Raw genomic sequence first — 56,899 nt, 5'->3', positions numbered from 1 at the left:
GAACTTGTCGTCGGGCCAACCAACGCCCTTGTCCCAGTCGTCCCAGGCGTGCTCCCAGTCGAGCGCCAAATCGTGATCGCCCCGAGCGAGTTCCGGTTCGCATCTATCGCACACCGGGAACACCCGCAGCACCGCGCCGCAGTCCACCTTCAAGAAGGTGTCGACGGGGCGGCTGTCGCTAAAGTACGGGCAGAAGAAGCAGTCTGGGATATCCACCGCCCGCGTGACGAGGCGAGCGATCCGTCCCCTGGTCCACCTGTCCGACACCAAGAACTCGTGATTCCCGATCCCGCACGGGCTGTACAGAATTGCCGTCGCAACGGGACTACCGCCGTACTCGGCGACCTCCGCCGCCATGTAGTAATCGCATTCGCGGCGTTTAAGTTCCAGCACCGCCCGCGGACCGGCCTCTGCCACAGCCTGATCGACAGTGAGTTGGCGTAGGTGGTCTTCACTCCGCCCCCGTGCGGGCAGCGCAGGATTTCTGTCTGCAAGGATTTGCCGTCCGCAGTTGGCATACCAGAACGAGCCCACGACCCCGTTCGGCACCACCTGCATGTCCTTTGCCCGGTCGATGGCCTCGCTGATCAGGGGATGACACCGCGCTTCAGGGCTGTACGGCTGCTCGGAGCCGTCCCCTCGATGTCGATCCGGGCAATGCGCCTTCGCTACCTGTGCAGCGAACGGATTCGCCCTGACCGCTTCCCAGAATTCCGTCTCATGGCCGACGTGGGGTAACCACAACGCCGAGAACTCGTCGAACTCTGGACGCCACCACGGATCGCGGCTGGCGGCGCTCATGCCTCGCTGCCCGTCATCCAGTTCAGGGCCACTCGCCGGCTGAACAGATGCTTGCGACCGCGCAGGACGCCTCGCAATTCCTTGCGGAGCACGGCATCCCGCACCATCCGGCGGGTGATGTGCGGGTTGATCGCGTTCAAGTACAGGAAGACCTGCGGTTCGGACAGGTCATTCACGTCCAAAGGGTCGATCCCTGGAATCGTTGGAGCGGGACCGACTTCGATGATTTCGGTGGCGGTGACAGCTGCGGGGTCCAGCGCAGCGTGGGGTTGACGTGACATTCTCGGTTCCTCCTGACGTCAAAGTCCAGGAGACGAAAAAAGCGGAGCCCTTCGCATCTCCCAGACAGGTTCTGTCTGACACTGATGCGGAGCCCCGCTCCTGCATGGTGACCTCTGGCCACCCGCACACCTGGCCGTAAAACCGGCGTGCTGCTTACAAAGTACCCCCGCAGCGGCGCGGTGTACAGCGTTGCGCCACTTCGCGCTAAATCCATTGTGGTACAACATGTTACGCTGAGTACACGCCGAGAGTAGTGCTCTCCATGTTCGGTCGGTGGCCGAATTTCCGCGACCGGGAGTCGCGGCCAATACCCCGATACGCCGAGCCTGTCAAGTGGCACGGCGACCTACCGAATGGAGAAAACGATGACCACCTCACGCCCTACCTATTCCGGCCCTCGCTGGAACCCGCGCCCGTTGTTCGCGCGGCCGGATCGCGCCGCGCTCGATTCCTCGCTGTTCGCCTACGGCGCGGACTCCGCTTCCGGATACAGCAGCCAAGGCGATGTCCTCGTCTCGGAAACCGCGGACGGCGTCGATCTGAACAAGATATGGGACGAGGCCGCGCGCGTGATGGCCGAGTGGAACAAGCGCCGCAGCGCGTTGTCCTCGCTCATCAGCTATAGCACCGTCAATGTCGGCGACGCGATCAGTCAGGCTCCCGGCGGAGACAACTTCGAGGAAGCGTCGGAATTCGGTGAGCCGCACGGCCTTCGGGCCGCGCCCGACGCGCTGATCCTTGGATACTCGCTGCGAGACTGGGATTTGGCGTCGAGGTTTACGTGGAAGTTCCTGCGCAGCGCTACGGCCGAGCAGGTTCGCTCGGTCATCAACCGCGCCTTCGAGGCCGACAACCGCCTCACCACCGGCACTCTGCTACGCCGACTGTTCGACCCTACCGAGGGGCTGAACGAGTTCGCGCACAAGGTGTACGGCCTGTACACCGGGGCGGACGGCATCACTCCGCCCCCGTACGCCGGACAGACGTTCCCCAGCACCACAAGCCATTACCTTGTGTCGGGTGCTGCGGCGATAGATCCCGGCGACCTTCTCGACGGCGTCACCGCCGTGCGCAGCAAGGGATTCGGTCTGGACGCAACGAGCCGACTGCTGGTGCTCTGCCATCCTGCTGAATCTGAAGAAATCGCAACGTGGCGACGTGGCGAGGAATCCAACGGCGTCACAAGCAAATTCGACTTTATCCCCAGCCAGTCCGCCCCGGCTTACCTGACGACCGAGAACGTCGTGGGCAAGGTCGCGCCCGGCGAGTTCGCCGGATTGGAAGTACTGGGGTCGTGGGGTCCGGCGTGGGTGGTGCCCTCGTACGATCTGCCGCAGGGCTATATCGCCGTCGTGGCGACGGGCGGTCCGAACAGCCCGAAGAATCCAGTGGCGTTCCGGCAGCACTCCAACCCCGCATACACCGGCCTTCGGATCATCCCCGGCCGAGACCAACGATATCCATTGCAGGACAGCTTCTTCCAGCGATCGTTCGGCGTGGGCGTCCGCTACCGTGGCGCGGCCTGCGTGGTGAAGATCGCTGCCGCTGGCGGCTACACCGCCCCGACGTGGACCTGGAGCTAGCCGTGTCTACGAATCCCGAGTGGCTGAAGGAGAACGCCCGCGACTACGGTCCCGAGGCCGGCGAATTTTCGTGGGGATCTGGCCTGACGCCGCCCGGTGTGGATGCCGAGAATCTTCGACAACCCAGCCGGGGCGGTATGTATCGAGGCAAGGCCCCCGCGATAGCCGACAACGCGGGGCTTAGCCGCCTGGCCGACGAGCTCGAAGCCCGGCATCGCCGGGGCGGAGGTGTGTCGTGAGCACCCGCCGCGCGTACCGGCGCGACCGGCTGGGCCGATTCGCCGGGGCGGGGACAAAGGTATCGGCGACGGCGCGGGGTGCCCGCGCGGCTGCGAAGGCTGCGACCAGAACCGGCGCGAAGAAGGTCGCCACGGGCGCGGTGCTCGGCGCGGTCGCCGGGCATTCGGCGCGGCGTGCTGCCCCGCGCGTCGGAGTCGCGGCGGGCGCAGCGGCTCGGGTCGCGGCCCGGCACCCCGTCGCGGTGGCCGGGGGCGTCGCTGGCGCGGTCGTCGCGCACAAGGCGCATCGGGCGCGCCGGGCGCGCAAGGCCTCGGCCGCGCAGAACCCCGCATCGAAGAGCGCGGCGGCGGGCACGCGCGTCCGGCGGTGAGGCCAGCGCGGGCGGACAGCAAGGTCGCGGCGTAGCACCCCCGGCGCTTGTGGCCGCGCCTGCGGCCACGGGGGACTCGCCACTGCCGCCCGTGCGGTGAGACGGTCTAGTCGCCGCTGCGAGGGGTGAGGTGTGCCGGTCGGCGAGTTGACCAAACCGTAACAATCGCGCGAAGCGCCGCGATCCGATAGGGAACTGTCGGCCAGCATCATGTCGTCGGAACAACCCCCGACGCGCTCCGCACGAAGGAACACCTTGCGCAAGACCCTCACCGCTACGCTCCTCGCCGCGACCGCCGGACTAACCGTCCTCGCAGGAACAGGCACCGCGTCCGCCGACACCGCCGACACCGTCTCCTACCACGCCCGGTTCTGCTCAACCGTGCAGGACGGAAACGACATCGCTCTCCAGGTGAACATTGGTCATGAGAGTGACTACCAGAACACCACTGCGCCCGAGGACACGTGGCAGGGTCCGTCGCTGTCGAATGTCACGTTCGACACATGGGACCCCACGGCGCAGTACACCAAGCGGTGGGCTCCCCCTTCGCGGCCCGAGTACGCCTATGGCATGTGGTGCTACACCGTCGTGCGCACCGACCTCCGTGAGGGCGATTGGATCCGCCTCTGGGGAGGGAATCCCGCCAGCCACACCATGACGGCCCACCTCACCGAAGTGGTGGAGGTCAATGGTGTGGTGACCGAGCGCGGTATTGCTAACGCTGGGTGGGGAGGCAATGGCTGCTGCGGTGGGGCCTTCGGGACTATCCCCGCGCTAACCGACCCCGATCCTGTGGACCCGACGCCCGTGGACCCCGAGCCGGTGGACCCTGAGCCTGTCGCCCCGAGCACGGGCAGCTTCGGAAGCTAATAAGTTCCCTGTAGATAGTGCAGCTAAACAGAAGCGGGAAACATGACGCAGCCAGCGCCCGGTTGGTATCCAGATCCATCCGACCCGGCAAAGAATATTTACTGGGACGGCACCGCATGGGCCGCCCCGGCTTCGGCGTCCAGCCCCGGAACAAGCAGGCAGAAAGCTGTTGCGATCGGCGTCTGCGTGCTCGTTGGCATCGGATTTTTGATGTCTATGCAGTCGGTCAGCCTCCTGACCGGGACTGGCGCGATCTGGACAGGCGTCGGAGTCGTCGGAGCAGGCGTGGCGGTTGCTTTCTTCTTTGGTGCGGCGAAGTGGGTCCGTGTAGTTGCGGCAATCGTCTTGACACTGACGCTTGTCAACGCTGTCTACATCGAGAACGAGATGTCGAACAAGCGCGACGAACTATCACACATCTTCGACGACTAAATGTTCGATGTCGCATGTTGAACGCAACAGCCCGCCCCGGCCACCTCGGCGGGTCGGTTTGTTCGGCCTCGTACACTCCCCAGACACTCCACCTGGGGTGCTTGTGGGGTGTATTCGGAGTGCGTACGGCTCGGCGCGCAGCGCGCACAAATCGCCCAGAAATGGGCGTTACGCTGCGCGTATGGGTCGCGCACGGTTCGTCTAGTGACTGGTAGATCGAACACCCGTTTGACCCCCGAAACACTTTCCCAAGCTGAATACGCGGGTTCGATTCCCGTCATCGGCTCCACGATCAGCACGGCGTCGCAGTCTCCAGTCCGTCTCCGCATGAGCGCGTACTTCCACCACCCCTGCGCGTTGCACCCAACCACCGCACGGAATCGCGCGACACCGCATCAATATCAGCCGGCCACGAAAACACAATTCCGACGATTCGGCGGCGCGAAGAGGGAAGCCGATGGGACACTTTGTCCGATGCGCCGAATTGCCGACCACCCCGGGATGGATTCACGAAGGGCCGGACAGTCCCGCGAGCGGTAGCTGCATGTGCTGCTTGGAAAGGGCGTCGCGGTGAGCGCATTTCGAACGGATGAGGCAGGGACACAATACGATTGGGTGCGCCTCGCCTGCGTCTCCGTGTCCGTGTGCAAGGGAGCACGCTGTAAACGTCTGTCGGACAAATGCGGATTCAACCGAGAAAGGCAGGACCATGCTTCGCCGTCCCACGATGTCCCCATTGCTGATCGCAGGCACCGCTTTCGCAGCGGTCGTCGCATTCGCTCCGGTCGCCGCCGCTCAGCCCGACAGCGGAGAACCTGGGAGCTTCTTACCTCCCGGTTTCCCCTGTTTACAGAACACCGTCTACCCCGTCCCGATCCTGAACTGGGGGTGGACGCCGCTGGATGGTTCCGAACCGAAATTTGTGGCGGGCCCACCCGAGGCATCGGGTGCCGGCTCGTTGGATATGGCTCTGCCACCCGGCGCCGCCCGCGTCAACTACTACCAGGCGGGCATCAGCACTCCCTTGCGAGATCTGGCCATCAATCCAGCGAGCCTCGCTTTCATTCACAAGGGACCGTACGTGGCGTTTCATCTGCGGATTCGAAACGCCGAGCGACCCGGCGACATAAGCGGTTTCACCACGCTCGTATGGTGGCCATCCGCCAACGGCGGGGAAGGCGCAAACAGCTGGGTCAACAGCCGGAATCTCGCCAACCAACAATGGTGGTCGACAAATGAAATTGCGGGGCTGGCTGGGGGTCAGGCAGCCACGGCGACACTGAAGCAAATTTCGGATGCGAACCCACGTGCACAGGTGAGCGCATATGGCATCCAGAACGATAGTGGGACCGGCGGCGCCGATAACGTCGTTTACGGTTGCGCACGATGGGATTTCGAACCGCTGCCTGGCGGCTCCGGCTCGGGCTCGTAACCGCCGAGTTCGATAAAGCGGCATGAGCGAATCCTGCTAGAGGGATCGCTCGTGCCGCGTCGACCGCCGATTTGCGGGAAAGATCTGACGTAACGCGATCGCGACGCCGCGGCGATACGCCGTGCTCGGCAGAAATGGTGCCACCCCTACGATTCTCCGGTGACCGATTACGACGACCTCGACCTGTTCGGCGGCCTCGACGCCTCCACCCTGCCGCAGCGCCAGCAGCGGATTCTGGCCACGATCCTGGATTGGGTGGCTGCCAACGGATGCGCGCCGAGCACCCGGCAGATCGCAGACAAGGTGGGCCTGCGGTCGATCTCGTCGGTGTCCAAGCATCTGAAGAGTCTCGAGGAGAAGGGCTTTCTTCGCCTCGGCACGGCAATGACTCGACAGTTGGACGTACGTCCTTTCCTCTCCGGATCGACGCAACACCGCTCGTCTGACAACAACGTGACGGTGCCAGTACTCGGCGACATCGCCGCTGGCACACCGATCCTCGCTGAGCAGCATTTCGATGAGACGCTGACGCTCCCACGCGAACTCATCGGCTCGGGCACCCTGTTCGGACTGCGGGTTCGCGGCGAGTCGATGATCGACGCCGCAATCTGCGATGGCGATGTCGTCGTCGTTCGCCGCCAGGATGAGGCCTATTCCGGTGAGATCGTCGCCGCGATGATCGATGGCGAGGCCACGGTGAAGGTGCTGCGGCGCCGAGATGGTCACGTCTTTCTCGAGCCGCGCAATCCCGAATACAACGTGATCGACGGCGACGAGGCAGTCATCCTCGGCAAGGTGGTCTCGGTGATGCGGCGGGTCTGAGTCATCGGCCCAGCTCAGAACTTGCCGAGGCCCTTACCGATCAGAACAGCTCCAATCACGAGGAGGAGCACCGTCATCACCGCGGTGTTGTGGCGTGTCAGCCATTCACGCAACGTCTGCAATGGACCGGCCCACCGTTGTGGTGACAGCAGGTATGCGATCACTGGAACGGCCACGCTGCAACTGGCGAGCAGAGTGAAAACGACGATGACGACGACGACATCCCCGCTGCTCAGCCCACCCTCGCCGATTGCCACTCCGGCCGCCGCACCGAGGATCAGGTTCTTCGGGTTCACCGCCGCGAGCGCGAATCCCAGACCTATCCCACGGCCCGCGGTGAACGAGTCGATCGCCGACATCCACTTCGGCATCGTTGGCTCGGCATCTCCGGCCGGTCTCGATCGCCAATCGCGGACCGCATGGATCACCAGGAGCGCACCCAGTCCGACGTACAGCCATGCATGGGCTGGTTGGGAGTTGCCCTCTTCATCGGGCAGGACTGCGGAGAGCAGCGTGAACACGCTGCACGCGACCGCTATCCCGATCACCCATCCGAACAGGAAGCCGACAGCCACGCCCTTCGCATTCGGTGCGAGCAAGATCAAAATTGCCGCGATGATGGGGATCGGGCTGAGCGCAGTTCCGACCGCGAGTGGCAATAGTTCGCCGATGACGGAATTCACTGTGCCGCTGTGCTTTCGCTCACTTGAAGTATTTAGCGAAATCCACGTAAGGAACCTGTCCTGTAGGACTCGCCTTGATGGCGTCGACAACCGGCCCGGGAATCGGAGCCCAGTAGGCCGGCATCGCGGCGGCGAGTGAGGGCTTCAAGAGATAGAGCAGGGCGAAATTCACGATCCAGATCGGCGGCACCATCGACATACCTACCACCGTGCTCACATTTCCCTTGGTGTTCGTCACCAGTTGAGCGGCGCCCGAAATCTGTTGCGAAGCAAAGCCGAACAGCGCTTCTATCGTGAACGCCGACCGGTACAAGGCGATAAGGGTGCGCGTGGCACCGTTGTCCCGCATCCAGTTACCCACGAAGCCGCCCGGCGAGATTAATGTGTTCACCTGCCTCGTCGGCGCGGCCTCGTTGGCAGGACTCTGCAAGAGGCCGTCGGTGGTCACGTAGACGCCGTAGCTCGCCAGCACCGTCGGTGTGGGCGTGCCGCCGACGTTGGCAGTGATGGGTCGGCCATTCGTATTGGACAGGATCCAGGCACATTGATCGATAATCTTGGCAGCATCGCGATTGCCGCCGGTTCCACCGCCGGTGGTGAGATCGCGGAACTGCTGCTCGGTTAGTGCGTCAGCCGGCCCGAGCCCGATCTGGGCGGCGACCCGATCCGCCCACTGTTGCCCGATCGGCTGGTTCAGCTGTGCCGTACTGGTGAGCTGCGTCGGTCCCACGTGTTCGAAAGCCGGTGCCCCGGCGAACGGGATCGCGAAACCCGTGGTCGGCAGTGGTTGAGCGCCGGCAACCTGGGTTGCCGTCAGTGGCACAACAAACGCGGCGGCCAATGCCAATACCGAGATTGATCTGCGCCGATGCCCCGCACGCAAGGAACCGATGCCGCGCATACGTCTACCTCCCAGTTGGCCCCCGGGCGAGCAAATATGAGCCTACGTCCTCCTAAGTCCACTTCGTTGGCTCATCCGAGAAAGCGGATGAGGCCTCTGCGCGGCTCCTAGACTGGCCCCATGGCGGATCACGACTCCGATCCCGAACGCCTGTCCGCGGACGACGCCCACATCCTGGGTCTCGAGTCTGCCGCGGTCACCGGTCACACTCTCAAGCTCGTCGTGCTCGAGCCGAGTGCGCGCGCACTCGATATCGATTCACTGAGAGCCATTGTCGCCGAACGTCTTCCGCAGCAACCGCGCGCCACACAGCGCATCGACACCAGCGGTGAATACCCGCGTTGGGTGGAGGACACCGAATTCGATATCGCCCACCACGTTCGCCAATTCCCGGACGGCTGCGCAAACCGGGCGGACCTCTGGCGCGCGGTCAGTTCGCTGATGTCGGAGCACCTCGATCGCGCCTATCCGTTGTGGACTTTCGACGTCCTCGGCCCGCTCGACAACGGGCGCACGGCAATCGCGGTGCGGATGCACCACGCCATGTGCGACGGGATCGCCGGGGTTCGATTCGTCGACACGGTGCTGTTCGACCCGCACGACGCGCCGGCCGCGAAGGGCGGGGTGCATCCGGATCGGGAGCCGGTATCGCGGGCCGCAGAGGCACGACGGTTGCCCGCCGCGGTATGGCGCGAACTCGGACACCTCGGGTCACGATCGCCGTTCGACCGCCCAATCACGGTGGCGCGCGAATTGGCCTTCACGGTTGTGCCGCTTGCGGAGATGAAGGCGATCGGAAGCTCCCGCCCGCAGCACGCGACGGTGAACGACGTACTGTTGACGGCAATATCCGGCGGACTGCGCAAGTGGCTCGACAGGCATGGCGAATCGCGGCAACGCCTGCGGGTACAGATTCCGGTGAGCCTGCACCACGCGGATGAAGGTGCCAACTTGCTGGGCAATCGCGACTCGTTCCTGAATCTCGATCTGCCACTGGGAATCAGCGATCCGCTGGAGCGGCTGGATCTGATCAGCGCTCAGACCCGCGAGCGTAAGCAGCTCGATGATGCCGACGAGTTGTACAACCTGTTTCATGCGCTTGGAACGGTGAAATCGATTGGTGCCGTGGCACATCGGTTGGCCGGAAGTTCCCGCGAGTGGGGCGTGTCGATCTCCAACGTGCCCGGTCCCGCGCTGCCCAGATCCGTCGCGGGCCGCCGGCTGATCCACCTGTTTTCATCGTCGGAACCCGCCGCCCACCACGCGCTGCGTATCGCCGCGATCTCGTTCGACGGCAACATTGGGATCGGCTTGTGCACCGATCCCAACGCGCTGTCGCATATCGACCGGATGGCGGACGCGATTCACGAGGCGCACGTAGAGGTGCGTGAGGCTGCCGGGGTGAGTCCCTGATGTGCCCCAAAGCTTTTCGCCGATTTTGGTGCGGCGGTACGATAGTGGTCATACACGCCGACGAACTCTCCTGACGCGGCATGTGATCACCAACCCGACACCGCGCAGAACCGGATGACAGGAATGCCAAAGCTCGCGCTCACGCTGCCACTCGCGTTGCTCATGCTGGCGGCGTGTTCCTCCGCCGACCCCGCCGAACCGACACCCATGGCGCGCGCATTCGTCTCCACCGCGGTGCAGGGCACGCCGATTCCTGGCGGCGGGCCACTCGAAGTCGGTTTCGCAGACGAGCAGATATCCGCCTACGCAGGTTGCAATCGGGCGAGCGGGCCGGTGGACCTATCCGACGGCAAGCTGGTGACCGGCGATCTCGCTACAACGATGATGGCGTGCCCCGGTGATCGCAGCGGCGCAGACGCGTGGGTAGCCACGCTGCTGAACGCGCAGCCCGCATGGGCACTTAGCGGTGACACGCTGACGCTCCGAAGCGGTGACCAGGTCATCAGTCTGCTCGATCGCGAAGTTGCCAACCCCAACCGCCCGCTGATCGGTACGACTTGGGTCGTACAGAGCACGATCGCATCGGACGCGATCACGACTTCAGTGGCGTTGGAGCGTGCGGCGGCCACCTTGCTTCTCGACCCGGACGGCACCGTGACCGGCAGTACGGGCTGCAACAACTTCAATGGTCCTGCAACGGTTTCCGAGTCCGATACCGGAAACACGATCGAATTCGGCCCGCTTGCCACCACCCGGAGGGCCTGCGAGCCCGACCTTGCCGAGGTCGAGCATGCGGTACTGGGCGTACTGTCCGGAACGGTCGACGCGACCGTCGATGCCGATCAACTTCGGCTGAAGAAGTCCGACGGCACCGGACTGGTGCTGCGCGCCCAGTAGCGGATACCGAGTTCGCGCCCGCCGCTACGCGGGCAGGACGGTGATTGCTCCCCTGCAAACTGCCGTCTGCGAATTGATGAAGTACCACCCGCCGCCGGTCTGCACGGTGATGGTGAAGTCCACCGGGCCAGTGCCTGCCCAGGTGCGGTTGATCGGGATGCTGGGCTTCTGCTGCCAGGCCACCTCATCGCTGAAGCTGCGTCCGGTAGCGCCGGTCGTCCGGTTGTGCCAGTCGACGGACAGCCGGGTGCCGTACCAGTTCGGGCCGATGCTCGGGATGAGCCCACCCGGTGGTGCCGGCAGTTCGTTGTTGCCGCTGAGCAGAATCGACGGCTCGAGCGCGGCTCCACCGGGTCGGAGTGACGCGCCGGACGCGGCGGTGATGGTCCAGTGGAACGAGGGCGCCCAGAACAACGGATTCAGGCTCGAACAGGTCATGGTCGTCGACGTGGGCTGGGCACTCGCTGTGCCTACTCCGCCGGTCACGGCGACCGCACCCAATCCGACGGCGGCCAGACCCACAGCAAACAAGCGTCCCATGTGCGTTCTCATGACCATATTGTCCGGAATTTGCAGCGCCGCGTTACGGAACCCCTAGTCGTCCCGGCGTTTTCCGGCGGTCGCGACCTCGGTCGCGACTGAACGTGAACGCCCACTCTTCAGCCAGCTGCGCGGGACTCCGCGCGTGCGGTCGAAAAGTGGGCGGGTAGTTATCGGTTACCGTGCGGCCTGAGCGGTCCACCATGGGGAAGAGGATCCGCTGAACCACTGCGCCGATCCGCTGGAGCCGGTCCCCGGATCAGGAACAGGAGTCTCGAAGCCGGTCACCACAACACTGGGCGCCTCGGCATTGAGGCCGATCATGTCCTTCTGGCTCGGGCCGAGAATGACCCGGTAGTGCACGACATGCGATGCGGCGCCCGCATTCGGCAGGTCGGGCAGTGCCGCCAGATCGACGGTCACCTCGGTGCGGAATGCCGGGTCGACGTTGTTTCGGTACGCAACGCCGGAACCCCAGTGGGTCGTGGTCTCGGCGATCCCGCTCTTCAGGCCGGGGAATCGGCCGGTCACGCCGGTGCCGTAGTCGGTGCCGGTCAGCGGTTCGTCATCGATCCAATAGTCGAGAGTGAAGGTCGTCGCGTTTGTGCGGTTGTCCATGAAGAACGTCGCAGTGCCATCGCCGTTGTTCACGGCACCGATGGCCAAACCAGTCGATGATGCCGCGGCGGATGCGCTCGGTACAAGGATCGCGGCAGCGATTCCCATCGCTCCGAAGATCGCGATCACCGGAAGAATTAGCTTGCGGAACACTTGATCACCCTTTTCGTTTCAAAACTAAGGGTATCGGAAATACGCCTGCTTCAGTCGTTCGTGTAATGCACGAGACACTTCGGTCCACCAAAACCAATTTCGGCGCAGACCGCAGACAGAACGCCGCACCGCCACAATTAGTGGCAGTGCGGCGTATTCGTGAACTCAGCGCTCGTCGGCCTTCAGTCCAAGCGCGACCTTGCCGGCGTGCTGCAGCGTTTCCTCCGGCGTGAACGGATGGAACTTCACCGCCCGCACGTCGCGGTACGCCTGCTCGATCGGACCGCGGTAGTACGACTGTCCGCCAGTGACTTCCATCGCGATATCGCACACTTCCACCGCCGCCTGCGCGATTTCGCGCTTCGCAGCCATCACTGCGACGACGGTGTCCATGGACGGTGCCGGGTCATCGCCGACCACGGCGAGTGCACCGTCGAGCGCCCACGATGCCGCGCGCAGCCTCGTATCCATCAGGCCGATCTGGCGTTGCACAAGTGCATCATTCGCCTTGCCGGTCGATCGCAGCGCGGCCACCGCATGGTCACGCGCAGCCTCGGCGATACCGAGGTACACGGCGGCGATCGCAGGGAACGCGATGCTGAAGATCACCTGCAAGGGTGGATCCACCACACCGTAGGGGCGGCGTGCGAGCACGGCTGCATCCGGCACGAACACCTCGTCCAGCTCGATGTCGTGACTGCCGGTGCCGCGCATCCCCATGGCGTCCCAGTTGTTCTGGATCGAAACACCCTCTGCACCAAGCGGAACGGCCATGTTGAGCACGATCTGCCCGTCTTCGGGGTCCTCGAAGGGGAACATCGTCGACATCACGGTGCCGACCGGGGCCTGGCTGCAGAAGATCTTGCGCCCGCTCACCCGGTAGCCGCCCTCGACCTTGCGGGCGGTGCCGCGCGGCCGCGTGGTGTCGGCGCCGCCGGTCGAGACGAGCACGATCCCCTCGTCCGCGACCCGGCGCAAGGTCTTCTCGGCGCCGGCCATCTCGCGCCGGTAGCGCCACGCGGTGAAGAGGACGACGTGCTGATGCATGACGGACGCGAGTGCGGCCGATCCGCAGTAATGCGCGAGAGTGCGTTGCGCATTCGCGACCTCACGAATGGAGGCGCCGTGTCCGCCGAGTTCCTGCGGAACTGCGAGGGCGAGATACCCGGTGCTGGAAAACACTTCGTACGCCTCGGCAACGAAGGTGCCCTCGCGGTCGTGAATGCTGCTGAACGGCTGAATTTTTCGGCCGATTTCGGCAGCCCACTCCGCGAAGTCACGGGGGCGGTCGTTGATGCTGGGTTCAGGTGCAGTGATGGTCATGTCTTCGACGGTAAGAATCGTCGAGAGCCGCAACTAGTATTCATTTTGGACCTCGACGCCCATAGTCTGAACCCATGCACGAATATGGCCAATATTGTCCGATTGCGTTGGGTAGCGAAGTACTCGCGGACCGTTGGACGCCCCTGATCCTGCGAGAACTCGTGCTCGGCAATACGCGGTTCAACGACATCGAACGCGGCCTGCCCGGAATTTCACGGACCCTACTGTCGGCCCGGCTGCGCCATTTGGAGAGCGTGGGCGTGCTCGACCGGCTCCCATCTCGAACCGGACGTGGCAGCGAGTACTTCCTGACACCGTCGGGTCGCGACCTCGAATCCGTGATCCAGTCGCTGGGCGAATGGGCCGTGCGCTGGCGTTTCGTAGAACCCGAGCCGAAGCTCGTCGACCCGATCACGCTCACCTGGTGGATGCACCGCCGTATCGATCGCGAGCGGCTCCCCGACAAGCGCGTCGTAGTGGAGTTCAACTATCACGGCACCCCGTCAACCGTGCTGTGGCTGGTCCTCGACAACGGCGAACCGTCGGTGTGCATGAAGTATCCCGGCTTCGACGTCGATCTGATCGTCCGCACCGACGCCGTGTCGATGATGCGCGTGTTCTCCGGACAGAAGCCCCTCACCGCTGCTCGCGAGGACGGCTCGGTCCTGATCACCGGACAGCCGGCACTCGAGCGTGCCTTCGGTACCTGGTTCCTGTGGAGCCCGTTCGCCCCCGCGGTACGCAAGCGCACCGCCGACTCGCCCGGGGTGTAGTGATGGCCATCGAACTGAACCACACCATCGTTCCCGCGTCCGACAAGATGCGATCGGCGCAATTCCTCACCGAGCTCCTCGGCTTACCCGAACCAGCCTCCTTCGGACCGTTCCGAATTGTTCAGATCGGCTCGCTTTCATTGGATTTCATGGATTACGGCGATGCCGCAATAACACCCATGCACTACGCGTTCCTGGTCGGCGAGGACGATTTCGATGCGATCTTCGGGCGCATCCAAGCTCGCGGACTCGACTACTGGGCCGATCCGCATCATCAGGAGCCTGGCACGATCAACCACCACGACGGTGGCCGCGGCGTGTACTGGAATGACCCGGACGGCCACGTGCTCGAGATCATCACTCGCCCGTACGGCGGCTGACGCTCTCCTTCTGCTCATCCCGCACCCGGCGGCATTCACGTGGCTCGCACTAGTTCACATCGGCCGCTCGCTACCTGCTATTTTCCGGCAATTATTTAGAAATCAACCCCGAACCGCTGCAGAACTGCGATTAACTTAATCCGTTCGCGACGGCTTGCGAGCACCCGCTCGCACAACGAGATGGAGTCGATGATGGACGGGGCCAGCCAACGACAGTCTCGGCGTAAATTCCTGCAAGGCGCGGCGGGCGCAGCCGCCTTGACCGCGATGGGGCCGGCGCCGCAGGCGCCCAATCGGTGACCGGTTCGTCGGGCGGCGGAGCGCTCAGCAACGAGAACGGCAGCTACGGGGGCCCCGCACCGCGCACGGACGGTCGCCCGAACGGCAAAACCGTCGCCGTCTTCGGCGCCGGGCCAGCTGGGCTGTCGGCAGCACACGAACTCGCCGAACGCGGGTTCAACGTCACTGTCTACGAGGCCATGTCGGTGTTCGGCGGCAAGTGCCGAAGTCTCTACGCGCCCGGAACCGGGCTACCCGGTGAACACGGCTTCCGCAGCTTCTTCGGCTTCTATCACAACCTGCCGGACACGCTGCGCCGAATTCCCTTCCCCGGCAACGCTAATGGCGTGTGGGACAATCTGGTACGGCTCAATGCCGCCATGATCGCCGGGTACGACCGGGCCAATCTCACCATTCCGCTGCCCCTCCCCCTCCCCTTCTCGCAGCCGCCGATGACGCCGCAGGCGTTCGTCGACTCCGCGGTCGCCGTATTCCAGACACTTTTCCGGCTTCCCCTCTACGAGGCGTTCTTCGCGGCCGAGCGACTCGGCGTCTACGTCACCAGTTGTGACGCCCGGAAGGTGAACCAGTGGGAGAACATCACCTGGACGGAGTTCGCAGAACTCGACAACTCGTCACCGGAGTACAACCGCTTCCTCGGCGACGGGTTCATCAAGGAACTCGTCGCAACGAAGTCGAGTAACTGCAGTGCGAACGCGATCGGCGTCGTCGGCGAGGAGTACGTCTGGTCGCTGATGAATCTGAACAACGACGACGACTTTCGCGGCAATGACCGCGTCCTGAACGGACCAACCACCGAGCAGTGGATAACTCCGTGGACGAATTACCTTGGCTCGCTTGGCGTCACGCTGCGCCTCGGCACGAAGCTCACCGGCTTCGAGATGAACGGATCCCATATCCAATCCGCCACGGTGAGCACACCATCGGGACCACAGACCGTCCAGGCCGATTTCTACCTGTCCGCAATTCCGTTGGACAAGTGGCCCGCACTGCTGACGCCCGATGTTGTCCGGGCCGATCCCGCGCTCGACAGCATCCGCGAGTTGCAGGCGGCGTGGATGTGCGGCCTCCAGTTCTTCCTCACCGAACGGGCGGACCTCGCGAACGGACACGTCGGCTACAACGATGCGCCGTGGGGCGTCACATCGATCAGCGAAGGGCAGTTCTGGCACCGTTCGCTTACGCAGTATGGCGATGGCCGGGTGAAAGATGTTCTATCCGCGATTATTTCGGATTGGGATACGCCCGGCATGTTCACCCGCAAGACGGCGAGGCAGTGCACTCCCGAAGAGATTGCCCGAGAAACGTGGGGACAGATCCGCTCGCATGTCGATGGCAAAGGATCGACGCGACTGACGGACGACATGCTGCACTCGTGGATGATCGACACCGCTCTCACCGGGGCCGGCACACCACAGATCGCCTATGACGACCCGATCTTCATCCAGAACCCAGGTTCGTGGAACGACCGGCCGGACGCGTTCACCAAGATCGACAATCTCTTCATCGCAGGCGATTGGATCAAGACCCAGATGAACGTCGCCTGCATGGAAGGCGCCAACGAGGGCGGTCGACTCGCCGCCAACGCGCTACTGCACGCGTCGGGGTCACCCGAACCACCGGCCAAGATCGAGCCGCGCTTCCGGCAGGTGCTCTGGGAGCCGTTCAAGATCATCGACCAGCACCGGTTCGCGGCCGGCGAGGGCAATATGTTCGACATCGTGGACGGATTCCGTAGGCCGCCCCGCTAACGCCCCGTCAGGCCTCGTGCCCCGGCTTCAAGCCGAACACATCCTGATACGTCACCAACTCGCCAACCATCGAGCCGACCTCTCCCGGTCCCGGCTCGAGTTGGAACGCCATGTGATCGCCAACGTCGAAGCTGGCTAGGGTGCGGCCGGAAAACCACCCCGCGGCCGCATGCAACACAGGGATTCCCATCGGCCCGTCGGACCACTCGCACTGCGCGAACTTGTCCACCTCATCGCCCGTCGTGCCGCCAAACAACTCGACCAGGTCCCGGTGCTCCCGGGCCACGATGTGCACGACCAGCCCGGGCGCGTCCACAGCAATGCGGAAGGTGTGGTTGAGCTTTGACAACCCGACGAGAAAACGCGGCGGATCGATGCTGGTTTGCGTTGCGAAACCGACCAGGCAACCGGCAAGCCGATCGCCTGCCCGGGTCGTGACAACGAACATCGGGTAGTCGAGTTCGTCCATCATTTTCTCGAACGCGTGCGCACGTTCCTCGTCCATGCATCCGGTCTAGCACTGTGCCGCAACGACCGGAGGGAAGCTGACGACCGCGTACCGCGAACCCCCAGCCGGTAAAGTCGTGGTCGTGGCCGCCAGTATCAGTCCGTTCGCGAGCGTCTTCGGCGCGGATTCGACTTCCGACCCCGCGATCCTCGACGGGGCGATGTCGGCATTTCTCGACTTCGGAATTCGCCGCGCCAGCATGAACGAAATTGCCAAGCGCGCGCACATCAGCCCGGCAACGCTGTACCGGCGATTCGCGAACAAAACGGCCCTCGTCGAGGCAGTGGTACTGCGCGAAGCACGCGAGTTCGTGGTGGCCGTGGACAACCGGGTGGATCGCGCGGCCTCGGCCCGCGAGCAGGTAGTCGAGGGATTCGTCGCGTTCACGGTCATGCTCGCGGGCAACAAGCTGCTTCGCCGACTGCTGATCACCGAGCCGGAGACCATCCTTCCGCAGCTCACGATCGGCGCCGCACCGACACTTGCGCTCGGCCGGGCCTACCTCGCCGAGACGCTGCGCCGTTTGCAAAACGAAGAGGGCCTGCCCCCATTCGATGTCGACGGCGTGGCCGAGATCTGCGCCCGTCTCGCGCTCTCGCTCGCGCTCACGCCGGACGGCATCATTCCGATCGACGACGAGGCTGCTGCCCGAAAGTTCGCCGACGAGCACATCACCGCATTGGTTCGGCTACCTAGCACCACTAAATGACCTCGGGCGGGTCGCCTAAATGACCTCGGGCGGGTCGCCCTCGGCCGCGACTTCGGGGCGACCCTCGATAGGTATCGCGGGCGCCGGGATCGCCGGGCTCGCGCTCGCCGGCGCGCTGCATCGCAGCGGGTATCCGGTCACTGTCTTCGAGGAGCGGCCGGAGTTCGCACCAACCGGGGCCGGCATCACCATCTGGCCCAATGCGCTTGCGGCGCTCGACAGCCTCGGGCTCGGCGACAGGATTCGTGCTGCCGGCAACCCGGTCGGGGCGGGCGGGATCCGCACCGCGGACGGCCGCTGGTTGCGCCGGATGGACCGCGCCCGGATCGAGGCGGCGCTCGGCGAACCACTCATCGCGATTCACCGCGTCGAGCTCATCGAACTGCTCGCGGAGGCCATCGGCACCAATGACCTGCGCTTCTCGGCAGGGGTCACCGGGTTCAAGCCCAACGGCGGGCGGGTCAAAGCTCTCCTCGCGGACGGCACTACCGCCGAAGTCGACGCGTTGATCGGTGCCGACGGGTTCCGCTCCGCCATCGCCCGTCAGTTGCAACCAGATATCCGCGAGCGGTACGCCGGGTACACCGCGTGGCGAGGCGTCGCAGAGACGGACACCGCTCACCTCGGCGACGATGGCGAGCCCGCCGAGTTCTGGGGGCGACGGCATCAATTCGGGTTCGTTCCCCTCGGCCGCGGCCGCACCTACTGGTTTGCCACGGAAACGGCACCCGCCGCCACCACGTTCGGCGACGACCTCGACCACCTCCGGAGCACGCTGCACGACTGGCCGAGCCCGGTGGCCGCGCTTCTCGACGCCACCGCATGCGGCGCGATATCCCGGCACGACATCTACGACCGAACCGTCGCGCGGCGCTGGTCGGCCGGGGCTGTCACCCTCGTCGGTGACGCGGCACATCCCATGCGCCCGCACCTCGGCCAGGGCGGTTGTCAGGCCCTCGAGGACGCCGCAATCCTCGGGCGATTGTGCGAGGGATCGGCGCCTCTGGATGCGTTCGCCGAGTACGAGCGGCTACGGCAGCGGCGGGCCCGGCGATACGTCCGGCTATCGGCGCTCGCGGGACGGACGAACTCGCTGCCGTGGCCGCTGCAAGGAGCCCTCCACCAGGTAATTCGGACAATTCCGGACAAATTGGCGCTGCGTCAATTGAGCGCGGTTTCCGGCCGGAAGGCATTTCGATAGTGGAGTGTAAACAAGTCACAAATTGGCGGCAAAGTTTTGGTTTCAGCACCGTGTGGGTACTGCCATACTATCGGGTATGGGGTGGCTGATCTTGATTGGAGTCTGGGTGCTGGTGGCAATCGCCATCGCACTACTTCTCGGTCGGTTGATCGCGAACGGCCATCGCAATGATCCGCGGACTTCGGCAAAGCCGTCATCGGGACCGCGCGAGTCTCAGGCTGACCTCTGACGTGCTGTTATAGCTTCGACACCGTCCGATTACCGCCGGATTACGTCACGTCCGGCGCTATTACTTGTTACGCTTCTGACGCTTTCGCAGCGGACTTCGCACAGTCGATGCGGCGGTCGAAAGTCGTTGCGGTCCTGCATCACGCGAGAGAACAGGACGCAAATTGAGGCTCAAGAATTGCTTGTCTGCGGTCGCGATCGCCACATTGACCGTCACGACTGCACTGGCTTTCGCCACACCGGCGGGGGCAAATCCCAACGCGGTCAATCCAATTCCGCTGCTCAACGGAACAATTGGCCTTCCTCGCCTGAACGGCCCCACGCAAGCCGTAGCGCAGGTCACCGGCCTTGCGAGCCCCAACAACACCCAGAACTACAACGTGTTCGGCACGGACCTGGGAATCATGTGGGACAACGGCAAGGGCGAGATGCTGACCGCCTATGGCGACACCGCCGGCTTCGGTCTGCCCAACCTGCTGCTGGGCAGTTTCTGGGCGTGGCGCAGCAACATCCTTATGCGCAGCCATGACAAGACTCCGGGTGACGGCATCATCTACGACAGCGTCGTGCGGGACGGACTCGGACAAGCCAAGGACCTGGTGCCCAGTCCGAAGATCCCATTCGTAGAGATCAGCCGAATCCCCACCGCTGGTATCGCGGTCAACGGCACCCAGTACATGTCCATGATGTCGGTGAAGAGCTGGCTCGAACCGGGTCGCTGGGACACCAATTTCGCAACCATCGCCCTATCCGGTGACAACGGCGAGAACTGGATCGAGGCACCCGAGGCACGGCGTCCGGCCGCGGGCGGCGACCTCAACTTCCAGATGAGTGCGTTCGTGAAGGGCAACGGATTCGTCTACCAGTACGGGACGCCGCCGGGCCGCAACAACTCCGCCTACCTCGCGCGGGTGGTGCCCGAGCAGATCCTCAACCTCGCCGAGTACGAGTACTGGAACGGCAAGGAGTGGAGAAAGAACGACGTCAACGCCGCGATTCCGATCGTGCCCAGCGGCGTCGGCGAGGTCTCGGTGGCGTGGAACCAGTTCCTCGGGCAGTACGTCATGCTGACCACCGACGCCTTCAACTCGGTCGTAATGATGACGTCCCCGAACCCCGAGGGGCCGTGGAGCCCGCCGCGCGTATTGATCGATACGAGGGCACTGCCCAGCGCGTACGCGCCGTCGATCTACCCGTATCAGACGGGCTCGGATCTCTACTTCCTGACGACGATCCATCAGCAGTACAACGTCGTGCTGATGCGCACGCCGCTGCGCTGACCGTGCCGTACTGTCCGACCGCGTCTCGTCCGCGCTGGTGAACGCGGTCGAGGCGGTGGACGCTGCCGACTGGGATCGGCGCTATCAGAAGACCGGACTTGGATGGGATGCGCCGCCGAACACGGTGGTCTCCGATCTGTGCTGGGCGTTGGCCCCTGGACGAGCGGTCGATCTCGGCTGCGGAGAGGGCCGCAACGCCATCTGGCTCGCTGAACGCGGCTGGTCGGTGACCGCGATCGATTTCTCGCAGGTCGCGATCGACAAGGCCCGGACCGTGGTCAGTCGCAAGAGCCGGGCCGTGCGCAACCGGATTACCTGGCGATGCGAGGACGCCACCACTGCCGATCTCGACGGCCCGGTTGACCTGATCGTCATCGCGTTTGTGCACCTGCCGCGCGCACAACTGCACGCCTTACTGGACCGTGCCACCGACGCCCTCGCGCCGGCCGGCGCGCTGTGCATCGTCGGCCACGACATCCGCAACCTCACCGAGGGGTATGGCGGACCCGACGACCCAGACGTCCATTACGACCCCGACCAGCTCGCCGCCGCTTTGACCGGCCACCTCGAGGTCCGCGTCGCGCAGCGGCGCAAGCGGCTCACCGAGGATCGGGACGCGATCGACGCCGTGGTGTTCGCCGTTCGGCCTGGGGCGGGCGGCGATCCCACATAGGGGGGCGGATGGTCGCGCTGCGCTCAGCGGAGTGAACGGAAGCGTTCACTCCGTCTAACGCAACGAATGTTCCGTTCACGGCGCACATTGATGCGCTTCGTCTCAATATTGGCCTACGCCCTGGCCCAGCGTCGCAGCCAGGGCTCGAGCACCCGAACGATTTCCGGGCCCGCGTTCTTCAACGCATGTGTCTCGCCCTTCAGGACGTGGACGAGCGCCGCATCGGCCGCATCGGGGACGCCGAACGGATCGCGGTCGCCGTTGAAAACAACGACCTCGGCGGCTGGACCGGCCGCGCGCAGTTCGTCTGCGCGGGTCTTCTCCGGCTTGCCCGGCGGGTGCAGCGGATAGGCCAAGCAGACCACGCCCGTCGCTCCAACCGCCACGGCGGTCCGGCAGGCGACGCGCGCGCCATTGCTCCGTCCACCCTGAACAAGCGGTACGCCCGGCACCCGCTCGCGCAACGCCGCGATCACATCGAGCCAGGCGGCATCCTGTTTCGTCGCAGATCCAGGCGCCCGTCCACCCGCGACACGAAAGGGTTGCAGGACTCGCGCGACCGCTCCCCCGAGATCGCGGGCGAGCGCACGCACGGCGAGCACGTCGCTCGAATCGACACCTCCGCCCGCGCCGTGAGTCAGTACCAATAGGAACGCCGGGTCGGCGTCAACGTCGAGTTGAACCCGGGCCGGGCCCGCAAGCGTCTCGATTTCCACACCTTCACCCTAGTGGTAACTGCCGTCACAAAACATGAAGAAACCCTCAGATTCCTTCCGTTGGGGAATCGTGAAATTAGTTGTGCGACAACGCCTTTAGAATACCTGTGAGGTTGGACACAGCAGCGCTTCACTTCCCTTGAAGATTGATCTACTCGGTAGTAACATGGGTGCTAAGTTACCGGTGAGTAGCCGATGGACGCTACCCAATTGGAACGAATATGTTGGGCGGGAACCGACAGCCGCGGGACCGCACCGAACCCATCCATCAAAATGGAGAGCTAAGAATGGGCCACTACAAGAGCAACCTTCGCGACCTGGAGTTCAACCTCTTCGAGGTGCTGGGCATCGACGAGACCCTGGCCACGGGCGCGTACGGAGACCTTGACGCCGATACGGTCCGCGAAATGCTCGCCGAAGTCCGCCGTCTGGCCGAAGGCCCGCTGGCCGAGCCGTTCGCCGACGCGGACCGCAACCCGCCGGTCTTCGACCCCGAGACCCACAGCATCTCGATCCCGGAGTCCTTCAAGCAGGCCTACCGCACCTTCTCCGAGGGTGGCTGGGACAAGCTCGGCATCGCCGAGGAGCTCGGCGGCATGCCGGTTCCTCGTGCCGTCTACTGGGCCATCGGCGAGATGATCCTCGGTGCGCAGCCGGCCGCGTTCATGTACGCCGCTGGCGCGGGCTTCACCGAGATCTTCTACAACAACGGCACCGACGAGCAGAAGGAATGGGCGAAGGTCATCGCCGAGCAGGGCTGGGGCGCCACCATGGTGCTCACCGAGCCCGACGCCGGTTCCGATGTCGGCGCCGGCCGCACCAAGGCGATCCAGCAGGATGACGGCTCGTGGCACATCGAGGGCGTCAAGCGCTTCATCACCTCGGCCGACTCCGATGACCTGTTCCCGAACATCATGCACCTGGTTCTGGCTCGCCCCGAGGGCGCCGGACCGGGCACCAAGGGCCTTAGCCTGTTCTTCGTGCCGAAGTTCCACTTCGACCCGGCGACCGGTGAGCTCGGCGAGCGCAACGGCGCCTTCGTCACCAACGTCGAGCACAAGATGGGCCTGAAGGTCTCGGCCACCTGTGAGGTCACCTTCGGTGGCCACGGCGTGCCCGCCAAGGGCTGGCTCGTCGGCGAGGTGCACAACGGCATCGCGCAGATGTTCCAGGTCATCGAGCACGCTCGAATGATGGTGGGCACCAAGGCCATTGCGACCCTGTCGACCGGCTACCTCAATGCGCGTGATTACGCCAAGGAGCGCGTGCAGGGCGCCGACCTCACTCAGATGACCGACAAGGCCGCGCCACGCGTCACCATCACGCACCACCCGGACGTGCGCCGCAGCCTCGCGATGCAGAAGGCATACGCCGAGGGCCTCCGCTCGGTGTACCTCTACACCGCCGCGCACCAGAACGACGATGTCGCCATGAAGGTTTCGGGCGCCGACAGCGAGATGGCCTTCCGGGTCAACGATCTGCTGCTCCCGATCGTCAAGGGTGTCGGCTCGGAGCGTGCCTACCAGTACCTGACCGAGTCGCTGCAGACCCTGGGCGGTTCCGGCTTCCTGCAGGACTACCCGATCGAGCAGTACATCCGCGACGCGAAGATCGACTCGCTGTACGAGGGCACGACCGCGATCCAGGCGCAGGACTTCTTCTTCCGCAAGATCGCTCGTGACCGCGGTGTCGCGCTGGCGCACGTTGCCGGTCAGATCCAGCAGTTCATCGAGAGCGAGGCCGGGAATGGCCGCCTGAAGCGGGAGCGCAAGCTGCTCGCCACCGCGCTCGAAGATGTCCAGGCCATGGCGGCAACCCTCACCGGTCACCTGATGGCCGCGCAAGAGACGCCGTCCGAGCTGTACAAGGTCGGCCTCGGCTCGGTGCGCTTCCTGCTCGCCATCGGCGACTTGGTCATCGGTTGGCAGTTGCTGCGTCACTCCGAGATCGCCGTCAAGGCGCTCGACGCGGGTGCCGCGGACAAGGATGTGCCGTTCTACGAGGGCAAGATCGCCACCGCGGCGTTCTTCGCGCGCAACGTGCTGCCCGAGCTGACCGCCACCCGCAACATCCTGTCGAACCTCGACAACGACATCATGGAGCTCGACGAAGCTGCTTTCTGATCCTGCCGATCTGCGTTCGGCATGCGCCCCCGGGACCCACAAAGACCCGGGGGCGCACTGGCTTCAAGGCGTTGATGGTTCGCTGTCCCGGTCTGCGCTGGTCGCGGGGCGCACCCCAGAGCCGCACACTTCCTGCGGCGCCGCAGGAAGTGTGCGGCGGGAGGGTGAACGGTGCGAGAACAGCGCTTCGAAGAGTCGTGGACCTCCGTCGGCTCAGTACCCGGCAAAGGCGCGCCGCGGCTCAGTACACCGTGAGGCCGCGCTCCGCGAACTGGCCCCGCACGCGGGCGGTCAGATCGTCGTCCGGCGGGTGCGTGTCGGCGAGGGTGTATTCCTCGCCGAGGTCCTCCCACTTCTCCTTGCCCATCTGATGGAACGGCAGCACCTCAACGCGTTCGACCACGCCACCCGGGCCCAGATCCTGAAGCGAGGCTACGTAATCGGCGACCGCGTCGACGTTTTCCTCACCGTCGGTGAGGTCGGGCACGAGGACGAAGCGGACCCAGATCTTGTTGCCGCGCTGCGCTAGCCGGCGACCGAACTTCAGCGTCGGCTCGAGCTCGCGCCGCGTCGCGCGCTTGTAAACCTCCGGCAGGCCCGACTTCACGTCCAGCAGAACGAGACTCGTGTTGTCGAGCAGCCGGTCGCTGGCCCGCGCGCCCAGAAAGCCCGACGTATCGAGCGCGGTATGGATGTCCCGCTCGCGGCACCAGGCAAAAACCCGCTCGACGAACTGCGGCTGCAACAGCGGCTCGCCGCCGGTGATCGTCAGCCCACCGCCGGTCGCGTCGAACACGCGGTGGTAGCGGTCGATCTTCGCCAGGACCTTTTCGACCGGACGTTCCTCGCCGTGCCGCCGATTCCAGGTATCGGGGTTGTGGCAGTACTGACACCGGAGCGCGCATCCAGCGACGAAGATCGTCAGCCGCGTGCCTGGGCCGTCGACCGAGGTGACGAGTTCCCACGAGTGGACGGTGCCGATTCGACCCTCACGCATCGCCCTCAGCCGCTCAGTCCGCTCGGATGCCTCCTCGTCGGTGACTGGCTCCGGTCGGGAAAACGATGGCATTCCGAGTGGTGCCGACGTCGAGATCTTCCCTGCGACAACTGCGTACGCCATCACAGCTCCCCGTGGAACGTCCTGGATAGCACATCGAGTTGCTGTTCGCGGGTAAGCCGGACGAAATTCACCGCGTAACCCGAGACCCTGATAGTCAGCTGCGGATAGTTCTCCGGATGCTCCATCGCGTCCTCGAGCGTCTGCCGGTTGAGGACGTTGACGTTCATATGGAAGCCTTCCTCAGCCATGTAGGCATCGAGGAGGCCGACGAGGTTGCCGACCTGCTCGTCCTTCGTGCGACCGAGTCCGCTGGGCACAACCGTGGAGGTCAGCGAAATACCGTCCTGTGCTTCGTGATACGGCAGTTTCGCGACGCTCAGTGCGCTAGCGAGCATGCCGTGCCTGTCGCGCCCGTTCATCGGGTTGGCGCCCGGCGCGAATGGTTCGCCCTTGCGTCTCCCGTCGGGGGTATTGCCGGTTGCCTTGCCGTACACAACATTCGAAGTGATCGTGAGCACCGACTGGGTATGCACCGAATGACGGTAGGTCGGCTGTCGGCGCACCTTCTGGATGAACCTGCTCATCACCTCGACCGCGATCGCGTCGACACGATCGTCGTCGTTTCCGTACGTCGGGAACTCGCCGGTCGTTTCGTAGTCCACGACCAGGCCGGTGTCGTCACGAATAGGGCGAACCGTCGCGTACTTGATCGCCGACAACGAGTCGGTGACGACACTCAGGCCAGCGATGCCGCAGGCCATGGTGCGCAGAATGTCCTTGTCGTGCAACGCCATCTGCAGCCGCTCGTAGGCGTACTTGTCGTGCATCGCGTGCACGCAGTTCAGCGCGGAGACATAGGTTTCGGCGAGCCAGTCCATCAGCTTGTCGAACTTCGCGTCCACCTCGGCATAGTCGAGCACCTCTGCGGTGATCGGTGCGCTCGGCGGCGCGATCTGATCGCCGGTGACCTCATCGCGTCCGCCATTGATCGCGTACAGCAACGTCTTCGCGAGGTTCACCCGCGCACCGAAGAACTGCATCTGCTTACCGACCCGCATCGAAGAAACACAGCACGCGATTGCCGCGTCGTCGCCGCTCACTGGTCGGATGAGTTCGTCGGACTCGTACTGGATCGCCGAGGTATCGATGGATGCCTGTGCCACAAAGGTTTTGAATCCTGCCGGCAGCCGATTGGTCCACAGCACGGTGAGGTTCGGCTCGGGTGCCGGGCCGAGGTTGTACAGCGTCTGCAGCATCCGCATCGAGGTCCGGGTGACCAGGGTCCGCCCGTCCTCCCCCATGCCGCCGATCGACTCCGTGACCCACGTCGGATCACCGGAGAACAGTTCGTCGTACTCGGGCGTGCGCAGGAACCGGACGATGCGCAGTTTGATGACAAGGTCGTCGATCAGCTGCTGCGCCTGCGTCTCGGTGAGGGCGCCGGCCTGGATGTCGCGCTGCACGTAAATGTCGAGGAAGGTCGCAGTGCGTCCGAGCGACATGGCCGCGCCGTTCTGCTCCTTCACCGCGGCCAGGTACGCGAAGTACAGCCATTGCACCGCTTCATGCGCGCTACTCGCGGGCCCGGAGATGTCGAACCCGTAGGACGCCGCCATCTGCTTCAGCTCGCCGAGCGCGCGGATCTGCTCGCTGTTCTCCTCCCGATCCCGGATGACCTCCTCGGTGGAGAACTGCGCGTCCATCGCGGCGCGGTCGGCACGCTTACCGGCGATCAGCGTATCCACGCCGTACAGCGGGACGCGGCGATAGTCACCGATGATGCGGCCGCGGCCATACGCGTCGGGCAGGCCGGTGATGATCTTCGAGCGGCGCGCGGCCTTCACGAACGGCGGATACACATCGAAGACGCCCTGGTTGTGCGTCTTGCGGTAGAGCGTGAAGACCTTCTTGACTTCCTCGTCGACGGGGTAGCCGTAGGTGTTCAGCGCATCCTCGACCATCCGCCAGCCGCCGTAGGGCATGATCGCGCGCTTCAGTGGCGCATCGGTCTGCAGCCCGACGATGATCTCGTTGTCCTTGTCGATGTAGCCCGGCGCGTGTGCGGTGATCGTCGCCGGGGTTCGCCAGTCGACGTCGTAGATCCCCTTATCACGCTCGGCGGGGAACATTTCGGAGAGCTTGGCCCAGATACCCGTCGTTCGCTTGGTCGGGCCGACGAGGAAGCTCGAATCCCCTTCGTATGGTGTGTAGTTGCGCTGGATGAAGTCGCGGACGTCGATCACGTCCTGCCAAGGACCAGCAGTGAAGCCGTCCCAGGCTGGGCTGGGTCGATCGAGATCCGGATTGAAGCCTGGCGCGGTCGTCGACATGTCGCCTCCTGCTCGACAGCCCCTTTTTCAGGCTAGGCCGGGCAGCGAGGACGCGGAAGGGAATGGGCGGAAGGTCAGGACTTCTTCGCCGCGGCCTTGGCGGCTCGTTTGAACTCGCGCACCTCGGAGAGCGAATCGGCGTCGACGACGTCCGCGATCGACCGCCGGGAACCCTCGTCGCCGTAACTACCCGCCACCTCGCGCCAGCCGTCCGGGTGCACGCCCATTTGCTTGCCGAGCAGGGCGAGGAAGATGCGGGCCTTCTGATCGCCGTAACCAGGCAGCGCCTTCAGCCGCTTCAGCACCTCGCGCCCGTCCGGGTCGCCCTCGGTCCAGATCGCCGCAGTGTCCCCGCCGTAGGCCTCGACGATGTACGCCGCCATTGCCTGGATCCGCTTGGCCATCGAGCCCGGGAAGCGATGCACGGCAGGTGTTGTCGAGCAGAGCGCGATGAACTCGTCGGGATCGGCCTCGGCGATGCGGTGGACGTCAAGCCCGCCCATCCGGTCCGCGATCTTCTTCGGCCCGAGGAACGCCGTCTCCATCGGCACCTGTTGATCAAGAAGCATGCCCGTCAACAGCGCGAATGCGTCACCGGCCAGCAGTTCGTCCGCTTCCCGGTCTCCCACGAGGTTGAGCGTCACCATGTCCCGATCCCTCCTCGGCCTTTTCGAGCTACTCGGCGAGCAGCTTCTCCGTCGCCGCGACCAGCACGCAGGTGGCGAGGCCGTCCATCGCGACGCCCAGCTCGTCGAGACCCGGGAAGCTCGGCGCGATCCGGATGTTCCGGTCCTCCGGATCCTTGCCGTACGGGAACGCCGAACCCGCTGCGGTGAGCGCGATACCGGCGTCCTTGGCCAGCGCGACGGTGCGCGCGGCTGTGCCCTCGAGCACATCCAGGCTGATGAAGTAGCCGCCCTTCGGCTCGGTCCACGATGCGACCTTGGACGCACCGAGACGGTCCTCGAGGATCTTCAGCACCAGCGCGAACTTCGGCGCGAGCAGCTCCCGATGCTTCTCCATGTGCGCCCGCACGCCATCCGCGTCTCCGAAGAAGCGCAGGTGCCGCAGCTGGTTGAGCTTGTCCGGGCCGATGCTCATCTTGCCGGTGTGCCCGAGGTACCAGTCCAGGTTCGCGGTCGAGGCGCCGAGGAAACCCACACCCGATCCGGCGAAGGTGATCTTGGACGTCGACGCGAGCACGTACGGGCGGTTCGGGAAGCCGGCCTCGGCCGCCATGCCGAGCACGTCGTGCACCGGCGCGGCCTCGCCGAACAGCGGGTGCACGGCGTACGCGTTGTCCCAGAACAGCCGGAAGTCCGGCGCGGCCGTCGGCATCGACGTCAGCGCGCGCACCACCTGCTCGGAGTACACGGCTCCGGTGGGGTTGGAGTAATTCGGCACCGCCCACAGGCCCTTGACCAGCGGGTCCGAGCCGGCGAGCGTCGCGGCTGCCAAAACGTCCGGTCCATCGGGGGTCATCCCGATCGGGATCAGTTCGAAGCCGAGCGACTGAGCCAGCACGAAGTGCCGGTCGTAGCCCGGGCTCGGGCACAGGAACTTGCGACCCGGCTCGGCGATCCACGGCTGCTCGGAGTCGGGGGTGCCATGCAGCAGCGCGAACACCAGCAGGTCGTGCATGATCTCGAGGCTCGCGTTGTTGGCGGCCAGCAGATTGCCGACGCTCACGCCGAGCAGTTCGCCGAAGATCGCGCGCAACTCGGGCAGGCCGGTGAGCCCGCCGTAGTTGCGGCAGTCGGTGCCCTTGCCGTCGCGGTAGTCCTCGCCGGGCAGGGTCAGCAGTCCACTCGAGAGGTCGAGCTGCTCGGGCGAAGGCTTACCGCGCGTGAGGTCGAGCGAGAGCTTCTCGGCTTGCAGCTTGGCGTAACCTGCCATGTTGCGTTCGAACTCGGCCTCGAGTTCTTCGCGGCTCATCAACCCGATCTGCGTTTGGCGGGCCATACCCACGTGCACCTTTCGTCTGCTTCGGCTTGCACAGTCCAGTCGCGGAAGTCGCGTCCGCGTTCAATTTACCTGGATGGCTGCCGGAGAAGGCGAGTGAGTTAAGGGGACCCCGCGCACCCGGCAGAGCCCGTTGACCCTTGCTGCCTTCCGGCCCTGGGGGAGTTCACAGGATGCGCGCCGCGCGGGATCCGTTGTCGAGTGTAGCGGGGGTGGATTTGGTGCGCCCCCGGGGTGGCCCGGTATGCTCCTCCACGGAGGATTCGCCTAGTGGCCTATGGCGCTCGCCTGGAACGCGGGTTGGGTTAACGCCCTCAGGGGTTCAAATCCCCTATCCTCCGCCATCAGCGCCCCGGCCCTGCAGAGCTTTTGCGACGCAGGACCGGGGCGCTTTTTGTGCCCATCGAGCTGGTTGACCCCTTCCCCACCGCCCGTCCAGCGTGTAGACAAATGGCATCAGATGTCTACAGCTCGGGAATCGGAGCGTGCACGGTGGCAACAGAACAAGCGCCATTGCGAGTGATCCAGTGGACGACGGGCAACATCGGGCGCCGGTCGCTGTACTCGATCATCGACCGCCACGACATGGAGCTGGTGGGCGTCTACGCGCACGGCGAGGAGAAGGTCGGGAAGGATGCGGCCGACCTCTGCGGATATCCGACCCCGACCGGCGTGATCGCCACCAATGACATCGCCGAGCTGATCGCGCTGAAGCCCGACGCGTGCTGCTACAACCCGCTGTGGTCGAGCGTCGACGAACTCGAGGCGCTGCTGAGCGCGGGGATCAATGTCTGCACGACGGCAGGCTGGATCACCGGCGGCAAGCTGCCGCAGGAAGATCGCGATCGCATCGAAAAGGCTTGTTACGCAGGCGGTTCAACGATGTTCGGCAGCGGGGCACATCCCGGCATCACGAACATGGTCGGCATGGTCCTGAGCGGCTGCTGCGAGCGCGTCGACGAGATCCGGATTACCGAGTCGGTGGACTGCTCCACGTACCGCTCGGCGGGCACCCAGACAGCGATGGGCTTCTCGCAGGACCCCGAGACCCCTGGGCTGGCGGAATCGGTACGCCGCGAGAGTGAAGTCTTCGCCGAGTCGGCCGCGATGATGGCCGACGCGATGGGCGTCACGCTGGACCGGATGACGTTCGACGTGGAGTTCACCGCTGCCACCGACGACAGCGACCTGGGCTTCATGAAGATCCCGAAGGGCACCGTGGGCAGCGTCTTCGGCTACCACCGCGGCTGGGTCGGTGACCGCAACGTCGTCAGCGTCGGCTTCAACTGGATCATGGGCGAGCACGTGACCCCGCCCAAGCCGCTCGCCGATGGGCACGTCATCCAGGTCTTCGGTGTGCCCAATATGCGCACGGTGATCCACTGCCTGCCGCCGTTCGACTGGGACACCCCGGAGGAATGGATGGAGCTGGGCATGATCTACACCGCCCTGCCGGTGACGAACGCGGTGTCCCGCGTCGTCGCCGCGCCGCCGGGCATCGTGACGCTGGCCGACCTGCCGCCGATCACCGGGTACGTCAAGCCCTGACACGATGACCGCACTCGACCCGTCCCCGGAGCCAACCCGCTCCGACCGCGACCGCATTCTCGACGCGGCCGAGGTCTGCCTGCTCGACCGCGGGATCAGCAAGACCACCATGGCCGAAGTCGCCACGGCGGCGGGGGTATCGCGGGCCTGGCTCTACCGGCTCTACCAGGACAAGGTCAGCCTGTTCGGCGCGGTGATGGTCCGGATCGACTCGGCGCACTGGCAGGCCGAGGGTGCACGGGTGCGTGCGGCCACGACGTTGGTGGACACCATCGTGGAGTCGGTGCTCCTGTCCCGGCAGATGCAGCAGCGGCCGGTCATCGTCAAGCTGCGCGAATCCGAGCCGGCGGCATTCAGCCAGGTCGCCGAGATCGGTATGCAGCACTTCATCCCCTGGCTGTCGGCGACATGGAAGGTCTATCTCGTCGCCGCGCAGGAGCGTGGCGAGATCGGCTCCGGCCTCGCGCTGGACTGGGCGTCGGAGTGGGTGGCCCGAATCGTGCTGTCGCTGTGCACGGTTCCCAGCCAGGTGGTCGATATCGACGATCGCGACTCGATGCGTCCTTTCGTCGAGCAGTTCCTACTTCATGGTTTGAACGCCCCTTCGCGGGGCTGAGGAAAGCGAGAAGGCTTATGCCGCAATGGATTGACGAATGCGACGTGTTGGTGGCGGGCTCCGGCGCCGGCGGCTTGGTCGGCGCCTACACGGCGGCTCGCGAGGGACTCGACGTCATTCTCGTCGAGGCAACCGACAAATTCGGTGGCACAACAGCATATTCCGGCGGCGGCGGCATGTGGTTCCCGTGCAATCCGGTGCTCGTGCGCGCGGGCACGGACGACACCATCGAGGACGCCCTCGAGTACTACCACGCGGTCGTCGGCGACCGCACGCCTCGCGAGTTGCAGGAAACCTACGTCCGCAGCGGCGCTCCCCTCATCGAGTACCTGGAGCAGGACGAGAACCTGATATTCCAAGCCATGCCGTGGCCGGATTATTACGGCAAGGCACCCAAGGCGCGTCTCGATGGGCAGCGTCATATCGCGGCGCGCAACCTGCGGGTCGAGAAGGCACCTCAGTACCGGGACCTCGTGCGCGGGCCGCTGGATGTCGAGCGGTTGGGTGCCGAGGTTCCCGATAAGTACTACGTCGGCGGGCGCGCGCTAGTCGCCCGATTCCTCACTGCGATCGAGCAATACCCCTCGGCCACAATGCATTTGAACACCGCTCTCGTGGAACTGCTGCGCGACGAGGACGGCACCGTGATCGGCGCGGTCGTGGAGCACGAGGGCACTCGGAAGGAGATCCGCGTCCGGCGCGGAATCGTCTTGGCTGCAGGCGGTTTCGAGGCAAACACCGAGCTGCGCGACCGTTACGGCGTGCCTGGCCATGCGCGCGACACCATGGGATCGCCCGGTAGCACCGGCGCCGCGCACGAGGCCGCGATCGCCATCGGCGCCGACACCGACCTCATGGACCAGGCGTGGTGGTCACCGGGCTTGATTCATCCCGACGGACGCGCCGCGTTCGCGCTGTGGTTCACCGGCGGCATCTTCGTGGACAGCGACGGCAAGCGCTTCGTCAACGAATCCGCGCCCTACGACCGGCTCGGACGGGTGATCGTCGACCGCCTGCAGGGTGGCGAGATGACGCTGCCGTTCTGGATGATCTACGACGACAAGTCGGGCGCTGTGCCACCGGTGCAAGCTCCGAACGTGTCGATGTCCTCGCTCGAGCAGAACGTCGAGGCCGGGCTGTGGCACACCGCCGATACTTTGGAGGACCTGGCGGCCAAGATCGGGATCCCCGCGCAGAACCTCGTCGACACCGTGGACCGGTTCAATCAGCTGGTGGCTGCCGGTGGTGACGCCGACTTCGGCCGCGGCGACGAGGCCTACGACCGTGCCTTCTCCGGCGGGGATTTGCCGATCGTGTCCATCGACAAGGGTCCCTTCCATGCTGCCGCGTTCGGTATATCGGACCTCGGGACAAAGGGCGGACTGCGCACCGATATTGACGGCCGCGTCCTCGACGGCAACGGCGAACCGATTCGTGGCCTGTTCGCCGCGGGCAACACGATGGCCGCGCCGAGTGGCACTACGTATCCGGGCGGCGGCAACCCGATCGGAACCAGCATGGTGTTCTCCCACCGAGCCGTCCGAGCGATATGCGACGAGGCTGCTTCGGAGCACAAATAGCCGGAAGTCTCGACTAGAAATGAACCGTGACTTCGATCTATAACTCCGAGGACTCTCGTCGTGCGGTCGCCGAGCGCTACCGGGTGTTCCTCGGCAGTTGGCCCGAGACCACAACCGAAACGGTGCTCGCCACCGGTCAGGGCGACACGTTCATCGTTGCGTGCGGGCCGAAGGATGGGGCGCCGGTCGTCCTCTTGCACGACGCGGGCTTCAACTCCGCAGCCTGGACCGGCGATGTCGATACTTGGTCGACGACGAATCGGGTTTATGCCGTCGACCTGATCGGCGAACCGGGCCGCAGCGCGCCGTCCCGCCCTGCGCTGGATACGGATGTCTACGCGGTGTGGCTCGATGAGGTGCTCGACGGCCTCGGACTCGCGGAAGCCGCGTTCGTGGGTACTTCGCTGGGCGGATCGATCGCGCTCGACTACGCCTTGCGCCGGCCGAACCGGGTTACCAGGCTCGTATTGCTCGCGCCCAGTGGCATCGGCAAGCAGAAGTACGGCGCACTGATCGCGTCGATGTTCCTGGCCGGGTTCGGCTCACGCGGCCGGAACGCCGCAGTCGATTTGGTGCTCGGACCGCGCGCCGCGCCAACCAGCGGACCCGAGGCGATGACTTTCGTGGCGCTCGACGAGTACCGACTCCTCGCGCAGCGCAGTTACCAACCCCGGCGCGACGAGTTGCCGGTCTTCAGCGACGACCAACTGCACGCGCTGGGCGACACGCCCCTACTGGTTGTCGCGGGCGCCCGCGACCGGATGTTCGACTCCAAGGGCACCGCCCGTCGGGTGCGCAAGGCGGTGCCGCACGCCGAGGTGGTGCTGCTGCCGAGGACAGGCCACATCCCTGTCGGTTACACCGATGTCGTCGGGCGGTTTCTGAGCGCGGGCGGGACCGGATAACGGCGACTCTGCCCGGTTCGTCCCTTACCCGAACCGCCGCATAGACTCCGCGGCCATGTACGTCGATGCGCGGGGGGCGCACGACCGGATTAGCGGTCTGCGGCCTCGCTGAAGTTCATAAATCTCCTGCGGCACTACGGCTTTGCCGGCCCAATCGCGAGAATCGTCGGTGCGCTCGCCGCACTCGCGGTGTTTCTGCTCGTTGTCACATGGGTCGGAAACCCGTATCTGAAGGACGACGAGGCAAATGCCGCTCAGGCGTGGACGGCACCCACGACTGTGCCGCCCGCGACGAGCACTACGCCGGTTGCGCCTTTGCCGCCGGGGTTTCCCTCGATGACGTACCCCCCGCCGATGCCGGAGGTGCCGGAAGGCCAACCTCAGCCGGTGCCAACGAAATTCGGGCTGACTTACACGGTGCCGTCGGAGAACTGGCAGGCCAACAACGACATGGTGAGCGGCTGGAGTGACGCCCAAGGTGCCATCGCAACCTACGGCGCAACAAGCCGATACCGCCACCACTACTGCCCGGAGATCAAAGGCGCGTCGCTGGCGAAGGTCGCCGCAACGGGCCGCAATGGGATTGATCTCGACACCGCTGCACGCGAAGAAGTGCTGAAGGCCCAGCGAATATTTGCGGATGACAAGACCGGGCGAACACCGAACGTCGAGGTCCGGGGCCCTAACGCGTTGGAGGTATCCGGTCGGCCTGCCGTCCGCTACACCGCCGTCGTCACCGACATCCCCCGAACCTCAACATGCAGCCCACAACAAGCAGAATTCGACATCATCGCGACGCCCGCATACGCGAGTGCTGAAGTCATGTTGCTCATGGTGGAACACCACGTCGGTCTGGAGGACGCGCTCACCGACGCCGACATCGAAAACATTGTCGAATCCCTTTCCAAGACTGAGCAATAGGCCCAGAGGGAACACATGGAAGAGTTCAACGCCGCACCAGGGGAGATAGCCGGCCTTGGTGTACTGGTCAGCTCGCTCGGTGAAGACAGCGGCAAAATCGCCGACTTCATCGACCAGAACGGCCCGCCCAGTGGCGACTTCTCCGACGCAATCATCAGCGACCTGGTCGAACCGTTGCGCACGGCAGCGGAAACCACGTGCGGACGCATGCGCGATATCGGGGTAGCCAGTACCAGCACTGGCATCGAACTGAACAAGGCAGCGTGGATGTACCACGACCAGGAGCAAAAGAACTACGCCGCGCTGAACGCCGTCACCCACGACGTGCCCAGCGCCGCCCCGGTCGAGTACGGCGCAGACATTGAGCGCCCCGGACAGACCGATGCGTACGGCAACGTCGCTACCTACAGCAAGCCCGAAACCTTCAAGCTCGATCCACCCTCGGCGAACAAGGAGGACGTCGCCGATCTCGTGACCGAGGTCGCCGGGTGGTTGGGCGATGTGAACGAAACAATCAAGAGCATCACCAGGACGATTGGCACAGAGGTCAACCCGCTCGACATGGTTCTATCGCCCATCACCGGCAACTGGAACGAGCTCAAGCGGATCGGCGAGTCATACAAGGTCGCCGGCAACGCGATGGAAGCGACGGGAAAGAACCTCGACGCCAGCGTAAGTCGGGTCGGAGAGTACTGGGATGGCAAGGCGGCCATCGCCTTCGAGGAGAACTGGGCACGACGGCAGATCGCCGCGATGAAATGGGAGGGCCCGGTCGGCCGGATCGTCAACGACGGGCTCACCGTCGTGGCCAACGAGATTCGCGAGGGCATCAAGAACGGCGCTCGAAAAGTAGCCATAGCCAACGACATAGCCTCCGCCACGGAAATCAAGTCCACACTCGACCGGCCGAGAGAAGGCTATGAGGTGGGCTCTGAACGCCAACCGTGGGAGGACGGATGACGCCAAACCGTCCGGACCGGTACGAGCCGGACCTCGACCCGGATATCGAGCAGGCGTACCGCCGCCTCATGGACCGTTCAGACGAGCTCGCAACCGCCCGGCTGCGCGTTGAGCGGCTTGACGTGCACGCAATCCTGTCCGAGCCAACGCTGGTGACCGAAGAATTCATGTCCAATCTCGCCTCGACAGAGCACGCGTCACCGGAGCTGCGGAATTTCGCGGATCGGGTGCATTCCGGCGAATGCCGTTGGAGCGAAATCGAATTCCGCGCTAGACCACTGCCGCACGAAGTGGCAGAACTGAAGGAGTCGCCGAACTTCGTCTGGACGTGGGGCGGCCCAGCCGTCACCCCGCCCAGTCCAAGCCCGCGCCAAGACGCGGACGACGACGACTACGAACCGCCGCAATCATGGCTGCGATGACCAAACGACTCAGGCTCAGTACCCTGGCAATATGGCCGGACGAGATCGCGACGACACGGGCCGGGCGCGAAACGCCCGTCCCCGTGACGAACTCGGCCGCCCCCTGCCACCCGGCAGCGAGGGCGTCGAGCGCATCCCCGATGATCTCGATCTGCCGCCGGACGAAACCCTGCGCTACGCACAGGAGTTGATCGATCGCGGCCGCGCCTTCCATGCCCACGAGGTGCTCGAGGCGGCGTGGAAGAACGGCCCCGACGAGGAGCGGGTGCTGTGGCAGGGCCTGGCTCAGCTGGCCGTCGGCGTCACGCATATTCAGCGCGGCAATCCGAAGGGTGCGATCACGCTGCTGCGCCGAGCCGCGCTCCGGCTCTCGCAGGAGCCGGCGCCGTACGGAATCGACTCGCCTGGGCTTGCCGCCTACGCCGAGCAATTGGCCGACAGACTCGAAAGCGGGGCCGCCGATGTCCCGGAGGACGATCTGCGACCCCGCCTTCGCGGCTGAGACTTATTCGCCGGACAGATCCGCGGAAAGGTCCGCGACCTCGACGCCCTCGGGCACACGAACTTCCTCAATGGGCTCGGGCCGGTCGTCGAACTCCAGCTTGAGAGCACGGCAGATCGTGGCGTGCATGTCGTACATGCAGGTGATGTACGTCAGCTCCATGATCTCCTCGTCGGAGAGGTGCTTCTGCAGGACCTCGAACACGCCGTCGGAGGTCCGGCCGCCGTCGTAGACGAGCGAATCGGTGTAGGCCAGGACCGCGCGCTCGAGCTCGCTGAACTCGTCGCTCACCTGCCAGGCCGGCAACGCCGCGATCTTGCTCTCGGACATGCCGAGCGAACGCATCTGCTTGCAGTGCTGGGAGAAGACGAACTGGCTGCCACGGGCGTATCCAGCCCGGCCCTGCCCGAGCTCGCGCAGCAGGGGGTCGAGCTTGGCGTTGCGGTACAGCGAGAAACCGCGCACAGCGTGCTTGAACACGGCCGGGGACTGCGCGAACACGGTCCACCAGTCGCCGGGAGTGGCGTGGATGGTGCCGTGGTCGACGGCCGGATCCTTATCCGGGCCGAACAGCCGGTCGTAGAAGAACAGAATCTTCTCGTCACTGACCTCAGCGCGCGGGATCTCCCGAAGTCGGGGCATAGGTGAATCCTTTCGAAGTGTTAGGTGTCAGAGCTCGGAGCGGACTTTGCGGTCCGCCGCGGTCTTCGGCTCGTGCGTGACGTCCGCGTCGGTGAATTCGCGTGTCCAGCTGGCGAATTCGAGAAGCACGCCGTCGGGGTCCATGAAATAGAAGGACCGCACGAAGGTGCCGGGATGCACCTCGCGGGACACACCATGCGGACTGTCGTCGTGGTTGAGGATCCGGCTGACCTTGATGCCCTCGGCCTTCATGCGCGCGTAGTACTCGTCGAACTTCTCCAACGGGACCTGGAATGCGACGTGGTTCATCGAGCCGATCGCGCTGGCGAGTTCGCCCTCATCGGGCAGGCCCTTCGGCGCGGCGACCCCCGGCGCCGCTTCCGGCGAATCCGAGAGCCAGAAGAACGCGATGCTGTTGCCGCCGCCGCAGTCGAAGAAGAAGTGCTGCCCGAGGTCGCCCGGCAGGTCGAGCGTCTTGATCAGCGGCATGCCGAGGACGCCGGAATAGAAGTCGATCGTGCGCTTCATATCCGAGCACACGAGCGCAAGGTGGTTGATACCGCGAAATTCGTACTTCGGTTCGGGGGCGTTCATGACGGTCCTTTCGGCGCTACGAGCCGGGTGGCTGGTGCAATAAGTGACTTGACAGTCATGTCACTTTTCATGAATAGTTTGACCGTGGCCAAGTCATCTGTCAACAGTCCTTCGGGTCCAGCACCGGTCGAGACGCTGACGACACGCGGCCGGAAAACGCGCGATGCCCTGCTCGATGCGGCTCGCACCGTGTTCGAGCGCGTTGGCTTCCCCGACGCCCGCGTAGAGCTGATAACGCAGGAGGCCAATGTCTCCTACGGCACGTTCTACCGGTACTTCGAGTCCAAGGAAGACATCTTCCGAGTGCTCAGCACCCAGCTGTTCGAGGACATCCACCGCCGCGAATCCACGGACACCCAGATGTCGCCGGCCGAGCGACTCATCTCGGCCAACCGCGCCTACTACCAGGCCTACCGGCGGAACGCGCAGTTGATGGCCATCGTTGAGCAGGTCGCCACCTTCAACGAAGAGTTCCGCCAGCTGCGCCACGACCACCGTCACCAACTGATCGAGCGCCAGGCCCGCGCCATCGCCCGCTGGCAGTCCGAAGGGCTCGTCCGGAAGTCGCTCGATCCTGAGCTCGCCGCGCGCGCGATGTCCGCGATGGTCGATCACACCCTGTACCTGTGGCTCGTCCAAGGCGACGAGGCGAATGAAGCCGCCCTGCTCGACACCCTCGATCAGATGTGTGTCGGCGCGCTCGGTCTCGACACTGCGTGAGCGCACCACGCCACTGACTGACCATTCATTCCCCCCAAAGAGGAGAAGAGATATCCGCATGAACGACATTGCCGATCGCTTCTTCGCCGCGGTGTGCCGCGGTGACGTGGCCACCCTCACCACTCTCTACGCGCCGCACGCCAAGATCTGGCACAACGACAACGGGATCGAGGAGACCGTTGCCGAGAACCTCCGCGTGCTTCGCTGGCTCTCCAACACGCTGGAGAACTTCCGCTACGAGGACATCCGGCGCGCTGAGCTGCCCGATGGCTTCGCACAGCAGCACGTCCTGCGCGCCGATCTGCCCGGACACGGGCCACTCGAAGTGCCTGCGGCAATGTTCGTACAGGTGGTCGACGGGCAGATCACGCGGATCGACGAATACGTCGACTCGGCCGCCATCGTTCCGCTCATGAAGCACGCCGCGGCCAATCGGGGGCCGCGCTGATGACCGCGAACCAGCCTGAGGGAGCCCTCGCCGAACTGTGTGCGCGGATGCGCACTTTCATCGACGACGAGGTGATCCCGGCCGAGCCGACGCTGAACCACGGCGGCGAGGAAGCGGCAAAGCAACTGACCGTTCTGCGTTCGCGCGCAAAGGAACTCGGCCTGTGGGCGCTGGGCCATCCAGCCGATGTTGGTGGTGGCGGCGTTCCGTTCCTGGACTTCGTGTTCCTCAACGAGGTCATCGGCCGGTCCGAGTACGGCCAGCTCGCCGTCGGTTCGGTGTCCATGCAGGACTGCATCATGCTGCGTAAGCACGGCACCGAGGAACAGAGGCAGCGCTGGATTCCGCCGCTCGTCCGCGGCGATTTCCTCCCGTCGGTCGGGCTGACCGAGCCCGACGTGGCCGGCTCCGACCCGACCCTGATCGAGACGCGCGCCGAACTCGACGGTGATACCTGGGTGATCAACGGGCACAAGTGGTTCACCACCGGTGTCGCGCACGCGGGCTATTGCAGCGTCTTCGCACGCACCGAATCCGAGGACACTCCGCGGCACTCGCGCATCAGCTCGATCATCGTGCCGACGGATACGCCCGGATTCGAGATCGTGCGCTCGATCCCGACGATGGGCCACGACCCGAGCGACCATTACGAGGTGCGACTCACCGATGTCCGCGTTCCGGCGGCGAACCTGCTCGGCGAGCGGGGCAAGGGCTTCGTCATCGCACAGGACCGCCTCGGCCCGGGCCGGATCTTCCACTGCATGCGCTGGCTCGGCCAGGCGCAGCGTGCCTTCGAGCTGATGTGCGAGCGGGCCAATACTCGCTACGCGCATGGCTCGCTGCTATCGGAGAAGGGCGAAATCCACCGCTACATCGCAGAATCCGCGGCCGAGATCCACGCGCACCGGCTCATGACGCTCGACGCCGCTCGCGCAATGGACGCCGGTGAGGACGCCCGCGTGCAGATCGGTTTGATCAAGTTCTGGGGCGCCCAGATGCTGCACAATGTCGTCGACCGCGCCATTCAGGTGCACGGCGCGCTCGGTCTGACCGGCGATACGCCACTCGAAGGTATGTATCGACACGCCCGTTACGCCCGCGTCTACGACGGGCCGGACGAGGTGCATCGCATGTCCACCGCAAAGCGACTGCTGCGCAATCCGGACGCGGCGCCATGGCGGTGATCGAAGCGACCCTGTCGCTCGCAGAAGGCATTCGGGAGGTGCTCAACGCAACGACCGGAAGTAAGGTAACCGTCGGCGAGGCAAGGCAACTCACCGGTGGCGCCAGTCGTCAGACGTGGCTCGTCGATACCTACGACGCGCAGGGACAGCACGTCCCGGTGGTGCTGCGTCGCGACCCGCCCGGTCACGGCGACGCGGACCGGATGCGCGCCGAGGCTGCCTGCCTGCGGGCCGCTGGCGTCGCGGGCGTTCCCGTGCCCACCGTGCTCGCCAGTGGCGATACCGCACCCGGCATCGACGCGCCATATCTGTTGATGGACAAGGTCGACGGCGAAGCGATGCCGCGCAAGCTGCAGCGCGACCCCGAATTCGAGCAGATCCGTACGCATCTCGCCGAGGACATGGGCTTCGCACTCGGCCTCATCCACCGCAGTGACACGGCCGGACTCGGCATGCTCGACACGACCGATCCGCTAGATGCGATCGAGAAGATCTACCTCGACATGAACGAGCCTCGGCCCGCCGTAGAGGTCGGATTGCGCTGGCTGCGCGAGAACCGGCCCGCGAAGCGCGCAGATGCCTTGGTACACGGTGATTTCCGTGTCGGAAACCTGCTCATCGACAGCACTGGCATCCAGGGCGTGCTCGACTGGGAGTTGGCCCATCTCGGTGACCCGATCGAGGACCTGGGCTGGCTCTGCACCCGCGCCTGGCGATTCGGCGCCCCGGAGCCCGTCGGCGGTCTCGGCACCCGTGAACAACTGCTCGACGGTTACCAGCGCGCCACCGACGTCCGCCCATCGGCTGCCGAGCTGCACTGGTGGGAGGCCTTTGGCACGCTGAAGTGGCTGGTGCTCAGCCGATTCCAGGCCGAACGGCACCTCAGCGGTGCTGAGCACTCGCTCGAGCTGGCCGCGATCGGGCGCCGGGTCTGCGAGTCCGAGTACGATCTGCTGCTCATCCTCGGTCTGCTTAATGACGTGCCTGCCTCGGAGCCGCGCGCACCGCGACCGACCGTGCACGACCGGCCGCGGCTGGCCGAAATTCTCGAGCTTGTCGCAGGAACCCTCACCGACGAGATCGCCTCGGCACTCGGCAGTCACGACCGCGAGCGCTATCAACTGCTGATCTGCGCCAATTTGCTCCGCACTGCCGCACGGGAAGTCGCGGCCGGTGACAGTGCCGACGAGGAGCTACAACTGCTGCTGGGTCAGCTGGGCTGCGAATCCGAGACCGAACTCGCTCTGCTGCTGCGGTCTGGCGTGCTGCCCTACACAGATGCCACCGTGCGCCAGGACATTTCAACCGCGGTTCTTGCCCGCTTGCGGGTGGCGAACCCGCGCCACTTCATCCGCTGAAAGTTGCGCACCAACCCACCGCCGAAGGGGCCGGCGGGCAGGGCACAATCACGCCATGACCAACGCGGCGGCGGCTAATCCACCCGGGGCCGGTCGCTTCGCTCCCAGCCCGTCCGGCGAGTTGCACCTTGGCAACCTCCGTACCGCCCTGCTCGCCTGGCTGTTCGCCCGCTCCACGGGGCGGCGATTCCTCATCCGCGTGGACGATCTCGACCGGGTTCGCCGCGGAGCCGAGGAACGCCAACTCGCCGACCTCGCGGCGATCGGAATCGACTGGGATGGTCCGGTGGCACACCAGAGCGATCGACTCGACGCGTACCACGCCGCGGTCGCCCGACTCGCCGCCGCCGATCTGGTCTACGAGTGCTACTGCACGCGGCGCGAGATCCAACAGGCCGCGTCCGCGCCGCATGCCCCGCAGGGCGCCTACCCCGGCACCTGCCGCAACCTGACCGATACCCAGCGGTCGCAGCGACGCGGCGAGGGCCGTCCGCCGGCAATGCGGCTTCGCGCGCAGGTACGGGATTTCGTAGTGGACGACCGGCTGCACGGCCGCTACCGCGGACTCGTCGACGACATGGTGCTGCAACGCGGCGACGGCACCCCCGCCTACAACCTTGCGGTCGTTGTCGATGACGCCGACCAGGGCATCGACCAGGTGGTACGAGGTGACGACCTCTTGCCGTCGAGTCCACGGCAGGCCTATCTCGCATCGCTTCTCGAACTGCCCGCGCCGGAGTACGCGCACGTGCCGCTGGCGGTCAACGCCGAGGGCAAACGCCTCGCAAAACGCGATGGCGCTGTCACTCTGTCCGACCAGCAGGCCTTGGGACACTCCCCTGCCGCCGTTCTCGAGCACCTCGCCGCGTCGCTCGGATTGCACGGCTCGACCCCCGCCCAACTGCTGGAAAGCTTCGACCCGGCCCGACTACCGCGCGAGCCCTGGACCTTCGCCGCCTAGACTCGGCGGGTGCAAGGCAGCAAGGACACCCCCGCGGAGCACTCCGCGCGCATCGACACGGGCACGGCGTTCGCACGTGTCGCGCAGAGCTACTACCCGATCATCGTTGCGCTGTTCACCGCCACGTTGATCATCTCCAATGTGTGCGCGACAAAGGGCGTCGCGTTCTTCGGTGACGCCGACGTGTCCCTCGGGCCGCTGCAGATCCTGCCGATCAATACCGACGGTGCGTTCTTCCTCTTCCCGCTCGCATACGTGCTCGGTGACGTGCTCAGCGAGGTGTACGGCTTCTACGCAACCCGTCGGGCGATCATGATCGGTTTCGGCTCGTTGCTGCTGGCGACGCTGTGCTTCTGGATCGCCGTGGAACTGCCGCCCGCCGATTTCTACGAGAACCAGGAAGCCTTTGAGACTGTCGTCGGTGTGGTGCCGCGCCTCGTCGTGGCCGGCCTGGCCGCTTACCTCGTCGGGCAGCTGCTGAACTCATTCGTACTGGTGCTCATCAAGAAGCGCACCCACGAACGGCACCTCTGGGCCCGATTGCTCGGCTCGACCGTGGTCGGCGAACTCGCCGACACATTGATCTTCTGCTCGATCGCGGCGGGCGCCATCGGCATCAGCACGTGGCGCGACTTCGTGAACTACGTGATCGTCGGCTTCCTCTGGAAGACGATCGTCGAGCTCCTCGTCATGCCCATCACCTACCGGGTGATCGCCTACCTCAAGAAGCGCGAGCCGAGCTACGCGGAGCACCTCGATCGGGCTTCGGTGTAGCGGCGATGTATCTACCGGCGCATTTCGTTCCGGACGACCACGCGGTCGCCGAACTGCTGACGAACAACGGCGCCGCCGATCTCATCACCTCGACCCAGTCGGGACTCGTCGCGACCTTGCTGCCGTTCATTTTCGAGCCGGACGCGGGTGCGCACGGAGCGCTGCTCGGACATCTCGCGCGCAACAACGATCAGTGGCAGGCGCCCCCGATCGGGGAAGCACTGGTGATCGTGCGTGGGCCAGACGCGTATGTCTCGCCCAATTGGTACGAGCGCAAGACCGAGCACCATCGGGTAGTACCGACGTGGAACTACGTCACCGCGCACGTGTACGGCGAGCTGATCGTGCACGACGACACCGAGTGGGTCGAGGGATTGGTCCGGCGCCTCACCGACATGCACGAAGCCGGCAACGAACCGCCGTGGTCGGTGGACGATGCACCGAGCAAATTCATCGCCGGGCAGTTGCGGGCGATCGTCGGAATCGAATTGCGAATCACCCGGATCCAGGCCAAATTCAAACTCAGCCAGAACAGGCCCGCCGGTGACGTGGACGGCGTGGTCGCCGGACTCAGTGCGGCGGGCGAGCCGGACGTGGCGGCGGCAGTGCGTGCCGCAAACCGCGACCGATCCCGATAGCCGCACCCGCCGGGTGCATCCCCGCTATCAACGCGCACCAATGCGCGTCACCGCGCACGCCGGGGCGTGCGCGGTGGCCGCAAAACGTGCGCGACATGGCTTGTTCAGCCGAACATGCCCGGTTCGTAGCTGCCGGCCGGCATCTTCACGATCACATTGAGCCGGTTGTAGGTATTGATCAGCGCGACAAGCGAAATCAGCGCGCCGATCTGCTCATCGTCGAAATGCTTGCGCACCTGATCCCAGGTGTCGTCGCTGACCCCGCCCGCCGCATCGGCGATCCGGGTGCCCTCCTCCGCCAGCGCCAAAGCGGCACGCTCTGGTTCGGTGAACACAGTCGCCTCACGCCAGGCCGCAACAAGATTCAGGCGCTGAGCGGTCTCGCCGGCCGCTGCCGCGTCCTTGCTGTGCATGTCGGTGCAGAACCCGCAGCCGTTGATTTGACTGGCCCGAAGCTCGACCAGATGCGCGATGCTGCGCGGCAGCGACGATTCGACGACGACCCGGCTCGCGGCGTTCAGTCGCTTGACGAAGGCGCCGGCAACTGCGTTGTTGAACACGTCGATTCGCGGTTCCATCGATCTCTCCTTGCTCTAGGTGGCTACACAAGGAAGACGAGGTGGGCGGTCGGGACGTGACGCGGCGTGACCGTGATCCAGGTCACGCAGAGACTGGCCCCCAGACGACAAAGGTGTCAGCTATTCGACTCCAGTAGCGACACCAGCCGACTGCAAGTCAGCCCATCGGCTGTCGTCGATGCCTGCGAGTTCGGCGAGAATCTCGCGGGTGTGCTCACCGAGGCCCGGGCCAGGAACAGGGGTCTCGGGCCTGGACCGGGAGAACTTGGGTACGACGCCGGTGGCGGGGACGGCCACACCGAACTGGTTGACGAGGCGCACCACCATGTTCCGCGCCGCGTAGTGCGGATCGGCGAGCATGTCCGGGGCGGTGTAAATGCGGCCGGCGGGAACGCCGTTGTCCTCCATCGTCTTCAACAGCAGGTCGGAGGTCATCGTTGCTGTCCACTCACTGATGAGCGCGTCGATCTCGGCCATGTTCTCGCCTCGCGGACCGTGTTCGGCGAATCGTGGATCATCCGCCAGCTCGGTTCGACCCATGGCGGTGCAGAGCCTGCGGAAGACGTTGTCCGCGTTGGCCGCAATCAGCACCTCGGCCCCATCCGACGTCGGATACACATTCGACGGAGCGACGCGAGGCAGCACCGATCCGGTACGCCCACGGGTCACTCCGCCGATCTCGTGGTCGGCCATCGTCGATTCCATCAAAGCGGCCACTGCCTCGTAGATCGCCACGTCCACTTCTTGGCCACGGCCGCTGACCGAACGTTCGTGGACCGCCGCGAGCGTTCCGATCACGGCGAAAAGGGCGGCCAGGGAATCGCCGAGGCTGATGCCGGTCCGGGTCGGGGGCAGCTCGGGATTGCCGGTCGTATGCCGAATGCCGCCCATCGCCTCGCCGACGCTGCCGAAACCGGCGTCGGTCGCGCGTGGCCCGTCCTGACCGAACCCCGAGACGTGCACGAGAATGATCTTCGGGTTGATCGCTGAGAGGGCCGGATAGTCCAGGCCCCACTTTGCGAGGGTGCCGGGCCTGAAGTTTTCGAGGACGATGTCGGCTTCGGCGACGAGCTTTCGAATCAGCTCCCGGCCCTCGGGTTGGCGCAGGTCGATCGCCACCGACTTCTTGTTCCGGGCGATGGAGGGCCACCACAGGCTTTCGCCCTCAACCGTGATACCCCATCGCCGCATCGAATCGCCGGATCCCGGCGCCTCGATCTTGACCACCTCGGCGCCGTAATCACCCAGGAGCTGGCCCGCGAAGGGGCCGGCGATGAAGCTTCCCAGTTCGATCACGCGCAGGCCGCCGAGGGGGCCAAGAGTCGTAGCCATGCGTCGATTGTACGCAATTATCGCACTTCTTCACCGTTAAGTGCCATAATTGGCACATTCTGCATACAAAGATGGCAGAGCTAGCGGGCTAGGCTTGCCCGTAAATCGAATCCGCACACACCAAAGAGGCAGCGTGGCAACCACACCGCAGGCACCGGGCCAGGTGGCCTACTCGCAGATTCGGCAGGCGATCGTCGAAGGGCGCTACAAGCCCGGTCAGCGCCTGATCGAACAAAGGATCGCCGAGGAGTTCTCGCTGTCCCGGACTCCCATCCGCGAGGCTCTCAGGCGACTCGAGGCCGAGGGACTGGTCCGCAGCGAACCCAACCGTGGATCCATCGTTCGCACCGTGTCGATGGCGGATGTGTCGGACACGTACGGACTTCGCGCCCGCCTCGAGGCCTACGCCGCCGAATTGGCCGCCGAGCGCATCGACCACGCCACGCTGGAAAAACTCGACGCGGGGATCGAGGCTTTCGCGCTCGCTCTCACAGCGCCACCGGCGGACATGATCGATCGTGTGCGGGCCGTTGACACCGCGAACAGCCGGATCCATGGGGCGATCGTCGCCGGTGCCGAGCACGAGCGGCTGAGCCGGCTACTCGAACGCACCACCGATGTTCCGTTGGTCTTCCAGGCATTCCGCCAATACGACCACGCCCAAACCGAGCGCTCACACCTGTTCCACCAGCTGATTCGCGACGCGATCGTCGCCGGAGACGGACGCCGGGCATCGGCCCTGATGTACGAGCACGTCCTGCAGGGCCGCGACGTGCTCCTCGCCCACCTCGCGGCGACCAGCAGCGACGGGGTGGACGAACTGTTCGGCGTCTCAGCCCGGGAAGCCGCCGGCGCGGGCAAGCTGCCCGGGGACCTGAGCGCCGAGCACCCCGCCGAGCCAGTCTGACGCCTCGATCAATTCCGGCAGCCGGGCGCCCGAGGCGATACCACTGCGGTCAAGGAGATAGACCAGATCCTCGGTCGCGATGTTGCCGGTGGCGTCCGGCGCGAAGGGGCACCCGCCGATCCCGCCGATCGAGGAGTCCAGCACCGTCACCCCCGCGTCGAGTGCGGCGACCGCGTTCGCGTAGCCGGTGTTGCGGGTGTTGTGGAAGTGCCCGCGCAGCCGAATTCCCGGCGCGGCCGCGGCGGTTCCCGCGACCAGTCGAGCGACCTGGGACGGCACCCCGACCCCGATCGTGTCGGCCAGCGCGATCTCGTCCACGCCCAGGTCGGCCACCTGCCCGGCCAGGGCAAGGACCGCGGAGTCGGGAACCTCCCCCTCGAACGGACAACCGAATGCTGTGGCAATCGTGACCGACACCCCGATACCGGCAGCACGGGCATCGGCGGCATGGTCGCGCACCGTTTGTACCGAGTCCGCGACCGACATTCGCTGGTTGCGTTGGCTGAAGGTTTCCGACGCCACGACGACGAAGTTCACCTCGTCAACGCCCGCCGCCACCGCACGATCGAAACCGCGGCGATTGAGTACGAGGCCGCTGTAGGAGACGTCGGCGCGGCGCGGTACCCCGGCCATGACGGCCTCGGCATCGGCCATCTGCGGCACCGCAGTCGGGTGCACAAAGCTGGTTGCCTCGATGCGGCGCAATCCGGAGGCGATCGCACGCTCGATCAACGCGATCTTGTCGGCAGTCGAGACGTGCACCGCCTCGTTCTGCAGCCCGTCGCGGGGGCTCACCTCAACGATTTCCACCGCGCATCCCTTCCATCGCACTGTCTGTTCGACGAATCCTCAGCGGATCCCACCGCATTATTGTATACAACTCACTCCGCCTAGCCTTGGCCGCCGAGCTGAATCCACACCGGGACTTGTGATCCTCGGCACTCACACGATAGATTGTGTGCAATCCACACCCAATAGGCCTCGTGCTGACTGGAGCCCCACATGCTTTACAGCGACCTTCTGCGGCGGAACGCCGCTCGTTTCCCCCAGCGGACCGCGCTCGCCATGGACGATGGCTCCGACGCTCGGACCTACGCCGAGCTTCACCAACGCGCCCTGCGCCTGGCCAACGGGTTGAGCGGTCTCGCGGCACCGGGTGACCGAGTGGCCCTGCTGTCGGAGAACAACCTGGAGTACATCGAGGCTTACTACGGTGTCCCGACCGCCGGCATGGTCCTGACCCTGCTCAACTTCCGGTTGCACCCCAAGGAATGGGTCTGGATCCTTAACGACTCCGGGGCCCGCGTGCTGATTGTGGAAGCGAAGTACCTCGAGGCGATCGCCGACTACCGCTCCGAACTCACGACTGTCGAGCACATCGTCGTAATCGGCGAGGAGACAACGGGTTTCACGACCTACGAGAGCGTCCTCGGGTCCGCATCGACCGCTGTCCCTGTGCTGGAGATCAGCGATGACGACGATGCGTGGCTCATGTACACCAGTGGAACCACCGGCAAGCCCAAGGGCGCCCGGCTGACCCACCGCAACCTCAACACGGCGATTATCCAGTCGGCAATTGCCTACGACCCGACGCCGGATACCTGCTTCCTCAACGCTATGCCGCTGTGCCACATTGCCGGCTACCTGACCCCGCTGCACCAGTTCCACGGCGGCACGGTGCTGATGATGTCGGGCTGGGATCCCGAGCGGTGGATGCAGTTGGTACAGGAAAACCGTGTCACCAGCGGTGGCTTCGCGCCGACCATGATGCAGATGCTGCTCTCCCACCCCAAGATCAACGATTACGACCTCAGCAGCCTGGAGTGGATGGGCTACGGGGCGTCGAAGATTCCCGCTGATGTGCTGCGCCACACCATCGATCGGTTCGGGCCCATCGTCTACGCAGGCATGGGCATGACCGAACTCGGCGGCAACATGCTCACGCTCGACAAAGCTGCGCACGTCCGGGCGGCCGCGGGCGAAGAACACCTGCTCGACGCCGTCGGCAAGCCGATGTCCCTCGTCGATACCCGCGTCGTCGATCCGAGCGGAAACGACTGCGCGATAGGTGAAATCGGCGAGATCGTCGTCCAGGGTGACCAGGTGACCAAGGGCTACTTCGGCAATCCCGAGGCGACCGCCGAAGCATTCAAGGGCGGCTGGTTCCACACCGGCGACCTGGCACGTCAGGACGAGGAGGGCTTCCTCTACATCGTCGATCGCGCCAAGGACATGATCATTTCCGGCGGCGAGAACGTGTACTCCAGCGAGGTCGAGAACGCGATCTACACCAACCCCGACGTCCTCGGTGCGGCGGTCATCGGAACGCCCGACGAAAAGTGGGGCGAAGTCGTGACTGCCGTCGTCGTCCGCAAGCCAGGCACCGAGCTGACCGCCGAGGGTGTCGTCAGCAGCTGCAAGTCGCAACTCGCAGCCTTCAAGCAGCCCCGCAAGGTCATCTTCGTAGACGAGATGCCCCAAACCGTCAGCGGCAAGATCCGCAAGAACGTCCTGCGCGACCAGTTCGCAACCGACTGAGTCCACGCGCCAAGCGCACGAACCAAGGAGAACCCCTATGTCTTTCACCGTCGCTACGACCGGATTGAAATTCCCCGAGGGCCCGGTGGCCCTGCCCAACGGCGACGCTCTGGTTGTCGAAATCCACCGCGGCACGCTCACCCGAGTCAGCCCTGACGGCACCAACACGGTGGTCGCCGAAGTCGGCGGCGGCCCCAACGGTGCCGCGATCGGCCCCGACGGTCGCGTGTACATCGCCAACTGCGGAGGGATGAACGCCACCGAAGCGTACGGCTACGTCTTCGCCGGCGGCACCCCGGACGACTACACCGGCGGCAGCATTCAGGCCGTCGACCTCGAAACCGGCAAGGTCGAGACGCTCTACACCGAATGCGACGGTACCTCCCTCCGCGGCCCGAATGACATCGTCTTCGACGCGCACGGCGGCTTCTACTTCACCGACCACGGCAAGTCCACCAGCCAAGGTACCGATCACGGCCGTGTCTACTACGGCACCAGCGACGGTTCGTCCATCCGCCTTGTCGCCTCGGAAATGAACGGCCCCAACGGAATCGGCCTCTCCCCCGACGGCACACGCCTCTACGTCAGCGAGACCTACACCGCGCGCGTCTGGTGGTGGGACGTCACCGGTCCGGGTGAGCTCGTCGGCGGCCGCACCCTCGCCGGCTCCGGCGGTGGCAACTTCCTCTATGCCTCGCCCGACTTCCGCTACTTCGACTCGCTCGGTGTCGAGGCCGACGGCAACATCTGCGTCGCATCACTGGCCACACCCGGCATCTGCGTAATCAGCCCGGACGGCGAGTTGGTCGAGTTCGTCGCCATCGATTCAGATGGCGACCCCGGCATCACGAACATCTGCTGGGGAGGTCCCGACATGCGCACGGCCTACGTCACGGCGTCGAGCACCGGAAAGCTACTCCGATTCGACTGGCCGCGAGCGGGTCTCACGCTCAACAACCAGACCAACTGATCGACGCGCGCACGATCCACAGACGTTCGACGGTGGCGGCCTAGGTGAACTTCTTCCTGGGCTGCCACCGGCCGAGCGTTTGCGCTTTGAACTCGTCGAAATAGCCGCCGTCGATGCTCGCGCGAATCTCGTCGACCAGCCGGATTGTGAAGCGTTCGTTGTGGATCGTGCACAACGTGGACGCCACCATCTCCTTGGCCTTGAACAGGTGATGCAGGTAGGCCTTCGTGTAATTCGCGCAGGTGTAGCAATCACATTCGGCGTCGATCGGCGTGAAATCCCGCTTGCAGCGACTGGTGTCGACGTTGTACCGACCATCGAGTGTGTACACCGCGGCATTACGCGCCACGCGGGACGGGTTCACGCAGTCGAAGGTGTCCGCGCCGTTCTCCACCGCGACAAAAACATCCTCAGGCTCGCTGATTCCGAGCATGTGCCGCGGCTTGTCCTCCGGCAGTTCGTCGCTGCACCAGCCCACGATCGTGCCGAGGTTGTGCTTCTCCAGTGCGCCACCGATGCCATACCCGGCGAACCCCTCGCCGTCCGGGCCGACCAGCTCACTCAAGCCGCGGCATGCCTTGCGCCGCAGGTCCTCGTACTGCGCACCCTGAATGACGCCGAAAAGGGCCTGCCGCGGGCGGTGTACGCGCTTCGTGGTGAGCCGGACGTGCTCGTCGAGGCAGCGCTGCGCCCACTCGTGCGTGCGCTGCACCGAACGTTCTTGGTAGCCACGGGTATTCAGCAATGTGGTCAGTTCGTCGAAAGCGAAGATGATGTCCGCGCCGAGCTGATGCTGGATCTGCATCGACACCTCGGGAGTAAACCGATGCCGGGACCCGTCGAGATGCGACTTGAACGTGACGCCGTCGTCGTCCACCTTGGCGAGGCGCTCCTTGCCCTTGGCGATGACGTCATCGTTCTGCACGCCAACGGATTCCATCGCCAGGACCTTCTTGAACCCCACCCCGAGGGACATCACCTGGAAGCCACCGCTGTCAGTGAAGCTCGGGCCGGGCCAGTTCATGAACGCGCCGAGCCCACCCGCCTCATCGATGATGTCCGGGCCGGGCCGGAGGTACAGGTGATAGGCGTTGGCCAGTACCGCCTGCGCACCGTGCTCGCGCATCGTCTCCGGCAGCACCGCCTTCACCGTGGCTTGGGTGCCGACGGGAATGAAAGCGGGCGTACGGATTTCGCCGTGCGGCGTATCGATCACGCCGCTGCGGCCGTGCCGGCCGTCGAGGCGGGCACCGATGGTGAACCCGATCCGAGCGCGGTCGTCCTGCGTCTGTGTCGGTTGAGTCATCTCACGCCTCGACAGCTGCGCCGACGAACTGGCTGTTGTAGAGCCTGAAGTACGCGCCGCGTACCTCGAGCAACTCTGCGTGCGTGCCCTGCTCCACGATGCGCCCCTGCTCCATCACCACGATGAGATTCGCGTCCCGGATCGTGGAGAGCCGGTGTGCGATGACGAACGCGGTGCGCTCGGAGCGCAGCGCGGCGGTCGCGTGCTGCACCAGCAACTCGGTACGGGTATCAACCGAACTCGTTGCCTCATCGAGGATCAGGATGGACGGCTTCGCGAGGAATGCGCGCGCAATCGTGATGAGCTGCTTCTCGCCGGCACTGACCCCGGAGCCCTCCTCGTCGATCACAGTGTCGTAGCCGTCCGGCAGCTGATGGACGAACCGGTCGACATACGCAGCACGCGCGGCCGCGATGATCTCGTCCTCGCTTGCGAGCGGATCTCCATAGGCGATGTTCTGGCGGATGGTGCCGCCGAAGAGCCAGGTGTCCTGCAACACCATGCCGATCTGGGAGCGCAGGTGGTCGCGGCTCATCGCGTCGATCGGCACCCCGTCGACGCTGATCGTGCCGGAATCGACCTCATAGAAGCGCATCAGCAGGTTCACCAGCGTGGTCTTGCCGGCGCCGGTCGGGCCGACGATCGCAACCACCTGGCCGGGCTCGGCGACCAGCGAGAGGTCCTCGATAAGCGGCCGGTCCTCGACATAGCGGAACGAGACACGCTCGAATTCGACCCGGCCCAATTCGGCCGCGGCGCGGAGTTCGCGGTCCGGGTCCGGCGACTGCTCCTCGGCATCGAGGATCTCGAACAGCCGCTCCGCCGACGCGACCGCCGACTGCAGCAGATTGACCATCGAGCCGATCTGGGTGAGCGGCTGCGTGAACTGGCGCGAGTACTGAATGAAAGCCTGCACCTCGCCCAGCGACAGCGATCCGGACGCGACGCGAAGTCCGCCCACCACCGCGACCAGCACGTAGTTGATATTTCCGACGAACATCATCGTCGGCATGATCAGACCGGAGATGAACTGTGCACGGTAGCTGGCCTGGAAAAGCTCTTCGTTGCGCTTGTCGAACGCCCGCTCGACTTCCGGTCCGCGGCCGAACGCCTTGACCAGTTCATGCCCGGTGTAGGCCTCTTCGATCTGCGCGTTCAACGCACCGGTGTACTTCCACTGGTTGACGAAATGCGGCTTCGACCGCTTCGCGATCTGCGCGGTCACCACGACCGCGACCGGCACCGTGAGGATGGAGATCAAGGCCAGCAGCGGCGAGATCCAGATCATCATGCCGAGGATGCCGATCACGGTGAGCACGGACATGAGCAGCTGGCTCACGGTCTGCTGAAGGCCCTGCGACATGTTGTCGACGTCGTTGGTGACCCGGCTGAGCACGTCACCACGCGGCGAATTGTCGAAGTAGCTCAGCGGGAGCCGGTGAAGCTTCGCCTCGATGTCGGTGCGCATCCGCCGGATCGTCCGCTGGATGACCGAGTTCAGCAGATACGCCTGCAGCCAGCCGAAAATCGAGCTGGCAATGTAGAGCAACAGGGCCAGCATCAGAATCTTGCCGACTTTGTCGAAATCGATTCCGGTGCCGGGGATTACGTCCATGCTCGACAACATGTCGGCCTGGGTGTCCTGGCCGTCGGCCCGCAACCCCTCGATGGCCTGTTCCTTGGAGACCCCCGCGGGCAACTGCTTGCCGACAACGCCGTCGAAGATCACGTTCGTCGCCTGGCCGAGCAGGTACGGACCCACGATCGTCAGCACCACGCTCACTACGGCGAGTGCGACGATGATGCCTACCCTGACCCGTTCCGGCGCGAGCTGGCTCACCAAACGCCTGACGGAGGGCTTGAACGATTTCGCCTTCTGTCCCGGCGCACCGGGATTGGGCACTGCGCCACCGGGGCGGGTCATCGGGCATCCTCCGCCGCGAGCTGGGAATCGACGATCTCGGCATACGTGGGGCATTCTGCAATGAGTTGATCGTGGTGACCGAGCCCAACCACAGCGCCATCCTCGAGCACGATGATCTGGTCGGCCTCACGGATCGTGGACACGCGCTGGGCGACGATGATCACGCAGGCATCAGAGGTGACCGGTGCCAGCGCTTGCCGCAGCCGAGCGTCGGTGGCGAGATCGAGCGCGGAGAACGAGTCATCGAACAGATAGACCCTTGGGGATTTCACCAGCGCCCTGGCGATGGCGAGGCGCTGCCGCTGCCCGCCGGACACTGTGGTGCCGCCCTGTGAGACCGGGGTGTCGAGTCCCTGCGGCATCTCCCGAACAAAATCGGCGGCCTGCGCGATCTCCAGACATCGCCACAGGTCCTCGTCAGTGGCGTCTGGGTTGCCGTAGCGCAGGTTGGTCGCGATGGTGCCCGAGAAGAGGTAGGGCTTCTGCGGAACGACCGCGATCTGTGAACGCAGCAGGTCCAGGTCGAGCTCGCGTACATCGGTTCCGCCGACGAGCACTCTGCCTGCCGTGGCGTCGACGAGCCGCGGAATCAAGTTCAGCAGTGTGCTCTTGCCGGACCCGGTCGAGCCGATGATGGCGGTGGTCTTGCCCGGTTCGGCACGGAGGCTCACCGCCTCCAGCACCGGTTCCTCGGCACCCGGGTAGCTGAACTCGGCCGCGCGCAGCTCGACGATGCCCGGATCCTCGACGAAGGGCTCGGGCCGCTCGGGTGCGCGCACGGACGATTCGGTGTCGAGCACCTCGGAGATGCGATCGGCGCAGACCGCCGCGCGCGGCGCCATCATCGCCAAGAACGAGGCCATGATGACCGACATCAGGATCTGCATGATGTAGCTGAGCAACGCGGTCAGCGAACCGATCTCCATCGTTCCGTTGTCGATGTGCTGACCACCGAACCAGATCACGGCCACGCTGGTGACGTTGCTGATCATCATCACGATCGGAAACATCAACGCGGCAAGCTTGCCGACCCGCAGCGCGGAATCAGTGAGTTCGTTGTTCGCAACGCCGAAGCGCCACACCTCTTCGCGCTCGCGGACGAAGGCGCGGATCACGCGGATGCCGGTGATCTGTTCGCGCAGCACGCGGTTCACCGCGTCGAGCTTGGTCTGCATCATCCGGAAGCCGGGCACCATGCGGGCGATGATGAGCGCCATCGACAGCCCGAGCGCAGGCACCGCCAACAACAGAATCCAGGACAGGTCCAGGTCTTCGCGCAGCGCCATGATGATGCCGCCGACGCACATGATCGGCGCCATCACGAGGATCGTGCAGCTCATCACGATGAGCAGCTGCACCTGTTGGACGTCGTTGGTGTTGCGAGTGATCAGGGAAGGCGCGCCGAAGTAGCCGACCTCCCGCGCGGAGAACGTGCCGACCTGGTGCAGCAGCGCCCCACGCATATCGCGGCCCGCGGCCATCGCGGCACGCGAGCCGAGAAACACCGAGACTGCCGAACAGACGATCTGGACCAGCGAGACGGCGAGCATCACCAGCCCCGTCTTCCAGATGTATTCGATATCTCCCTTGGTGACGCCGTTGTCGATGATGTCGGCATTCAGGCTGGGTAGGTACAGCGACGCGATGACGGCCACCAGCTGCAGCAGCACCACACCGGTCAGCAGTGCGCGATATGGAAATAGAAACGTGCGGAGCAGCCTGGTCAACATGGTGATCGAAGACTACCTGCGGCTGCTGACGCGACTCACGCGCATACCGGCGAGTAACCACCGGCGGGCATCCCGCGAATAGCCACCACTGCGCACCCAAAAGGCGATCCGCATACGCAACTGCGTATGCGGATCGCCAGAGGGTATGCGGCGCAGGCCTACCGAGCCGGTTCGAGCTCCCGACTCTCGTCGCGCGGATAGCGCTCCTCGAGCTTGGCGCCCTCGACATCGACATTCGGCAGCAGGCGGTCCAGCCACTGCGGCAGCCACCAGGCCTTGTCGCCGAGCAACGCCATCAGCGACGGGATGATGACCATCCGCACGACGAAGGCGTCGAAGAACACCGCCGCCGCGAGGGCGAAGCCCATCGCCTTCACGAACGAGTCCGGTTCCGCCATGAACGCCGCGAACACCGACATCATGATCACCGCGGCCGCAGTGACCACTCGGGCGCCGTGCCCGTATCCGGCGACCACCGCGTCCTTGGCCGACATGCCGTGCGCATACTCCTCGCGCATCCGGCTGACCAGGAACACCTGGTAATCCATCGCCAGGCCGAACACCACACCGATGAGGAAGATCGGCATGAAGCTCACGATCGGCTGCGGGTTGCTGATGATGCCGCCCCAGCCCTCCTGGAAGATCGCCACGGTCGCGCCGAACGTCGCGCCGACGCTGAGCAGGAAGCCGAGCGTCGCGGTGAGCGGCACCAAGATCGAGCGGAACACCAGCATCAACAGCAGGAACGCCAGTCCGACGACCACCGCGAGGTACGGCACCAGTGCGTCCTGGAGCGTCTTGGAGATGTCGATCTCCATCGCGGTCTGACCGGTCACGCCATAGGACACCGCGAAGTTCGAGTGCAGCTCACCTTCGGCGTTGCGCAGGTCCTGCACGAGCTGCTTGGTGGCGTCGCTGGTCGGGCCACTCTTCGGCGTCACCAGAATCTGCGCGGTGTCGCCCGCCCTGTTGACTGCGCCGATCTGCGCGTTCGCCACGTCGTCCTGACGCTCGATGGTGGCGATCACCTTGTCGAAGGCTTCCTGAGCGGGAACCGTCGCGTGCTGTGCGTCGGCAACCACAAGCAGCGGACCGTTCTTGCCCTCACCGAAGCCGCGGTCGATCAGGTCGTAGGCCTGACGCGAGCTGGTCGCGGGGTCACCGGTCGACTCGTTCGGCAGCGCGAGCGCGAGCTGCGTCGCCGGGATGGCGAACAGGCCGAGCAGCAGCACGCCGGCGGTGAGGAACATTACGGGCTTGCGGGTGAGCAGCCGGGCGAAGCGGTGCGCCGCGGTGCCGGTTTCGCTGTCGGATCCATTCCCCGTCGCTTCGCTCGCCCCACCCTCGAAGTCGCGCGACTTCACGAACGGCACCTTGCCGGCGAACGCCTTGCGGCCGAACAGGCCGAGCACTGCGGGCAGCAGGGTCAGAGCGATGAGCACCGCGATCAACACGGTGAACGCCGCAGCCGCACCCATATCCGACAG

At 65.0% G+C, this 56,899-nt stretch carries 57 protein-coding genes, 1 tRNA gene and 1 other RNA gene (1 of these 59 cut by a window edge); 36 read left to right on the top strand and 23 right to left on the bottom strand.

Annotated elements, in window-relative coordinates:
- Together A8G08_RS15145 and A8G08_RS15140 are read right to left on the bottom strand one after the other, a co-directional pair.
- On the bottom strand, positions 1-801 hold the 5' portion of the coding sequence (locus A8G08_RS15145) for a hypothetical protein (RefSeq protein WP_068275536.1). The gene continues 6 nt to the left of window position 1, outside the view; the window shows 801 of its 807 coding nt (coding positions 1-801); its start codon is at positions 799-801; the stop codon falls past the left edge of the window.
- Positions 798-1,082: a hypothetical protein gene (locus A8G08_RS15140; protein WP_068275534.1), complete on the bottom strand. Its 285-nt coding sequence runs from the start codon at positions 1,080-1,082 to the stop codon at positions 798-800. Before A8G08_RS15140 ends, A8G08_RS15145 begins: the two co-directional genes overlap by 4 nt.
- A 366-nt stretch (positions 1,083-1,448) precedes the next feature.
- Between A8G08_RS15140 and A8G08_RS15135 the strand changes: the two genes are divergently transcribed.
- The 6 genes from A8G08_RS15135 (at position 1,449) to lexA (ending at position 6,832) form a co-directional block, all read left to right on the top strand.
- Positions 1,449-2,666, top strand: coding sequence for a hypothetical protein (locus A8G08_RS15135; RefSeq protein ID WP_245672841.1), 1,218 nt, complete (start codon positions 1,449-1,451; stop codon positions 2,664-2,666).
- 235 nt (positions 2,667-2,901) lie between these two features.
- Entirely contained in the window at positions 2,902-3,276 is a 375-nt protein-coding gene (locus tag A8G08_RS15125) for a hypothetical protein (RefSeq protein WP_068275529.1), read from the top strand.
- A 255-nt stretch (positions 3,277-3,531) separates the two neighbouring features.
- On the top strand, positions 3,532-4,146 hold the full coding sequence (locus tag A8G08_RS15120; RefSeq protein WP_157108592.1) for a hypothetical protein: 615 nt from the start codon (positions 3,532-3,534) through the stop codon (positions 4,144-4,146).
- Positions 4,147-4,188: 42 nt separating this feature from the next.
- Positions 4,189-4,578, top strand: a complete 390-nt coding sequence (locus A8G08_RS15115; RefSeq protein WP_068275521.1) for a DUF2510 domain-containing protein — start codon at positions 4,189-4,191, stop codon at positions 4,576-4,578.
- A 736-nt stretch (positions 4,579-5,314) separates the two neighbouring features.
- Positions 5,315-6,010: a hypothetical protein gene (locus A8G08_RS15110; RefSeq protein WP_245672840.1), complete on the top strand. Its 696-nt coding sequence runs from the start codon at positions 5,315-5,317 to the stop codon at positions 6,008-6,010.
- A gap of 159 nt (positions 6,011-6,169) precedes the next feature.
- Positions 6,170-6,832 carry a transcriptional repressor LexA gene (gene lexA, locus A8G08_RS15105; protein WP_068275518.1) on the top strand — a complete coding sequence of 221 codons (663 nt, stop codon included), beginning with the start codon at positions 6,170-6,172 and terminating at the stop codon, positions 6,830-6,832.
- 14 nt (positions 6,833-6,846) lie between these two features.
- Here the strand turns inward: lexA and A8G08_RS15100 are convergent, their stop codons facing one another.
- Together A8G08_RS15100 and A8G08_RS15095 are read right to left on the bottom strand one after the other, a co-directional pair.
- On the bottom strand, positions 6,847-7,515 hold the full coding sequence (locus A8G08_RS15100) for a GAP family protein (RefSeq protein ID WP_068275514.1): 669 nt from the start codon (positions 7,513-7,515) through the stop codon (positions 6,847-6,849).
- 19 nt (positions 7,516-7,534) lie between these two features.
- Positions 7,535-8,416, bottom strand: a complete 882-nt coding sequence (locus A8G08_RS15095; protein ID WP_068275512.1) for a hypothetical protein — start codon at positions 8,414-8,416, stop codon at positions 7,535-7,537.
- A 120-nt stretch (positions 8,417-8,536) separates the two neighbouring features.
- Between A8G08_RS15095 and A8G08_RS15090 the strand changes: the two genes are divergently transcribed.
- Together A8G08_RS15090 and A8G08_RS15085 are read left to right on the top strand one after the other, a co-directional pair.
- Positions 8,537-9,829 (top strand): wax ester/triacylglycerol synthase domain-containing protein, encoded by a 1,293-nt coding sequence (locus A8G08_RS15090; protein ID WP_068275509.1) that lies wholly within the window; start codon positions 8,537-8,539, stop codon positions 9,827-9,829.
- 114 nt (positions 9,830-9,943) lie between these two features.
- Positions 9,944-10,726, top strand: coding sequence for an META domain-containing protein (locus A8G08_RS15085; RefSeq protein WP_157108591.1), 783 nt, complete (start codon positions 9,944-9,946; stop codon positions 10,724-10,726).
- 24 nt (positions 10,727-10,750) lie between these two features.
- On the opposite strand, the gene A8G08_RS15080 is transcribed toward A8G08_RS15085, so the two are convergent.
- From A8G08_RS15080 to A8G08_RS15070, 3 genes are all read right to left on the bottom strand, one after another.
- The gene (locus tag A8G08_RS15080) at positions 10,751-11,278 is read right to left on the bottom strand and encodes a hypothetical protein (RefSeq protein ID WP_068275651.1); all 528 of its coding nucleotides are present in this window, start codon (positions 11,276-11,278) and stop codon (positions 10,751-10,753) included.
- A 165-nt stretch (positions 11,279-11,443) separates the two neighbouring features.
- Positions 11,444-12,037, bottom strand: a complete 594-nt coding sequence (locus A8G08_RS15075; protein WP_068275504.1) for a hypothetical protein — start codon at positions 12,035-12,037, stop codon at positions 11,444-11,446.
- Positions 12,038-12,202: 165 nt separating this feature from the next.
- Positions 12,203-13,360: an acyl-CoA dehydrogenase family protein gene (locus tag A8G08_RS15070; RefSeq protein ID WP_068275501.1), complete on the bottom strand. Its 1,158-nt coding sequence runs from the start codon at positions 13,358-13,360 to the stop codon at positions 12,203-12,205.
- 74 nt (positions 13,361-13,434) lie between these two features.
- Here A8G08_RS15070 and A8G08_RS15065 point away from each other — a divergent pair, with 74 nt between their 5' ends.
- The 4 genes from A8G08_RS15065 to A8G08_RS15055 all read left to right on the top strand — a co-directional run bounded on the left by A8G08_RS15065 (position 13,435) and on the right by A8G08_RS15055 (position 16,564).
- Positions 13,435-14,133 carry a winged helix-turn-helix transcriptional regulator gene (locus A8G08_RS15065; RefSeq protein WP_068275498.1) on the top strand — a complete coding sequence of 233 codons (699 nt, stop codon included), beginning with the start codon at positions 13,435-13,437 and terminating at the stop codon, positions 14,131-14,133.
- Positions 14,134-14,135: 2 nt separating this feature from the next.
- A complete protein-coding gene (locus A8G08_RS15060; RefSeq protein ID WP_068275495.1) occupies positions 14,136-14,513 on the top strand; it encodes a VOC family protein in 378 nt (125 codons plus the stop codon).
- A 180-nt stretch (positions 14,514-14,693) separates the two neighbouring features.
- Entirely contained in the window at positions 14,694-14,813 is a 120-nt protein-coding gene (locus tag A8G08_RS28495) for a twin-arginine translocation signal domain-containing protein (RefSeq protein ID WP_084436294.1), read from the top strand.
- Positions 14,810-16,564, top strand: coding sequence for a hydroxysqualene dehydroxylase (locus tag A8G08_RS15055; RefSeq protein WP_068275492.1), 1,755 nt, complete (start codon positions 14,810-14,812; stop codon positions 16,562-16,564). Before A8G08_RS28495 ends, A8G08_RS15055 begins: the two co-directional genes overlap by 4 nt.
- Positions 16,565-16,571: 7 nt before the next feature.
- Here A8G08_RS15055 and A8G08_RS15050 read toward each other — a convergent pair whose 3' ends face one another.
- A complete protein-coding gene (locus A8G08_RS15050) occupies positions 16,572-17,069 on the bottom strand; it encodes a flavin reductase family protein (protein ID WP_068275489.1) in 498 nt (165 codons plus the stop codon).
- Between the two features lie 85 nt (positions 17,070-17,154).
- Between A8G08_RS15050 and A8G08_RS15045 the strand changes: the two genes are divergently transcribed.
- The 4 genes from A8G08_RS15045 to A8G08_RS15030 all read left to right on the top strand — a co-directional run bounded on the left by A8G08_RS15045 (position 17,155) and on the right by A8G08_RS15030 (position 21,163).
- A complete protein-coding gene (locus tag A8G08_RS15045) occupies positions 17,155-17,781 on the top strand; it encodes a TetR/AcrR family transcriptional regulator (protein ID WP_245672839.1) in 627 nt (208 codons plus the stop codon).
- Between the two features lie 19 nt (positions 17,782-17,800).
- Entirely contained in the window at positions 17,801-18,982 is a 1,182-nt protein-coding gene (locus A8G08_RS15040; protein ID WP_068275481.1) for an FAD-dependent monooxygenase, read from the top strand.
- 392 nt (positions 18,983-19,374) lie between these two features.
- Positions 19,375-20,490 carry a glycoside hydrolase family 183 protein gene (locus A8G08_RS15035; RefSeq protein WP_068275478.1) on the top strand — a complete coding sequence of 372 codons (1,116 nt, stop codon included), beginning with the start codon at positions 19,375-19,377 and terminating at the stop codon, positions 20,488-20,490.
- A gap of 37 nt (positions 20,491-20,527) precedes the next feature.
- A complete protein-coding gene (locus A8G08_RS15030) occupies positions 20,528-21,163 on the top strand; it encodes a class I SAM-dependent methyltransferase (protein ID WP_342669663.1) in 636 nt (211 codons plus the stop codon).
- Between the two features lie 113 nt (positions 21,164-21,276).
- Here the strand turns inward: A8G08_RS15030 and A8G08_RS15025 are convergent, their stop codons facing one another.
- Positions 21,277-21,879, bottom strand: coding sequence for an alpha/beta hydrolase family protein (locus A8G08_RS15025; RefSeq protein ID WP_068275475.1), 603 nt, complete (start codon positions 21,877-21,879; stop codon positions 21,277-21,279).
- A gap of 287 nt (positions 21,880-22,166) precedes the next feature.
- Between A8G08_RS15025 and A8G08_RS15020 the strand changes: the two genes are divergently transcribed.
- Positions 22,167-24,002 carry an acyl-CoA dehydrogenase gene (locus A8G08_RS15020; RefSeq protein WP_068275472.1) on the top strand — a complete coding sequence of 612 codons (1,836 nt, stop codon included), beginning with the start codon at positions 22,167-22,169 and terminating at the stop codon, positions 24,000-24,002.
- 241 nt (positions 24,003-24,243) lie between these two features.
- On the opposite strand, the gene pflA is transcribed toward A8G08_RS15020, so the two are convergent.
- From pflA to ffs, 5 genes are all read right to left on the bottom strand, one after another.
- A complete protein-coding gene (gene pflA / locus A8G08_RS15015) occupies positions 24,244-25,122 on the bottom strand; it encodes a pyruvate formate-lyase-activating protein (RefSeq protein ID WP_084436292.1) in 879 nt (292 codons plus the stop codon).
- Complete coding sequence (pflB, locus tag A8G08_RS15010) at positions 25,122-27,392, bottom strand: formate C-acetyltransferase (RefSeq protein ID WP_068275469.1); 2,271 nt, start codon at positions 27,390-27,392, stop codon at positions 25,122-25,124. The genes pflA and pflB overlap by 1 nt, the downstream gene beginning before the upstream one ends.
- 74 nt (positions 27,393-27,466) lie before the next feature.
- Positions 27,467-28,039, bottom strand: a complete 573-nt coding sequence (locus A8G08_RS15005; protein WP_068275467.1) for an HhH-GPD-type base excision DNA repair protein — start codon at positions 28,037-28,039, stop codon at positions 27,467-27,469.
- A gap of 28 nt (positions 28,040-28,067) precedes the next feature.
- A complete protein-coding gene (locus A8G08_RS15000; protein WP_068275464.1) occupies positions 28,068-29,354 on the bottom strand; it encodes an aspartate aminotransferase type Ic in 1,287 nt (428 codons plus the stop codon).
- Between the two features lie 101 nt (positions 29,355-29,455).
- Positions 29,456-29,550, bottom strand: an RNA gene (ffs, locus tag A8G08_RS14995) — signal recognition particle sRNA small type.
- A gap of 60 nt (positions 29,551-29,610) precedes the next feature.
- Between ffs and A8G08_RS14990 the strand changes: the two genes are divergently transcribed.
- From A8G08_RS14990 to A8G08_RS14950, 9 genes are all read left to right on the top strand, one after another.
- A tRNA-Ser gene (locus A8G08_RS14990) sits at positions 29,611-29,698 on the top strand.
- A gap of 106 nt (positions 29,699-29,804) precedes the next feature.
- On the top strand, positions 29,805-30,902 hold the full coding sequence (locus A8G08_RS14985; RefSeq protein ID WP_068275461.1) for an NAD(P)H-dependent amine dehydrogenase family protein: 1,098 nt from the start codon (positions 29,805-29,807) through the stop codon (positions 30,900-30,902).
- Positions 30,903-30,906: 4 nt separating this feature from the next.
- Positions 30,907-31,518, top strand: a complete 612-nt coding sequence (locus A8G08_RS14980; protein WP_068275458.1) for a TetR/AcrR family transcriptional regulator — start codon at positions 30,907-30,909, stop codon at positions 31,516-31,518.
- Between the two features lie 17 nt (positions 31,519-31,535).
- The gene (locus A8G08_RS14975) at positions 31,536-33,098 is read left to right on the top strand and encodes an FAD-binding protein (RefSeq protein WP_068275455.1); all 1,563 of its coding nucleotides are present in this window, start codon (positions 31,536-31,538) and stop codon (positions 33,096-33,098) included.
- Positions 33,099-33,124: 26 nt separating this feature from the next.
- Positions 33,125-34,003 carry an alpha/beta fold hydrolase gene (locus tag A8G08_RS14970; RefSeq protein ID WP_068275452.1) on the top strand — a complete coding sequence of 293 codons (879 nt, stop codon included), beginning with the start codon at positions 33,125-33,127 and terminating at the stop codon, positions 34,001-34,003.
- A gap of 354 nt (positions 34,004-34,357) precedes the next feature.
- On the top strand, positions 34,358-34,924 hold the full coding sequence (locus A8G08_RS14965) for a DUF8017 domain-containing protein (RefSeq protein WP_157108589.1): 567 nt from the start codon (positions 34,358-34,360) through the stop codon (positions 34,922-34,924).
- Between the two features lie 15 nt (positions 34,925-34,939).
- The gene (locus A8G08_RS14960) at positions 34,940-35,884 is read left to right on the top strand and encodes a hypothetical protein (RefSeq protein WP_068275450.1); all 945 of its coding nucleotides are present in this window, start codon (positions 34,940-34,942) and stop codon (positions 35,882-35,884) included.
- On the top strand, positions 35,881-36,306 hold the full coding sequence (locus tag A8G08_RS14955) for a hypothetical protein (RefSeq protein ID WP_068275447.1): 426 nt from the start codon (positions 35,881-35,883) through the stop codon (positions 36,304-36,306). The genes A8G08_RS14960 and A8G08_RS14955 overlap by 4 nt, the downstream gene beginning before the upstream one ends.
- 31 nt (positions 36,307-36,337) lie before the next feature.
- Positions 36,338-36,808: a DUF309 domain-containing protein gene (locus tag A8G08_RS14950; RefSeq protein ID WP_068275444.1), complete on the top strand. Its 471-nt coding sequence runs from the start codon at positions 36,338-36,340 to the stop codon at positions 36,806-36,808.
- 3 nt (positions 36,809-36,811) lie between these two features.
- Here A8G08_RS14950 and A8G08_RS14945 read toward each other — a convergent pair whose 3' ends face one another.
- Complete coding sequence (locus A8G08_RS14945; protein WP_068275441.1) at positions 36,812-37,450, bottom strand: carboxymuconolactone decarboxylase family protein; 639 nt, start codon at positions 37,448-37,450, stop codon at positions 36,812-36,814.
- A gap of 27 nt (positions 37,451-37,477) precedes the next feature.
- Positions 37,478-38,044, bottom strand: a complete 567-nt coding sequence (locus A8G08_RS14940) for a VOC family protein (protein ID WP_068275438.1) — start codon at positions 38,042-38,044, stop codon at positions 37,478-37,480.
- An 84-nt stretch (positions 38,045-38,128) separates the two neighbouring features.
- Here A8G08_RS14940 and A8G08_RS14935 point away from each other — a divergent pair, with 84 nt between their 5' ends.
- Genes A8G08_RS14935 through A8G08_RS14905 form a run of 7 tightly spaced genes read left to right on the top strand, consistent with a single transcriptional unit; the run spans position 38,129 to position 44,127 of the window.
- Entirely contained in the window at positions 38,129-38,764 is a 636-nt protein-coding gene (locus A8G08_RS14935) for a TetR/AcrR family transcriptional regulator (protein ID WP_068275435.1), read from the top strand.
- 58 nt (positions 38,765-38,822) lie between these two features.
- A complete protein-coding gene (locus A8G08_RS14930; protein ID WP_068275432.1) occupies positions 38,823-39,212 on the top strand; it encodes a nuclear transport factor 2 family protein in 390 nt (129 codons plus the stop codon).
- The gene (locus A8G08_RS14925; protein ID WP_068275429.1) at positions 39,212-40,396 is read left to right on the top strand and encodes an acyl-CoA dehydrogenase family protein; all 1,185 of its coding nucleotides are present in this window, start codon (positions 39,212-39,214) and stop codon (positions 40,394-40,396) included. Before A8G08_RS14930 ends, A8G08_RS14925 begins: the two co-directional genes overlap by 1 nt.
- Complete coding sequence (locus A8G08_RS14920) at positions 40,387-41,754, top strand: phosphotransferase (RefSeq protein ID WP_068275426.1); 1,368 nt, start codon at positions 40,387-40,389, stop codon at positions 41,752-41,754. Before A8G08_RS14925 ends, A8G08_RS14920 begins: the two co-directional genes overlap by 10 nt.
- Before the next feature lie 55 nt (positions 41,755-41,809).
- On the top strand, positions 41,810-42,715 hold the full coding sequence (gene gluQRS, locus A8G08_RS14915) for a tRNA glutamyl-Q(34) synthetase GluQRS (protein ID WP_068275424.1): 906 nt from the start codon (positions 41,810-41,812) through the stop codon (positions 42,713-42,715).
- Positions 42,716-42,724: 9 nt separating this feature from the next.
- Positions 42,725-43,489 carry a queuosine precursor transporter gene (locus A8G08_RS14910; RefSeq protein WP_245672838.1) on the top strand — a complete coding sequence of 255 codons (765 nt, stop codon included), beginning with the start codon at positions 42,725-42,727 and terminating at the stop codon, positions 43,487-43,489.
- A gap of 5 nt (positions 43,490-43,494) precedes the next feature.
- Positions 43,495-44,127, top strand: a complete 633-nt coding sequence (locus tag A8G08_RS14905) for an FMN-binding negative transcriptional regulator (RefSeq protein ID WP_068275423.1) — start codon at positions 43,495-43,497, stop codon at positions 44,125-44,127.
- A gap of 104 nt (positions 44,128-44,231) precedes the next feature.
- Here A8G08_RS14905 and A8G08_RS14900 read toward each other — a convergent pair whose 3' ends face one another.
- Positions 44,232-44,705 carry a carboxymuconolactone decarboxylase family protein gene (locus tag A8G08_RS14900; protein ID WP_068275421.1) on the bottom strand — a complete coding sequence of 158 codons (474 nt, stop codon included), beginning with the start codon at positions 44,703-44,705 and terminating at the stop codon, positions 44,232-44,234.
- Between the two features lie 120 nt (positions 44,706-44,825).
- Positions 44,826-46,037, bottom strand: a complete 1,212-nt coding sequence (locus tag A8G08_RS14895; RefSeq protein ID WP_068275418.1) for a CaiB/BaiF CoA transferase family protein — start codon at positions 46,035-46,037, stop codon at positions 44,826-44,828.
- A 133-nt stretch (positions 46,038-46,170) separates the two neighbouring features.
- On the opposite strand from A8G08_RS14895, the gene A8G08_RS14890 reads away from it, so the two are divergent.
- A complete protein-coding gene (locus A8G08_RS14890) occupies positions 46,171-46,944 on the top strand; it encodes a GntR family transcriptional regulator (protein WP_068275415.1) in 774 nt (257 codons plus the stop codon).
- Here the strand turns inward: A8G08_RS14890 and A8G08_RS14885 are convergent.
- Positions 46,870-47,754 (bottom strand): hydroxymethylglutaryl-CoA lyase, encoded by an 885-nt coding sequence (locus tag A8G08_RS14885; protein WP_068275413.1) that lies wholly within the window; start codon positions 47,752-47,754, stop codon positions 46,870-46,872. The genes A8G08_RS14890 and A8G08_RS14885 overlap by 75 nt on opposite strands.
- 192 nt (positions 47,755-47,946) lie before the next feature.
- Between A8G08_RS14885 and A8G08_RS14880 the strand changes: the two genes are divergently transcribed.
- Complete coding sequence (locus A8G08_RS14880) at positions 47,947-49,482, top strand: class I adenylate-forming enzyme family protein (protein WP_068275411.1); 1,536 nt, start codon at positions 47,947-47,949, stop codon at positions 49,480-49,482.
- A 37-nt stretch (positions 49,483-49,519) separates the two neighbouring features.
- Positions 49,520-50,452 carry an SMP-30/gluconolactonase/LRE family protein gene (locus A8G08_RS14875; RefSeq protein ID WP_068275408.1) on the top strand — a complete coding sequence of 311 codons (933 nt, stop codon included), beginning with the start codon at positions 49,520-49,522 and terminating at the stop codon, positions 50,450-50,452.
- A 40-nt stretch (positions 50,453-50,492) separates the two neighbouring features.
- On the opposite strand, the gene tgt is transcribed toward A8G08_RS14875, so the two are convergent.
- From tgt to A8G08_RS14855, 4 genes are all read right to left on the bottom strand, one after another.
- The gene (tgt, locus tag A8G08_RS14870; protein ID WP_068275400.1) at positions 50,493-51,758 is read right to left on the bottom strand and encodes a tRNA guanosine(34) transglycosylase Tgt; all 1,266 of its coding nucleotides are present in this window, start codon (positions 51,756-51,758) and stop codon (positions 50,493-50,495) included.
- Between the two features lies 1 nt (position 51,759).
- Complete coding sequence (locus tag A8G08_RS14865; RefSeq protein ID WP_068275399.1) at positions 51,760-53,682, bottom strand: ABC transporter ATP-binding protein; 1,923 nt, start codon at positions 53,680-53,682, stop codon at positions 51,760-51,762.
- Complete coding sequence (locus tag A8G08_RS14860) at positions 53,679-55,412, bottom strand: ABC transporter ATP-binding protein (RefSeq protein WP_068275397.1); 1,734 nt, start codon at positions 55,410-55,412, stop codon at positions 53,679-53,681. The genes A8G08_RS14865 and A8G08_RS14860 overlap by 4 nt, the downstream gene beginning before the upstream one ends.
- 158 nt (positions 55,413-55,570) lie before the next feature.
- On the bottom strand, positions 55,571-56,899 hold a 1,329-nt coding region (locus A8G08_RS14855; protein ID WP_157108588.1), incomplete at its 5' end, for an MMPL family transporter.

It is taken from the genome of Aldersonia kunmingensis (genome assembly GCF_001646865.1).
GTDB classification, from domain to species: domain Bacteria; phylum Actinomycetota; class Actinomycetes; order Mycobacteriales; family Mycobacteriaceae; genus Aldersonia; species Aldersonia kunmingensis.
This window is presented reverse-complemented; position numbering and strand designations above follow the sequence as displayed.

Coding starts and splice junctions, on each gene's coding strand:
- A8G08_RS15140 (WP_068275534.1), bottom strand. CDS start 1,082: ATGTCACGTCAACCCCACGCTGCGCTGGACCCCGCAGCTGTCACCGCC.
- A8G08_RS15135 (WP_245672841.1), top strand. CDS start 1,449: ATGACCACCTCACGCCCTACCTATTCCGGCCCTCGCTGGAACCCGCGC.
- A8G08_RS15115 (WP_068275521.1), top strand. CDS start 4,189: ATGACGCAGCCAGCGCCCGGTTGGTATCCAGATCCATCCGACCCGGCA.
- A8G08_RS15095 (WP_068275512.1), bottom strand. CDS start 8,416: ATGCGCGGCATCGGTTCCTTGCGTGCGGGGCATCGGCGCAGATCAATC.
- A8G08_RS15090 (WP_068275509.1), top strand. CDS start 8,537: ATGGCGGATCACGACTCCGATCCCGAACGCCTGTCCGCGGACGACGCC.
- A8G08_RS15085 (WP_157108591.1), top strand. CDS start 9,944: ATGACAGGAATGCCAAAGCTCGCGCTCACGCTGCCACTCGCGTTGCTC.
- A8G08_RS15080 (WP_068275651.1), bottom strand. CDS start 11,278: ATGAGAACGCACATGGGACGCTTGTTTGCTGTGGGTCTGGCCGCCGTC.
- A8G08_RS15070 (WP_068275501.1), bottom strand. CDS start 13,360: ATGACCATCACTGCACCTGAACCCAGCATCAACGACCGCCCCCGTGAC.
- A8G08_RS15065 (WP_068275498.1), top strand. CDS start 13,435: ATGCACGAATATGGCCAATATTGTCCGATTGCGTTGGGTAGCGAAGTA.
- A8G08_RS15060 (WP_068275495.1), top strand. CDS start 14,136: ATGGCCATCGAACTGAACCACACCATCGTTCCCGCGTCCGACAAGATG.
- A8G08_RS28495 (WP_084436294.1), top strand. CDS start 14,694: ATGGAGTCGATGATGGACGGGGCCAGCCAACGACAGTCTCGGCGTAAA.
- A8G08_RS15050 (WP_068275489.1), bottom strand. CDS start 17,069: ATGGACGAGGAACGTGCGCACGCGTTCGAGAAAATGATGGACGAACTC.
- A8G08_RS15040 (WP_068275481.1), top strand. CDS start 17,801: ATGACCTCGGGCGGGTCGCCCTCGGCCGCGACTTCGGGGCGACCCTCG.
- A8G08_RS15020 (WP_068275472.1), top strand. CDS start 22,167: ATGGGCCACTACAAGAGCAACCTTCGCGACCTGGAGTTCAACCTCTTC.
- pflA (WP_084436292.1), bottom strand. CDS start 25,122: ATGGCGTACGCAGTTGTCGCAGGGAAGATCTCGACGTCGGCACCACTC.
- pflB (WP_068275469.1), bottom strand. CDS start 27,392: ATGTCGACGACCGCGCCAGGCTTCAATCCGGATCTCGATCGACCCAGC.
- A8G08_RS15005 (WP_068275467.1), bottom strand. CDS start 28,039: ATGGTGACGCTCAACCTCGTGGGAGACCGGGAAGCGGACGAACTGCTG.
- A8G08_RS15000 (WP_068275464.1), bottom strand. CDS start 29,354: ATGGCCCGCCAAACGCAGATCGGGTTGATGAGCCGCGAAGAACTCGAG.
- A8G08_RS14985 (WP_068275461.1), top strand. CDS start 29,805: ATGGCATCAGATGTCTACAGCTCGGGAATCGGAGCGTGCACGGTGGCA.
- A8G08_RS14980 (WP_068275458.1), top strand. CDS start 30,907: ATGACCGCACTCGACCCGTCCCCGGAGCCAACCCGCTCCGACCGCGAC.
- A8G08_RS14975 (WP_068275455.1), top strand. CDS start 31,536: ATGCCGCAATGGATTGACGAATGCGACGTGTTGGTGGCGGGCTCCGGC.
- A8G08_RS14965 (WP_157108589.1), top strand. CDS start 34,358: ATGCCGGAGGTGCCGGAAGGCCAACCTCAGCCGGTGCCAACGAAATTC.
- A8G08_RS14960 (WP_068275450.1), top strand. CDS start 34,940: ATGGAAGAGTTCAACGCCGCACCAGGGGAGATAGCCGGCCTTGGTGTA.
- A8G08_RS14955 (WP_068275447.1), top strand. CDS start 35,881: ATGACGCCAAACCGTCCGGACCGGTACGAGCCGGACCTCGACCCGGAT.
- A8G08_RS14950 (WP_068275444.1), top strand. CDS start 36,338: ATGGCCGGACGAGATCGCGACGACACGGGCCGGGCGCGAAACGCCCGT.
- A8G08_RS14945 (WP_068275441.1), bottom strand. CDS start 37,450: ATGCCCCGACTTCGGGAGATCCCGCGCGCTGAGGTCAGTGACGAGAAG.
- A8G08_RS14940 (WP_068275438.1), bottom strand. CDS start 38,044: ATGAACGCCCCCGAACCGAAGTACGAATTTCGCGGTATCAACCACCTT.
- A8G08_RS14930 (WP_068275432.1), top strand. CDS start 38,823: ATGAACGACATTGCCGATCGCTTCTTCGCCGCGGTGTGCCGCGGTGAC.
- A8G08_RS14925 (WP_068275429.1), top strand. CDS start 39,212: ATGACCGCGAACCAGCCTGAGGGAGCCCTCGCCGAACTGTGTGCGCGG.
- A8G08_RS14920 (WP_068275426.1), top strand. CDS start 40,387: ATGGCGGTGATCGAAGCGACCCTGTCGCTCGCAGAAGGCATTCGGGAG.
- gluQRS (WP_068275424.1), top strand. CDS start 41,810: ATGACCAACGCGGCGGCGGCTAATCCACCCGGGGCCGGTCGCTTCGCT.
- A8G08_RS14905 (WP_068275423.1), top strand. CDS start 43,495: ATGTATCTACCGGCGCATTTCGTTCCGGACGACCACGCGGTCGCCGAA.
- A8G08_RS14900 (WP_068275421.1), bottom strand. CDS start 44,705: ATGGAACCGCGAATCGACGTGTTCAACAACGCAGTTGCCGGCGCCTTC.
- A8G08_RS14895 (WP_068275418.1), bottom strand. CDS start 46,037: ATGGCTACGACTCTTGGCCCCCTCGGCGGCCTGCGCGTGATCGAACTG.
- A8G08_RS14880 (WP_068275411.1), top strand. CDS start 47,947: ATGCTTTACAGCGACCTTCTGCGGCGGAACGCCGCTCGTTTCCCCCAG.
- A8G08_RS14875 (WP_068275408.1), top strand. CDS start 49,520: ATGTCTTTCACCGTCGCTACGACCGGATTGAAATTCCCCGAGGGCCCG.
- tgt (WP_068275400.1), bottom strand. CDS start 51,758: ATGACTCAACCGACACAGACGCAGGACGACCGCGCTCGGATCGGGTTC.
- A8G08_RS14865 (WP_068275399.1), bottom strand. CDS start 53,682: ATGACCCGCCCCGGTGGCGCAGTGCCCAATCCCGGTGCGCCGGGACAG.
- A8G08_RS14860 (WP_068275397.1), bottom strand. CDS start 55,412: ATGTTGACCAGGCTGCTCCGCACGTTTCTATTTCCATATCGCGCACTG.